Here is a 56102-nt window from a genome sequence, read left to right as displayed (position 1 = left end):
ACTTTAAAGCATTCCAATCTCTCATAACTCTCCTAATAGCCGTTGAACGATCTGAGCAACTCGATCTCGAATCATCGGATCTTGAATTTCCATCGAACGATTGTTTTGGCGGGGGCGGATATTGATGAGAGATTCATAACCTACTTCTTGTGTCAGCGGATACCAATCTGCTCCCCAAATATCTACTTGCTTGCTCCCATTTTCCAGCAATACAGCTTCGCAGTCAGCGTGAAGCTCTCCACCACCAGCTAAAATTCCCCGTTCGATATCCACTGCCAGTTTAATATACAGCAGATTGCAGGTAAATAGAGTACACTGAAAAATAGTATATTAATAGCAGTAATGAAACCATTACCGATCGAACTTCGAGAAAAAGTGGTCAAAGCTTACAAACAGGGTAACACATCAATTAGAAAACTAGCTATCAGATTTGATGTCAGTAAGTCTTTTGTTGAACGACTATTAAAGCGCTACCAACTTACAGGAGATATCCAACCACGTCCTCAAGGTGGAAGCCAGAAAAGTGAGTTGAATGGATATTCAAGTCAGCTCCATGAGCTGGTAAAAAAATATCCAGATAGCACTTTGTCAGAATATTGTGAATACTGGGGAAATATTTACGGACAATGGATAAGTCCTAGTACCATGTGCCGAGAATTAAAAAGGGTGGGACTAACAAAAAAAAAAGACGCTACTCAGTAGTCAAGCGGCAACAGACCGAGTGCAAAAATTAAGAGGAGAATACTGGGAAAAAGTGAAAAATATAGCTCCCGAGAACCTGGTTTTTCTGGATGAAATGGGGGTTTTACTAGGTTTAAGTAGGAAGTATGCTCGCTCACCTCACGGCACGAGAGTATGTGATTTTAAACCATTCTATCGGGGTGCAAAAATCACAGCAATTGGAGCGATTAGTATTAAAAAAGTGGTGGCATTAATGACAATGAATGACTCAATGGATGGCAAGGCATTTGAAGTGTTTATTGAAAAATTTTTAGTGCCGGAACTTTGGGTGGGAGCGGTAGTAGTAATGGATAATTTACCCGCACACAAAATGGCTTCTATTGCACCGATGATTCAAGCAGTTGGCGCAAGTATTATTAACTTATCGCCGTATTCTCCTGATTTTAATCCTATTGAATTATGGTGGTCGCAACTTAAGTCTTTCCTGCGGAAATTTTCTCCAACAACCCCAAAAATGATCGATACATTAATTGCCGTCGCACTTGATTTAATAAATCCTCAACATCTAAAAAACTGGTTTACTAAATGCTGCTACTGTCATCTATAAACTTGCAATCTGCTGTAACTGCTCAGGATTTCCAACATTTCTTCAAGTTGCTCTTTGGTAGCACGCTCTTGTATCAGATTAATCATCTTTGTCTGCGCTTTCGATAAACTACTTTTTAAGTTACGTTAACTGTGCTTGCCTCAAAAGCAATTGCTTGCCGAACAATACAACATTTTCCACTGGATTTAGGAACATCAAATTGATGCTTGATAAGTATCATTGTAGAATAAATTTAGTTATATTTAGCCACAACTCGGTAAATTACTGTCATATGCTAAATATTCTATCAAATAAAATGATGCACTTTCTATCTCCCAATCCACCCATTCTAATGGGTTTTCAAAAACACCTTCTAGTCCAAATAAGCTGACAGTTTTACCAACATTTGGAAAATCATCATCTATAACTGTTCTAGAGGTTTTTTCGAGAGGCTTGAAATCATGGGAGCCGGGAGGCTCTTCTACATATCCGGTTAATTGGCGTACCGATGTTTTGACTCCATCGAAAATTAGGTAAGATTTTGGCAGAAAAGTTATTTCATTTTGGGGATTAAGTGGATGATTTGGTAGCAAGCCGAGTTGACGGGTGGGAATGACAATTTTTGAATCGCGGATTAAAGGTCGATCTAAATTACAATTTGTGAAATAGAGTAGGTCAAAATGACTGCTAATTACAGTCATTGAATTTTGTCCAAAGTAATCGTTTTTATGCTCGCTAGCGGGATTTGTAAAGTGCGACCGCTTATAGGGTTTCCCTGAAAGATTTTATCTTGAATATAACATAAAAAAGGTTTTTTTACGTGCAGTTGGAGAGTTTTTGCTGCTGTCCTTTGCTGCCGCATCTGTTCCGATTTCAGGATTGTTAAGATTGCGATAATTGTCAGTTCGATTGACGGCGCGGATCTCTGGTTTACCCCAATTACTCCTGTTACTCATTACTCATCACTCATTATTTGGTCAAGATTGCGCTGCTTCAACTCGATCGAGTTTATTTTTTAAACCGCGATCGCGATCGCAGCTTTGAAAATTTTTGGCGATCGTGCAATGAAACCGCTAACTCCACAAGACATCCTCAAGCGTTACTCAAAACACCGGACAGGTATTGACAGCCCCGGCTCCTTTTACTCTCCTTTGGAAACGAAAGTAATGATGAGAGCTAATCCGCCCCTTAAGCGTGAAATATTAACAGCTATTCCAACTATTTTAACCGATAAAAATCAAAAACCTCCGTTGCAAGCTACACTTAAAACTCCTTACCAACTAATCGATACTGCTTTCAATCTTGAAACAGCCCTTCAACCATTCCAACAAGCAAAAATCATCGGTATAGACTGCGAAACGACAGGGCTTGACCCCTACAAAGCCAAAATTAGATTGTTACAACTTGCCATTCCTGACCATCCAGTAATCATTGTAGATTTATGGGCCATTGAACCGAGTTCCCTCGAACCATTACGCTTGCTCTTAGCGAGTCCTGCACTGAAGGTAGGTCACAACCTCAAATTTGAATGGCAAATGCTCGCTTTTGCCGGACTGGAACCATCCAAACCCTTTTTCGATACCTATTTGGCTTACCGAGTGCTGACGGCTGGACTAAAACGGCATCTGTCCCTAGAATCTGTCACTGAGAATTTGCTGAAAGTAAAGCTCGACAAAACGCAGCAACTTAGCGATTGGTCGGGAAATTTAACACTCACTCAACTGCAATATGCTGCTACCGATGCTGCAATTTTACTCCCGCTGGCTGCTGCTCTGCAACAAAAACTGAAAGCTTCTAAGCTTTGGAAAACTGCTTTACTAGAGTTTGCTTGTCTGCCTGCGGTGGCTTCTATGGAACTCAACGGAATGCTTTTAGATAGAGAACAGTGGAGAGTTTTGGGAGTCAAGCTCTGTCATCAACGCGACTCTCTTTTAAAACAAATTAATTCGCAACTCCATCGACCTAACCCTAATCAACAAATCTCTCTCCTGCCGGAATTTACGGATACAATTAATCCTCGCTCTCCCAAGCAAGTCTTAGCGGCTTTGCAAGAAAAAGGTATTCCTGTTACTTCCACTAGCTCTCAACATTTAATTCCTTTGCAAGGCGAGTATCCCGTTATTCAAGCACTGTTAGAATACCGCAGTTTATCGGCTCGTATCGATACTTTTACTCTGGGTTTACCTGAACGCATTCACCCGATTACAGGGCGCATTCATCCCAATTGGTTTCAGATTGGTGCTAGATCAGGACGGTTTAGTTGTCGAGAGCCAAATTTAACGAATATCCCCAGAGATAAAGAAACCCGACAGTGTTTTAAAGCTGCACTCGGTTACGTCCTGCTCAAAGCCGATTACAGCCAGATTGAACTGCGGATTATGGCGAAGGTTTCCGGCGATCTCACGATGGTGAAAGCCTACTCTCAAGGGGAAGATTTGCACTCTCTCACAGCTTCCTTGGTGCTAGCAAAACCTTTATCTAAAATTACTGTCGAAGACAGACAGCTCGGCAAAATTATTAACTTCGGTTTAATTTATGGCATGGGAGTTACGAAATTTAAGAATATGGCTCAAGCAGAGCATGGAGTCACTTTAACGCTGCAACAAGCTTCACACTTTCGCAAGAAGTTCTTTGAATCCTATACAGGTATCAAACAATTTCACGCCAAAGTTCGGAAGGCCTGGAGCCGAGGTATTCGAGAGAGTCGGACAGTCTTAGGCAGAAGGAGATTATGGTCAAAACATACTAAACCGCTGCTTAACGAAATGCTAAATAACCCAATTCAAGGGATGAGTGCCGACATTACTAAACTCGCTCTTGCTCTGCTTTTTAGGTCTCTGAGCCACACGGGTGCTAAACTGATTTGTGTGGTTCACGATGAAATTTTAATAGAGTGTCCTCTTGAACAAGTGAGACCAGTTAAAGCCTTGCTTAAAAAATGTATGGTGAGAGCAGGCAATAAGTTTCTTTCTCCGATTCCTTGCGAGGTAGAAATTAAGGTGATGGAAAGTTGGGGAGGGTAAGAGATTAACGGGGAAAGATTGGGGAGTGGGGAGGGGAGAAAACGAACCGATGCTATTGCGATTTATCATGCACTCAAGTTTTATCGTAAGCAGATGGCCGATACTCGAATAACTCTTGCTCTCCCGCCGCAAATTTAGACCCATCCCTCCCAGAAGCAGGCCGAGCAAAGGACGCTTTGTTGCGAATCCCCTGGATATCTTCAGAAGAACGCTCAGACGATAGCACAAACTGAGTTCTCTGATAACGCAGATCGGCCAATTCAATTTTACCAGGTCGCCCTTCACAATAAGCTCGCTGGGCACAGCGTTTAACTGCGATCGCAATTTCAGCACTCGTTGCTCCGGCATAATCAGATAGTAGCGAATACCACTGTCTGTCGCTCCAAAGATTCTCTTTTCCTTCCCCAAACTGCTCTGGGAAATACTTAGCTAAGTGCAAATTGAAAATCTCATAGCGAGCGCCGCTGTGTGGCAAATCCACAAACCAGATTCCGCCGTCGTCAAATCTGCGGATAAGTTCAGCCGGCAGCATTTCTAAGCGGTTAACAGTAGCTAACATTAACACGGGGCTCTCATGTTCCTGCATCCACGTGAGCAATTTCTGCGACAGCCGTCTAGCTACACCGCCATCAGCATTTGATTCCCAGCCAGAAAAACCCTTGTCAAAATCGTCAAAGAACAGCACGCAGCCGCCCAAATTATCGGCTGTATCCAGCATTTTGTTGAGAGCGCGATCGGGATTAGAGGAACCTAGAATATTGCCCCAACTTGCTGCTAAAAGCGCATAACCTAGCTTCTTAGCAGCTAGCTTTGCACTCAAACTTTTGCCCGTCCCCGGCGGCCCCCACAGCAGCATTCCTTTGGGAGGTCTGAGGTGATATTTCTTGGCATCAGCTTCTGATAGCTTTACGACTTCGCTCAAATAAGCGTCTAATAAATCTAAACCGCCAGCATGAGGCACGTCTGGAGAAGCAATGAACTCCAACCCCTGGTCTCGAAGTTGCGATATTTTATGCTCCAATACCAACTGTGCGATTTGGACAACTGAAGCGGTCATAGAGAGCGATCGATCTAACACTAATTCAATTTCAGCAGTTGGCAGCCCTAGACTCGAAACAGCCAGCCGTTTTTTAGCAGCTACCGCATCTGAACCAAAATCAAGGGAACAATTGCGATCGCAAAAATTATCTACAATAACTTCGACTTCAAAACGATCGGGTAACGGACATTTGAGTAGAGGAATTAATGGACTTAGCTTTGATGGCAATTGGATGTACTCGCCCAGCAGTACCCAATATTGGTTGGCCCAACGCCCTTTCAGCTCAAAGAATGCGTTAGCCAATTGAGAATAACGGCGGACAAGAGGCTGTTCGGTACTGTCTGACTCCAAAATGTCCTCTAACAAAAAGATACCGGGGCAGTCATTTTCCAGCAGAAATTGCAGGACATCACTCTCGACAGATAGCTCAGTTTTGCATAGGACGGATTCACTGTTATACGTTTCCGGAATATCTGAAACGCTTGTCAAGTCTGAATGACCACCTAATTTCGGGAGAGGTTTATCCAAACACCGCACCTGTTGAAGAGTTGCATAGCCTGGATTCCAATAATAAACAGGTAAACAACACTCACTGGCGTAATGATGAAATGATGACAATATTTTTTGGCGATCTGCACTGTAATATTCGAGGGCAAATATTGGAGTTTTAGGTACTCTTAAATTAGACCAAGTAGTGAAATTTTTCATGATTTCATACAACTAAAGAGAGGATGTTTAACCTAAAAAGTTAATTAACATAATTAAGATTTAGCTTCCTGCTAATGAGTGAACTTCTCCCCCCCAAGTGGAGGGGGTAATTGTGCCTAACGGCACTAATAAATTGATGTTAAGAAAGTTAAATTGTCAATCATGGTCACAGCTAAAAAACAAACCGCAGCCACTCCTATTCGCTCTCAGGCACCAGTGCCTGCTAAATCTAAACCGTCTGAAAAGCAGAACAGTCAAACAGTCGGCAGTAACAATGGAGCAAAATCAAAACCTCAATCTAATCTCAGCCCGGAGCAACTTGCTGGCGAGCTAGTCAAACAGATTCGGAATACAATTCATAAGAAGTACGGTGTGACAATTCAGCGTCGCGATAGCCGTATTTCGACAAAGGTTGGCCACGCAATTCGCGAAAAACTGGGATTGGATATTCAAGCTCAGTTGAATAAGCGCAACGGTAATGGCAATGGTAAAAAATTCGACTGGCAAGAGTGGAACAATACTGTGTTTCCCAAGCTAGTTGGCCGGCCCGAGGAACTCAAGTATGGTGTCGAAGTTGTTGCCTTAGCGATGAGCCAACTTTACGATACAATTGCTGACAACCCGCAAGCTGCCATTGCCGATTTAATGGAGTTCAATGCTCAAAGCTTAAAGCGTCGCAACGAGTTAGCTAAATCCTCTGAAGAAGATACTGAAGAACTCGATGAGGACGACGAACTCGATGATGAAGATGATGAAATTGATGACATACTCGATGAAATTGATGAGGATGACGATGACTCCGAAGGCGATGAGGATGAGGATGAGGATGATGACGATGAGGAGGATGATTTTAGTTTAGACGAAGACGAAGAATTTGAGGAAGACGACGAATAATTGCTAAAGTTTGATTAGAAAGCTCTGCTGAAAAAGGAGAGCATTTTTTTGCCTCTATCGAGGCCTTTTCCACGAATCGCGATTCATTTAATAAGGGGAGGGGGAGGGGGAAGGGGAAGGAACGGAAAGGGTTGAAAAACGTGGGATAAGGGTAGAAAAACTTTAGTAAAATCGCGTTATTACTAAAAAAATTCTCCTTCCCCTTCCCCCTTCCCCTTCCCCTTCATTTCAGGGTAATGATTGTCGCCACCGTCCGAATCAGGACGCTCTGGGAAGCAGACCCAACAAATTCACAATCAAGGAAATTTTGACCTTGGTTGTGAATTTAATTTTACCCACTCACCCACCCACTAATTTTTTTGAATTAATTGTAATTAGCCGACTGCCGTCGCTTTAGTTGTGAAAAAAAACACGCTTGAGGGTTAATCATGGCTAATCGCAAATCCGCTCCAACTCCGATGCAAAAGCAATTTGCAGAAACTCTTGAAGAACAGCGCTTCGAGATGTTTTTGCACGTTGCCCGCGAGTTAACGGGACGTGCCAAACAACGACAGTTGCAGAAAGGTAAAGCTCTTGACTGGGAAGCGTTCAATACTTGGTTTAACAAGCAATATGAAGGCTACTCGGCTGACGAGATGCTTGAAGAAATCTTGAGCAACGTTTACTGGCTTTCATCTGAGCAAGCAGTGATTGACTTGCACTTCCGTTATATCGAATCGGCAGTCAAAGCTTCTCATAAGAAAAAGGCAACTGACGATAATGAAGAGATTGATGATTTTATCAAGTAATCAATGACGACCCCCGATAAAGGGGATAAAATCCTGCTTGGAGCAGGATTTGTTTTGCCCGCCCACCCACCGCACCAGTTCCGTTTGCGATACTTGCGCTCGCATTCTCAGAAGGCTTTAGTAAGGTTTTGATATTAAACGCGAGCGCGTTTGAGAGATGTTCCACTTGCAAATAAATTATAATCATGTACGAACATATTCAGCATTTTCTCACCCTCACAATTGAAACTGTAGTAATTTTTGGTTACGGTGGCTTAATTGTTCACTATATCGCTACGCTGTTAGCATCGAAGCGAATGAATCCTTCTGAAAAACTCTCAGCAGAACTTGCCCCAGATTTTGTGCCTCTTCTCAATGAAATTGCTTTCTTTCCTGCTGTTGCCGAAGGTGCAGCAACTCCAGAACCCACAGAAGAACAGCGCCTCACCTCTTCTCGACAAGTTAAAGCCGAATTTGCTTCTAATATTCAACTCGATACCGACACATTAAATCTACCCTTAATTCAAGTCGATAGCCTCACTCTTCGACAATGCCGCACCGTTATTCGAGCGCTCAATTCCACTCTCCCACGAAGTGAGCATATTCGCCTGAAACTCAACAAAAAAGATGTGCCAGCAGATTCGTTAAAATTTCAAATCAAGAAGCAGTTTGAGCATCGACCGCAGCAAGTTGTCTCCCTAATTGAGCAAATTTTTAGAGCGAGTTAGCACGCTCGGGGAATCAACAAGTTAATTATTGCTTTCTATCAATAAAACTTTTGATAACGAGTTGATAGAAAGTTTTTTGAGTGGAACCCTCCTTTTCCTGACCAAGCTATTAGTTACTTTCTTCAGGGCCAAGGGGAATCAAATCAGACCCTTGCCAATCTGTTTGCTCAACTCATTGAAACTCGATCCCCGTTCACTTGCGATCGCACGAATTCTCTCCATCCTACCGACGTTACCTGGATATACAGCGTATTCCAGGTTTATGAAGGACACCCACCTATCGATCTATCCCCGCCGTAGGGACACGGGGCCCGGTCGTTGTCCCTACTTCATAAACCTGGAATACGCTGTAAGCTAGATAGCAGCATATCTGCCTGCCGCGAAGATTTGTTGCGCTGTTAATTGCAAGTCGGGAAAGATTGAGGAAATAAGCAGATCTTCATTTTGAAACAACTGTTTTTGATACTCGTCTTCTCGCAGCGTACAAACAGTAACTGTCGGTTGTTTGGGTTTGCCAATATATTCTCTGCCACCAATGCCCAAATAGTCAACAATCCAATACTCAGGCACTCCTAGTATGGCGTAATCTTCAACTTTGCGGGCGTAATCGTTCTGCCAGTTGGTACTAACAACTTCAGCAATCAGTTTAATAGAAGAACCTGATGTAATTACAGGTTCTTGTTGCCACAAAGGTTCATTAATTAGTCGAGTTTGGTCTAATACAAGCACATCGGGGCGAAAGGCTGTTGCTGTTCCTAATAGTTTGATGAGACAGCGAGGAGGGATAAGGTAGGGTAAATCCAGGTGGTCAATTTCTACATTTAGTTTTCGTCCCAAAAACCCGGAGACTTGTTCGTGGGGCCCTGTTGGTTCCATTTCGGTTAATTCACCATCAATCAGTTCGTAGCAATCGCTGTCGCCGTAGTTAGTAATAAATTCATCAACACTTATAAGTTTTGGAGGTGATTGAACCATTGTGTTTGTTCCTCATCCGACGGCAATGTACGTCTTTATTCAAAGCCTCCCCATACCTGAAAGATTGGCTGTGGGTTGTTTGCGACTTTGTTCCTCGGCGTCAGTCAAAGTAATCTTGCGCCTGCCAATCTGTTCGATCAACTCGCTCAAACTCAATCCGCGCTCTCTAGCAATAGCGCGAAAACCTTCCCACCCCGCAGATGTTACCTGAATGTTCCTTTGCTTTTTTGGCTCCTCATATCGAGGTTCGCCTCCGCCTAACTTTAAATTAGCTAGAGAGTTGGGGTGGAGCTGCGTTCCTTTGCTTGGGGGCATTTTGCAACATTATCCTTTCGACTTTTTTCTTTATTATCCCACATTACGAGCAGATTTCCGTGGTACTATAGGTAATATGGAATCAACCTATACGAGTCAACTTCTTCAATCTGGTGTCTGGCTTTGGGGCTGGCAAGTCAGGGGTTGACTTATCTCAGGAGGCACTAGGAAATGCACCCAACTCAGGAGACACCGGGCAGCGAGCAACGTCAACCTTTAGTAGTTTTGCTCGGCTCAACCCGAAAGCATCACCACACTGTTGCAGACTCCCTGCGGATTGACCCAGATTTCCAAACGCTCATCCCTCCTTTGAGTGCGAGCGAGTTTGCTACCTTAGAAGCCAGCATTCAAGAGAAAGGGTGTCGGGATCCTTTGGTGGTTTGGGCGGAGGAAAAAATTCTCATCGACGGTCACAACCGCTATGCTATTTGTACGGCGCACGGCATCCCCTACCAAACTGTAGAGATGTCTTTCGATAGCCCTAACACCGTCAAAGTTTGGATGCTCCTCAATCAACTCGGCCGCCGCAATCTCACGTCTGAGTCAGTCAGCTATTTGCGCGGCACTTGGTACGAGCTCACCAAACAGTCCCGCGGCGGAGACAGAAAATCAAGTGGTCATTTTGACCACTTGAAAACAGAGACAAAGTTGGGGGCACAGTTCAAGGCATCCCCAAAAACAATTCGCAGAGACGCTCAGTTTGCTAAAGCAGTAGACACCCTGAGTTCTATTGGAGGAGAGGATATGAAGTGGAAAATACTGAATCGCTCTGCGGGGATGACCAAGAAGCAGGTCATCGCTTTGGCGATTGATGCTCGCAGCCGTCCGGCTAAGGTTGCCAAAACTTTACAGGGGCGCGACCAAAAAGTAAAGCCTGAAGGTGAACCTACCATCGCTCATCACCTGACGCTCAAAATTGGTTCCTTAGTAGAAGTGTATGCGCCCGATCGCGAAGATGTTAACGGCAGGTTAGGCCGCATTCAGTCAGTGGGCGAGAAAACCGCCACTGTGTGGATGCGACACATCCCCACCGTTACTATGCAGTCATACACCTTCAAGCACTCGGCTCTCACTGCTGTACCGCTAGACAATCAACCCGGACTTCAAGAAATTTGCGATCGCACTGACCGACTTCACAAATTAGGAAATCTCGATCCGTTTGAAGTCGAAATTCTGAACTTGTTAGAAAGAACAACGGCTCTTACTCCCACCGAATTGCAGTATTTAGAACTGATTGAGAACAGACACAAGCTTGATTGAGTGCCTCACAACTATTCTTCCTTTTGAGAACAGCAATAGCTTCGGAAAAATTCGTTGATTTAGTTGACAATTCAAACACAGATTCAATCAATTTTTGTTGAGCTGCTAATTGTCGCAGTGAATAACAAGCGATCGCTCGCACTCGCTCGGGAGACTTGCTAGCATTTTTAGCAGCAAACGGCCCCCAGAAAGCACTCAGCACAATCTTAATCTGTTCCGATATTGGGTATGTTTGACTCAAACAGTAATTCCAAACCATCTTATCGAATGGGTCGTCTAGTGCAACTAAAACGCCCGATATTTGCGACTGCACTTGCTTCTGATTTTTGTCAGGTAACGGCTGATTGTTCAAATTGGCTATCATAGATTTCTTTTGTTAAGCTAGCTTATTTACATCCCATTCTCGATTTTAGTATTTGTCATCAAGGAACAAACTTTCGTTCTTGAGGGGAGCGAATCCACAAAGTACAAAATCCTTTTTGTGCAGGTTTACCCTCTACTGTCAGTGTCACCCCCAATCGATTGATCTCAGTTTCACACAATTTTTTGCCACCTTTCTCGCTCAACAAAGCTTGATTCCAGTTCATAAATTGGCGAGCATATTTCCCTTCATTGCTTGTTGCCCACTGAATTGTATCGGCGTTCTTGCGGGCAAACTGACCCTCTTTGCTCAGCCCCCATTCGAGCGCTACGGCTTGTTCTAAAGTGAGCTGGCGCGGCCCTTTTGGGTCGAGTTCAGGCGCTGGAATAAACCGGGGTAGCGCTAACCCGATAAAAGCGCCGATCGCCATCGCCCCTAACACTACCCCGCTCCCAAAAATTACCGACCAAATATCGTGAGCAACTTTCTCTAAAGCTGCTTGTCGCACTAGAGTGTAAACTGAGTTGGAAATGTGGCGATGTTGCACCTTAACAGCCGCTTTTCCCTGCCGTTCTAAAAACTCCCTGCTTTCTTTTTCCCAATTCTCAGTAAGCTGGCGAACTTGTTCCAATTCTTGAGAGATGACAGCTTGAGAATCTTTCAAATCACCTTGCCATTTAGATTGCCAATTCTTGAAAAACTGGTCAATCTCTTGCGGTTTTTTTTCTAACAGCAGTTCGAGTTGACCTGTAGCCAGCAATACGATAAAAAGTGGGTCATTTTTATTGAGACCGTATCGGTAAGCTGTCTGAATGACGTGAGAGCGAAATTTGGAGTCTTTGCTCTTAAGTACCTGGCTGATTAGTGACTCAGTATTTCTCTCGTACATGGGAGGGGCAGATAAAGGATCTCTGTTCAGAGCTTCTCTTTCCCTCGAATCATCGTCTATGAGTTCCCAAAACTCCTCTTCATTTAGCTTACTCCCATCTGATTTCAACTTTTCTTCTACTGCATCTTCTGGGAATGTATCTGGAGAATCGGGCAAACTTTGCGAATTTTCAGCGGATTGTATGGAATTATTTTTGGTATTATTAAGTCTGCCCTGTTCCCTTGGCGTTTCCAATATCTCGCCAAACTCTTCAGAGTCAACGGAGGAAAGTTCTTCTAAAAGTCGATCGGACATTTAACCTCCTACCTAATCAAAATCCTAATCTTTATGCGGTTTTGCATCGCGCCTTCTAGAGTCTAATAGGCTTGGGATAAGAACAATCTGACTTCCTTTCACAAGTCTCTATATCCCAAAAATTAGTGAAATAAAATTCGTCTGAAAGCACTAACCTAAGCGTATTGTTTTATAGTCTGAATTCACATTTTTTCCCTCCCATAACGAGTGCATTACACATCGACTGTAAAATTTACATTCCTGGACGTAAAATCGGTTTAGACACTACCTGTAGTAAGATGCGTTTCGGCACACCCAGCCCGTTCAGGAGTGGTGAAGAAGTTTTTGAAACCCTGGAAATCTCGTAGGGGGCGATCGCTCAATCTTCTTCTTTTCAGAATTTAAACGCAATAAACAACGTTTATTGCTAATATCCAACGCCTGGGATAACACAACTGCGTTGATTGCACTCAGCCAGCGGGCTGGTTTCGGCACACCCTATTAGTAGAGTCTGTGCGTAAGCCTTAATTTAGATTATTAAAAGCTTACGATACCTTTTTTACAAATTACAGCCTCTTGAGACTTTACAACCTGTTGCTTATTTTGTTACTCATTTCGTTGCTCATTTTCTGTCTGCATTTCCTCATTTTTTTTTCGTTCATAGGGAGCGATTATTTCTTTTTTATTGCGATTGGGTGCATTGTTAAACAAACCTACATCTTCTATCAGACGGAAACAGTCTTCCAGAAAAGTATGCAATCGCTGCTGACTAATCAAGAAAAATTCAGAGTGTTTCATTGCTTGAGAAAATGACAATCGCTTCGTATCAATAAACTTGCGCTCTCTCGCACTCAGAGCCGGCAAATCTACGACAGGAATTCGGTAATTATTAATGAGCTTGTTCATTTCCTTATGGTTTTGTACGTGCGACCAATCTTTGCAAACTCCAAAATTGCGGACAAAAATGTGATTGAGCTGACCTTCAAAGTAGTTGAAAGAGTCAATAAACATTTCAATGCTGTCCGTCGTGCCACCGCAAATAAACCACTTGCATACATCAACTCCTGACTGCTCTTTAAAATCTGGAGAAGTTAAATTAGCTTCGTCAATCCATTTGTTGATAATGCCGTAAACCCGAGCTGGTAAATTGACAATCACAGGAGTTTCTACTGCTGTTTCAAAAATAATATCGATATCGAAAAACTTCTCTTCATCTTCAACTAAAGCTACGATTTTTGCATTGTGTTCAGGATAGCGCTGCTGCACGTCAGGATTTTGAAAATCGCCATCAATTAACGTGTACAGCAGTTCATACTTCTGATTGAATTCAACCAGAATCCGAGTTAGCATCGACTTGCCAACGCCACCTTTCTCGCCGTCAACCAAGTGAATCATGTTAGTCATTTCATTCCTCCTTGCTGGATGTCGATGTCTATTCAAGACTTAATAATTTTTAACTAAAGCTAGGCCCGACCATTGCCGGATCGAAACCAGCTAAGTTAAATGCGCTGTTTTCAAACTCAACTTCTCCCGCAAATTGCTCTGGTTCTTTTTCTTCGGGCAAACTTGCTGGATTTGAACTCTCAGGGGCAGTTAATTCCGTAGCACTAGATGCACCTGGATTCGATAAGTGAGGGAAAGTAGCTAAAGGAATTAAACCCGAAGAAATACCAGGGGCAATTGCTCCTAAATCGGTACAGTTAAATCCCGCATCTCGGCAAACTTCATCTATCTGCCTGAGCAAAAAATTAATGCTTTCTCGCCTCAAATACTCTAACTCTGTACTAGAATGACTACCGCTATTGCGTAAAGCTGCTAACAGCCACCGCGCTTTGATTAGAGGTAAAATCGTTTCCTGGAAACTAAAAAAAGGATGATTTTGCAGGTAAGATAGCAAGATAGCATCTTCGGAATCTGGCAAAACTTGACAGCGCCAGCAAAATTCCTTGTAACGTTTTCTAGGCATAATTCCTCACCTTCTTTCCAGCACCTCGGTAGGGCCCTCCCAATAAGAGAGCTGCATCTAAGTTTGCTTCTGATTCCTCTAATGAAGGTTCTGTATTCGACGACGACTCATCACTCAATTTATTAGAATCATCTAAGCAGCTATCTTTGATACTTGAATCAGTCTTTTGTTGAGCGCAAACTTCACTGTTTTGTTCAGTAATATTTTCAGTGTTTTGTTCAGTAGGTTCCTCAAATTTTTGTTCAGCGGGTTCTTCAAATTTTTGTTCAGTAATATCTTCAGTCTTTTGTGCAGTAGATTCCTCAAATTTTTGTTCAGTAGATTCCTCGGATTTAGCGTGAGTAAATTGCTCAACTTTTAATTTAGTAGGTTGCTCGGATTTTGGGTGAGTAGGTTGTTCAGATTTTGGGTGAGTAGGTTGTTCAGATTTTGGCTTGGTAGATTGTTCAGCACATTCTTTTACACTCTGTAGATCGGTTGGAGGGAGTGGAGCATCTCCTGAAGTGGAAGTTGTATCTTCTGCCCTCTGAGAAGTTGCCGCAACAGACCTTTGCCTCAGTACCTCAAACTGAGATTTGAAGTAAGAAAATAGTCCGTAAACATCAGCTATGCGGCAACCTAAACCATCAGGATCGAGCGTTTTTGGCACTGTTATACCTGCGTGCCAAGATAGCGAATAATGAGAAAACTGATTTCGCAGTTCTGGCTTCATATATTCAGAAGTACCCCCGCAAAATACAATTTCATCTAAATCGGGCGGCAGCACTTCATTAATCCAATGAGATAGCATTCGAGCGTAGTCGAAGCGAGACAGCTTGACTGCTTCAATCAATTGGTCAACTTCTCGATCTTTAGCTGTTTCCTCTCGATTCCGAGCAATTCGGTAAAAGTAAGGGCGGTTGTAGCTTACGCCCGCTTGAGCGATTGATAAAGCCAAACGGGAAGCATCGTAGTTAGAGGTTCGCTCTTGAACTAGATCCACCAACCTTACCATTCCTAAGTCTGAAGTTTTGCCCTTACCGACAGCACCGCGTGCCGAAACTATTACCGAAGCATTGCGAAATCCTAGCATAACAAAGGCAGTTACCCGCTGCTTGAAGGCTGAACCTAAATTACTGTTGTGGATCAAAGCAATGCCGCCACCTTCTTGCAAAGCTTGGGTTTTGTCCAGGGTGATAGAGAGCTTGCCGGTGGGTGTTTCAAATGAAGCAGAGTATTGACTTAATAGCTCAAAAAATTGCTTGGAGTCATTAAATTCGCCTGGGGGCAAGAAAACGGAGATCGCAGCGCTAAATTGATTGCCTAAATCTAACTTCCGCGACACTACCCACAAAGCTGCTAGAGCTTTGTACAAAGCGCTACTGTACTTCAGTCCCGCTAAACCGATGTGAGCATTGAATTGCGATGCTGCCAAGTAGCCAACGGCTCGGCATTCATTACCAATTGCCACCCAAGCAATATTTTCGGGAGATGCTGATGCGAGGTTGGGTTGTGTGAAACAATTGGCTATGTCTTGGCTCACTGGCCCTACCTGCGATTCCATTACAAAGGAGTTTGCTTTACTGCCTGCTTGCGAGCTTTGGCAGAAAACTCTAGTAGATAAGCCGCCAAAATCTATAGCCAGAATTGCATCTGGTATTGAGGATTTTTTCTTCATAAACGCTGGCTTTTATTACGTTATAAAATGATAGTATTGGCTTCAGTTTAAGTCTGACCTCACCAAATCCGGTGGTTTTGGATAATTAAAATAACCCCCTCCAAATGGCGGGGACAGACTGCCTTTCAAGGAAAACATCTCGGTTTGTGTCGGTTGCCTTGCGCTTCCTACAAATAGCAACTATGTCAAGGTTGCGCTAATATGAAAGGCCAAAGATTGATTTTGATAACTATCCTGTATTCGTTTAAGTCAAGCTGAGCGGGGAGTTCTGGAGCTTCAAAGAAATAAATTGGGTACGGTAATCTTCGGGCAGCTTGATTTGATGTTTCCGCTCGAAACTTTGCAACTCGGCTTCCGCAAGCGTTTGCCTCAGTTTGTATTGGTGAGAATCTGCGCGTGTTCCGTGCAGATTTTTATCTTCTTGCTGCAAGGGTTGAAGCAGTTCTGCTAATTCTTTAATATTCTTTGATATTTTCAATTGCCGATTCCAGAGAGCAATCCATCATATCCCAGTCAATGCCATCATCGGGGAACAGCGATAATTGCCCGGGTGATACGTTGGATTGCCCGCGGTTGTGATAGGAAAGATGGCAGGCAGTACAAAGCGCGACTAAGTTTTCGAGGCGGTTGTCCTCCGGTATTCTGTTGCGGTGGTGCACGGTTAAAGTTAAAGCACACCGTTCAGATTTGGTTAAGCCGCTTTGTTTGCCGGGTCGGAGGCATTGTTGATTGCATTTAGTACAGCGCCAAAGAGCGCTTTCTTTCACGGAGAGCGCAATCTCTTGCCAGTTGTTGGGATACCTCTTTGGTTTAGGCATAGCGGTAAAAGCTCATCTTTTCAAAATATGTCGATCGCTCTGTTAAGTAAATTCAATTCAAAATTATCAGCAACCAATCAACTTCAACGCTGTCTTGAGTCTCCCACAGTAATTCTGGCAATAAGCGAAAATCTTCAACTGTGGGCTTATACTCGCAAGCTACTTCCCATGCTTGGGTTAAAGTAGCCCATTGTTCGGGAGTCTCAGGTTTTTGGCGCACCAGGGTGAGGAAATTGCTTGTCGTGCGGGCGGATGCTGCATTCACTTCAAACCTGACCAGTTGTAGTTCAAATAATGGATCGCTGCTGTTGGCTAGGATGTCGGCGTAGTCTGTGTCTAGCAAATCGATTGGTTCGAGCGGCGTGTGAGCCATTTAATCAATTAGTGACAACTGTTGATTATCAATCATTTTCAACTCTTCTTTGATGGTTCCACAGCAATTCTACAATTTGTTGAAAATCTTCAAGTTCGGGTTCGCACCCGTAACCTGCTTCCCAAGCCTTGGTTAGAGCAGCCCACTGTTCGGGAGTATGGAGTTTTTGCCGCACCAGGGCGAGGAAATTGCTTGTCCTGCGGGCGGATGCCGGGTCAATCCCCAGCCTGAGCAGTTGCAGTTCTAACGCGGGATAGCTGCTGCTGGCAAGGATGTTCGCGTACTCGGTGTCCAGTAAATTTAGTTTTTCGAGGGGTGGGTCGGTCATTTGTCAGGCTTTAATATCGGGGATGGTTTCTCTATTCCATCACAACATCCACTCGATCGCGATCGCTAAGCTACTCTGCATCTTGCCAGCCTTCTAAACCTGCTATAAAGATATTGATCAAGGGATGATCTACCAGCTCTTTTAAGGCTTCAGTACCGCCTGCTTTTAGAGATCCAATTACCCGTGCTTTGAAGGTTGGATTGCTCTCAATTTGCTTGAGGGCTTCTTTTACAACTGCCTCCCTTTCTAGAGGCGTAGTCGTGGGATAATTCTGCTCCAGTTGCTGTAGAAGTTGCTGAATCTCTGCTGCGGCTTCTGCCAGGTTTTGCTTTGGCTCGGGCGTGTAATTGGTTATGTTGCCACCTATCTGATGAGCGTGAACCGTCTCAGCATCTACAATACCTCCAGCAATCTGAGGATTGTGTAAGTTCCAATTAGAGTGTTTTTTTGATCCTTGTGACATAGTATCTCCATTGTTATGATATGTTTCGGCGTAAAGGCTAGGACTTTTTAGCGCTGTTATTATCATAGATTCTAAACTTTGAATCCGGGAATCTTTTTCTTTTAAAATTATTTTAATTTCCTCTGGTAAAGCTTTGATATTATTGTAGGTCACCAAGTAGTCGGCACTAAGTTTGGAATGGTCTGCGTCTGGAGCTGTTTTGGCCTCCAGTAAAAGCTTATCGGTACCCCGTTCATTCATTTTTACACTTTCTAACTCAGCACCAGGATGTTTTTCTGCTAACTGCTCAAACGAAATGGCAATAGCACGAGGGTCAACGTCATTTTTAGGAATTTCAATTTGCAGTTTTTCGGCTCTTGGCTCTGTTATACTTTCAGGACAGGACACCACAATGGCATCAACAACACCTGGAAGTTGTTTAAGTTCTTTTGTGAGCTTATTATGTATATCTAGTCGGCTAAACCCATCCCAAAGAAAAACCACTATACTGCTATAAGCTGAACCTTCACCAAGATACAAGTATGAGTCAGCAGAAATCTGCTGAATAACGCTTTGATGATTGTTGCTGGAGTCCATAACTTTTACGCAAATGATTAGTCTCAAGCACGGTATTTCTAAAACTGTTCGCAAATGTCCTTGTCCGCCGACATAGGAAGTGTTATCTATTTCCCTACAATCAGGAAAGATGGAAGCTAGCAAAAAATAGAGTAAGTTTTGAACCTGCTCCTCATTATTGACATACCCTTTTCGAGCTTGGTTTTCTCCAGGATGTAGTTTCTCTTTCCCTATCGACTTTTGCAGCGCCCCAGGTACACGATTTAAAATTATGCAAACATCTTCTATCGACGGTTGGCTGAGATTAACTGCTAGAGAAGTACGTTGGATTGAATCAAAAGCTACGAGCCGAAGTGCTGCACAAGCCGGATGAATAGCAGCACCAGCTTCAAGCTTCATCAGCGATAGAGTTTCCATCTGCTCTTGATTATTGGAACCTGGGTCAGGGGGGAGCAATCCTTTAACACGCAGGGCAAGGCGTACATCTGAAACTGTGTTTGCATTTGGAAGGGATAAGGTAGGGATTGAACTTACTACTTGTTGAGTAGCAATGAGCAGGCATTTTTGCCAGTCACTTAACCGATTTTGGAAGCTTTGACTGATAAACCTCTCCATCCAGCAAACAACTTTGTTTTGGATTGAATCTTCACCAATCAACTGAGCCCCAAGAGCGATTCCCAAAAGAGCAACGATGTCAGTACAAAAGTCCATCGGCCCACCGTCGATGAATGGCTCACGTCCGGCGACCCACGTTAATCCTTTCTTGAGTACCTCCCATTGGAAGGGCTGAAGTATGCCAGTTGAGGCGGCAAATCCGAGAATAGCAACATCCCGATAGCTCCGCTGTGCTCCTGTGCGTTCTCCAGCAGCATGGGCTGCTTTTTGAAGCTGTAGACCAATGTCCAGATATGGAAGAAGCCACGCTGCAAATGCTTCATCAACGTTCCCTCGTCCAACTAAGTTTTTCAGCTCTCGCAAAAGAGCTTTTCTTGCGTCGGTAAACAGAAGTTCGTCTGGAGCAGTCATAGAAACCATCTCGTTTCACCGATTCGTCCTAACATTGCATTGGGATTCCAACGTGAGACCGTACCTAGTTGTCCTAGCATCTTGGCGATTAACTCTGAGTACATGATAGTAACTGGCATTGGTGATGGGAAAAAGCTTCGCCATGAATGGCACGAAAACGTAAACACTTGTCGGGTGAGGTATGTTGTGTCTTGGAATGAAGACTGACGATGAAGGCGAAGTAGAACTGGAGAAGGAATTCCATCCTCTACCCTTTTCAGCTCTTTCGCTCCAGTTAGTGAAAGCAAAACTTCAGATCTGGAAAGTCGCAAAAATCCGCCCCGTACAGGAGCAAAGACACCCTTAATAGAGTTAGTAGAGTAATCTTGTATCCCCTTCTGTAATGCGTCAAATAGGATGTAAGGATGTTCTTTAATGATGTGAATAAAAGCATACTCTACATCATAATCACCTAATTCCCCCATAAGTTTTTTTACTGCTTCCGCTTCAGAATTTTTGAGGGGCTTAAACGCATGGAATATTAGCCGTATATGCTCCCCTGCCTGCCAGTTCATCGAACGCTTGATTTTACCGATTGTGTCGCGCAACGACTGGAGCAGAGCATCCTGATAATCTGTAAAGGGAACTGCTTGTGAAAGGTTTGAGAGTCTATAGTTGCCATCTCCCGAAAAGACTGTAGTAATACCGACAACCTGCTCTCGATGCCCCAAACGCCCTTCACTGACATAAGCACTACCGAGACCAAAAACTAATTCATGAGCAATGGTAGGATTAGCTTTAATCAACCACGGAATTCCGCCCAGCTTGGCGTAAGTAGCAAGTCCCATAGTGTTGAGAACATAGCAAAGATTTCGATCTGGAACATCAACAGTCTCGATCTGAAACTCCTGAACAGGAATCTGTTCCGCAAGAAAAGCAGCTTTGGTGGTCAAATAAGGATTGTTATCTCCGTATAGTTGATGAAATGCCTCATCGATCTGAACCAACGCCAAATCCCACTTAAAGTTTTTCCTTGTTTGGTGGGCGAGAGCTTGCCTAACCGCTCGATTATACGCTTCTGCTGTGTTGTCCTCAGTAAGGAAAAACTCAGGTTCAGCCCCATCAAGGGCGTACTTGTGGATAAACCCTTTGGCAAAAGGTTGTCTCTTCAGTTTTGGTACGGTAACACCGTTAAAAAACTTGTAAAGGAATTGCTCGACACGCCCCTTGCGCGTCTGTTGACAGATAACGCATATGCGGGGAGTTGAAGGGGTAAAGGTCTGTGCCGTGTAGGGGCCATAATCATTTAGCCCGCCATCGTTCCATGCAGAAGTTTTCTCGCCCGTTGGATCTAAAACGTAAATGGCTGAACGTGCGATGTGGACGGCCGGAAAATTTTGCGGATTTGCTTCTGTGAGGAAAGGCTCAAGGGTAAACGTTGCACCTGGGACAAATTCAATCGGGTGGTTAGCGAAGTATTGAATAATAGTTTGCAACTTTTCTAGTCGAGCTGGGCCGCTTCTAAATGTCGCAATCTCATTGTCAAGTGCTTGCTTTATATGAGGTGTTTTCTTGCCAAATAAATGCACAAGACAAAGGTTAAAAGCTTCGTGTCGCGGCTCAAGAAATACTTCGCTCGCGGCAACAGTGCAAGTCCCCGAACGGGAGTCTGTAAGGGTTAACTGTCCATTCTCAATCGACTGTACGCGCCCCAAGAGCTTTAAGCGCGGAGCCATACGGCTATCCCTTGATAGAATCAACTGACTCACATAGAGTCCAGTAAGGGAAAAGCCTTCTCTTACCAAGGCGTCACAAGGTTGTTCGATCCATTTGGTGGTTCTGGCGTTCAGAGCCAGCCCTAAAGACAGTGACTGATTATCGAAGTTCACCGTCCGAATGGCTGCCGTGTATAGTGGTTTTACCGATAGCCAGGTTGGGAGTTGGGTGTCAGGAGGGAGAACTTTTGCTAGAAAATTATCTTGCGCCTGGTCAGAAATAAACTCTATGGGATCGTACCCAAGAATTCTTCGCCCTAGTCTGTGCAAATAGTTAAGTAGTGCGGCACGAATCAAAGCTGCACACAGATAAAGGTTCTTGGAGAGTGGAATAGTTATGGATTCTTCACCCAGAACTTCACCAGATGAAACAATTGAAACACAAAGAATCTGATTCTTGTTATCTCTATGGAAAACGTGAGTATTGCCATGTTTTTCACGGAGAGCGTCTAGCTGCTCTTTGCTCTGATACTGATAAATACCGACACAAATCTCCACATCTTCAAATTTGATTGGAGAAAAGTTAAGGGTAAGCTGCCTGTTCGCATTGGCAGTTCTGGGGACGTTGCTAAAGTTAGAGTTTGTCATAATCAATACCTAGAGGCTGTCCCGATATCCGTAGACGGCTAATTTAGAGGTGACCTTAAAAAACTGTTGCGCCCAATGGCGTATAAATGTCAGAGCTTCGTTCAGAGCCGTAACTAATTTTTTAGCTATTAAATCATCAAAAGATGTCTTCTTAGAATTTTACGAAAAATTCCAGCCTAATGACTGCACCAACCCCGAAGATAGAGATAAGTACATAACACAAAATGTTCGTATCGGTTTGTCATCCCCTCAGCAACCATCATGCACTGTCTTGATTGTCCCACAGCAACTCTGACAGCAATTCAAAATGCGAGCACGTTAGGTTCGTAGCCGCAAGCTTCTTCCCATGCTGCCGTTAGAGCTTCCAATTCTTCTAGAGTTTCAGGTTTATGCTGCACCAGCGCGATGAATTTAGTTTTAGTGCGCGCTTCTGTTAGGTCAACCCCTAATTTAACCAGTTGCAGTTCAAAAGCTGACTTGTTACTGTTGGCAAGAATGTCAGCGTAATCGGTGTCCAGCAAATCGAGCGATCCGAGTAGCGAGTCAGTCATTTGTCAGGGTTCAATATTGGGAGACGGTTCCTCTATTCCATTACAACATCGATGAGAGCGATCGCCAGCCTTGCGACTGCAACCGAGCGAGTGTTTTCCCGTGGCTGATAATTATCGGGTAGTGCCCTGAAGGAAAGGATCAATAGAATAAAACCAAATTCAAATAAAAGTAGGCATCTGGAGTTGTAAATTATCATTATAATGATGTACAAAACGCCAAATCGCAGCAATATGATTTTCTAATTTTTTAGAGAAGGCTAAGCTCTTTCTTACCAACCGAGATACTCGTTGTCGAATAGTACAATTGAAGCGCTCGATATAGCTAGTACAACCACTATCTTTGTCTACACTGCGATGACGAATGCTTGGCAATACAGAATCATAAGCACTCCAATGGTCGGTATAAATTACTGCACATTGACGGTAAACTGGTGGCATTGAATTCCATAAAGCAAGAGCCGATACCGTGCTACGATCTCCAATATGTACACCAACAATTTCCCTAGTCTGGGCATCCAATGCAAGCCAGACCCACTGCTGATTTCCTTTGCTATCAACGAATGACCATAACTCATCCATCTGAACACTCAAGCGCTTTTTTTGCTTGGCAGTCACCTCCACTTGCTTCTTAACAGCAGCAGCTTGGCTATTAACGTATCGCTGCACTGTATCTTCTGACACTTGCAGTACCCGAGCAATCCCTGCCTGAGAAATACGTTCAAGTAGCATCCGTGACATTAACTCCTGTTGTTCTTTGGTAATAGGTTTCCATGCCGGATTTAAAACAAATTGACGACCACATTCTCGACATTTATAGTTTTGTTTATGATGCCGAGTTTTACCGTTCCGACTAACTTCTTCGCTCACCACAATTAGGGCAACAATGAATTTCTAATGTCATATCACGCTATGGCAAACACTTCTCTCTAATCATAGCTTACTCTGATCCTTTCCTTCAGGGCACTACCAATTATCGTTGTCAACCATCACCTCACACCGAATCATCCATCCACCCGCACTCCGGGCAATCCCAATGAACAGGCGGCGTTTCATACTGGGGATAAGTCATTTCACATTCGGGACACCGGCCGGTAAACAGTGAATGCGTGTCCAGCAGCTCTAACTTTTGCAAGGCGTGTCCACCGCTGCCGGGTGTTGCAGGATAAGTTCGCCGTTGTAGTAGCTTGCCCCTTCGGGTTCCCACAGTTCCTCCGGTTCGGCGTCGGGGTTTTCTAGAACGTCGGGGCAAGTGTCCGCGTTGGGGCCCGCCCGATGCACGGCACAGATGAGGTGTGGGTTGCGGGCGTAGAGGACATAGCGATCGCACTCGGGAAGTTTGGGCATGGCGGGCGTGTTGGGGTTTTGGTCTGGGTTTAGTTTCTGGCAAATGGGGGTGTTGGTGGCGATCGCGATTGGCGCTTCAATCAAGATACCGCTGTTCCGCACCAAGGATGCGTTGCAAAAACTGGACTAATTCGGCAAAGCAATCGGGGTTATTTTCAAGCAACAATTCCGCAAGCATGATTGAATGTTTGGTTTTCCTAAACTTGAGGCGAACAAATGATAACTTGGCAGTATAGCCTTTCTCAGGTAGATGACATACAGTATAATTGATGCTGTTATTGCCCTTCATTTATATGAAAAAGACTATAGGTTCTGTGAATATCTTAAAAGTTTGGAAACAAATTGCGCTCTTTGCGAGCTTAACGCTGTTATCTCTGTTGGGTGTCAAAACCACCTCTGCAACGCCCTCTCAAACAACTTTACAGGCTCAAAATTGCCCCTACGGAGGCAAGCCTCGACCCTTTGCTCAAGTCGTTACCAAAACAGATCCCCTGACTATCCGTTCTTCCCCCGACGGTTCGGTTATCGGGCTAGTTCCTAAAGGTTGGCAAGTCGTTACGGGCGATCGAGATGCAACGGGACAGTGGGTAAAGATTGGCGGTGAATATAGTCCTAGCCCTCAAAATCTGAGTGGAGGGCAGTTTGCAAATGCGCCTGATTTCCGAGTGGGCTGGGTAAATAGAGCTTATCTCAAACCTTTGGGCAATTTTTGCGAAAAACCCCTGAAAATACAGCGGGGCGAATTAAAAGGACTGTCGCAAGAACGGCAAGTTTTGATTCATGAAGATTGGCTGCAAATAGCCGATAGAATCGCCAGCAAAGACTCTCAAAAATAACGCTAAATTTTGATATTTGACCTAAAAACCAGTTTTTATACGAAAAATAGGTCGTTTAAAAAACTGGTTACTTTGGGATTTATACCGAAATAATAATCCTGGTTTGCTTGGCGACAGCTTATGACAAAATTGAGCGCTCAAACGGCAATCAAATTAAAAAGAGTTTTACAAGTTGCGGCAACAGTCCCAGGAAATTACCACCGCTTTTTGCAAGCCGGACTAATTGATTTCCAGTCGGATTTCCCACAACTTGTCCCCCATTGGCAAACAGCTTTTGCTAACTTGCAGCCCGTTGACAAACAAACAGTCCGGCAAAATCCCGGGTTATTTCTGGCGAATGTTGAGGATGTAGTTTACCGAGGAATAACTAGCGGAACTTCCGGTCAATCTTTTACATACTTTGCCGGAAATGAGTGGAATGAAGCGCGTTTGTTGGCAAGAAAACGTGCTTTATCTTGGTGGGGAATTGACGAACAAGTCCCTATTATTAATCTTGCTAGCCGTTTGCAGCCGCTGCGAGTCAACGATATTTCATTGATTGGAAATATCGCGCCGGATTTCCTGCAAAATTTGGCAAAACTGTTGCATAACAAATCGGCTGTCATTCGAGGTTATCCCAGTCGTTTGTGCGAAGTGGCTGCTGCTCTTTTCGGAGATTCAATACCTGCGGTTTTAGGGGTGATTTGTACCGGGGAGGTTTTATTTGAATTCCAAGAACAATTACTGCGAGCGGTGTTTCAAGCTCCAATTATTAACGAGTACGGTTGTCAAGAAACAGGAATTTCGGGTTTGAGTTGCCCTGAATGCGGGCGGCTGCATTTAGATATCGATCGATGTTTGTATGAAATTATTGACGGTGAATTAGTCACTACAGATTTATACAATCGTACCATGCCTTTGGTTCGCTATCAGTGCGGCGATCGCCTGAAATTAAATCCTGATGTTTGTCCTTGCGGGCGTTCGGGATTAACAGCAAAAATTCTCGGTCGCAGTCAAGAACAAATCGACACGCAGCAAGGCTTAAAATATCCTGGGGAAATCTATTTGCCCAAGTTTGACGGGATTCTTAACTATCAAATAGTCAGGCAAGATCGAGAACAAGTAGATATTTGGTTGCAAGTCGAACAGCACCAAGTTCTCGAACTGCAACCTTTACAACTTTGGTTAGAAAATTTGTGGGGAGAAGTTCGAGGGAGAGTAATTGTAGATTCATCGGATTTGAGTAAACTGGAAAATCCACAAAACTGTAGCGCTTTAGAATGGATCGAATGGGTGACTAAAAAATCTTGGCACGAGTGGTTGGAGTCGGATTTATTACCTCTAGGAGAAGCCCGAGAAATTGCCTTATTGTTAAAAAGTTTAATTGAGCCGAAAATGATGGTAAGTTCGGGGATATCCCCGGTGGCTGCAGCATCTATCGAACAGCTTTTGCTGCGTTCAACTTATCGGGAACTGCCAGTAGAATTGATGGCGGTACGGGTATTGCTGTTTGCGTGTAGCTTTTTAACCGATAGCCAAAAAAGGCAGCAGATATACCGCCACGCCCAGAAGCGTTTAGCCGAGATGAATTGCCGGGAATATCCGGCGATGGTAGATTTACTAATTCCCAGTTTAGGATTTGAGAATAACACCGCTGCATCTATCTGGGAAAATACTAATTTACCCGAGACTGGTAGGCTTGATGTATTTAACATTCAGCACTTGTTAGCAGCATTCAATTTAGCAGCAAGTAAAGCCAAAAAAGCAAATCCACATCTAGCGATAGCCTGGAAACCAATTTTAGCTGTTTTAATCGGAGATTTGAATTTTTGGGCTGACAGATTCCAAATCCCAATTTTAGGATATTGGTGCGAGTTAGCGAGTGGAAAAGCCATCGCACTCAGCAGCAAATACCGCAGCCCAACAGGCGACCGTTTTTTAGACGCTTGGTTAACTTGGCGGCAAGCAATTACGGGCTCAGGCGATCGCGAATCAGCTACAATCGCCTTATCTCAGTTACAAGCAACAGCAACTTTACTGACAGAGGTAGCGCGAGTAGAACTGGAACAAGGATATGCTAAACTGCTGTGGGAAACAGACATTAATCCTATAGAATGGTTAGATAAAATTGCCAATAACGCTGGACTAATTAACCGCAACTTATCAGAGCGAGAACTCGACCCAATACCTTGGATACCGCTGTTGTTAAAATTAGCCAAACTTTTGTTAGCGCGGGGAGAAGGGGAATTAGCCTATCAGTGTTTAATTGCGTCGGCACCGCCGGATATGCGGGCTTCGGGATTTGAAAGATTAGCGCGAGAGATGAATTACAAACAATCTATAATTTGCGATCGCACCTAATGGTAAGTTTAACTCTAATTATACTGGGAAACAGCAATCCTGACTGGGAAATAGAGGCGAGAGCCACTTTCCAAAAACAAGCCTGTGACTTAAAACAGGTAATGAGATTCAATCCCTCAAATCCCCACAACACGGTTTATTTTACATCCTGTTTGCAACTTTTAAATACAATTAATACAGAAGTCACAGCTATTTTACCAGCAAATACACAATTAAATTTTTTGCCACCTCAACTCGCAAATACTGCACTGACCTTCTTACCGCCCAGGATGGAGTTTCCTCTAGAAACTGCCCGACAATATCCTGTCGCCACCTTAGCTTGGATGGCATCAACTTTTTTGGTAAAAGCGGCACTACCGCAGTTAGAAATAAATCGTTGGAATTTGTTAGCAGTTGCTGGGGAATTAGAACGGCAGAACATCGCTTTTACTTGGGGAAATGCCATGGCTAATACTGCTACTTTAGAGGTGGAACATTATAAAACAAAAGCTTCTCATCTCTTGAAAAATTCACTTATAAATAACACTAATGTTACTAAAAATATTGACAAACACAATATAAATTTTTCTCAAAAAAATGATACAATCACTAGCAAATCTCGCGTGCTGGCTGTAATTCCCCATTATCGCTGCGAACAGTTTCTCCATCGCTGCTTGCAGTCTCTGGTAACTCAAACTAGACCTCTGGACGGTATTGTAGTTATTGATGATGGTTCGGATGTGCCGCCTGTAGATATCGTGCGAGACTTTCCGGGAGTGACTTTATTAGCTTCAGCTTTGAATGTCGGCCCTTACCGCTTAATTCAACAGGTAATTTCTCAAACAAATTATGATGCTTATTTATTTCAAGATGCCGATGATTGGTCGAGCAGCTATCGGCTGGAGTTGCTGCTAGCAGCAGCCGAAAGTTATGGAGCAGAATTAGTCGGAACTCAGGAGTTGCGCGTGTTTGAAGATGACAGGGTTTTACCCGTACTTTATCCTCTCAATGTCAGCGCCGCCCTAGCAGCAAAACCGGGGCATCCGCTGTTGCATCCTACCAGCTTAGTTTCGCGGAATTTAGTGTTGAGATTGGGCGGTTTTGCTACGGGATTGCGGTTTTCGGGAGATACTGAGTTTTTGTTGCGAGCGCAGTTTGCTGCGACAATAGTTAATGTTCCTGATTTCGGTTATTTTCGTCGGCACCGAGCTGGTTCCCTAACTACCGATCGAGCAACTGGATTAGATTCTCCAGTGCGTTTAGAATTGATTCAGCAGCTCAAAAAAAGAGCGATCGCCAACAGTGCTGCGGTGCGGTCAGGCAAATTACCGGATTTGCGTCCTTTGAAAACAGCAGGGTCGATCGAACTCCATTATATTACCGGTTCTGCCCTTGAGAGCTGAGACCTATCGATTTGAGATTTGAGATTTGAGATTTGTAATGACTGATTCTGGATGAGCGGTGTCAATATCGTGTTACAGGTAATTATCCCCGTTAAAAATCGTCCCGAAATCGCTGACTGCGTGCGATCGCTTTTAGCAGTTGGTTATCCCGTGACTAAAATCATTGTTTGCGACGGCGGTACCGCTGAATCTAAATGTTTAATGGCTTTACAAGATTTAGCCAAATTATCACAGGTAGAGTGGTTCAAGTATCCTCAATCTGATTTTAATAAATCTCAGTTAATTAATCAGGGTATTCTCCAGGCTAGTAGCGAATATTTGCTGATTTCTGATGCTGACATCATCTGGAATAGACAAGGAATTTTACAACTATTCTTTTCCATTTTAGAACCAATCGATCTGGAATCCTTTTTTTTAAGAACTCGGATAGAAAATGTAAAATATCTCCCAGAAACATCCTCTTTATCGGCTGTAAGTAATTCAAAAAAGGGGATTATTTGCTATGTAAAAACTGTAGCAGAGTCTTGCCTGCAAACAACGGCCCTAAAGCGGGAACGCTATACTTACAGCATCCAGATGGGCGAACAGATTGCTGCTGTTAATATTGTAATGGCTAAATCTGGCAATCGCGCTCGACCTGGATGCGGTTTGCTCTGTACCCGCAAACAAACGTTATTATCATTAGGAGGATACAAGGAAAGTTTTACAGGTTGGGGATGGGAAGACCAAGATTTGCTGATTCGCGCTACCCTTTTTGGCATCAAGATATGCGAGGCGGGAAACGTAATTCATCTTTCTCATAGCGATGCTGCGCGCAATCAGCACCACCAGCAATTGCCGCCAACACAAACGCGAGATCGTAACATCATCTCTTGCTTGCAATCTCTCCAAAAAGGCGATATATTTGGAGACTTACGGCAACCAGCAATGCTACCTCATCCATTGTTGGAAATTACCGCCAATTATACCCCAAATTCTATTTGTGAGTGAACTTCAGTTATCCTTAATTATTACCTACCGCCAGCGGGAAGAGCATTTGAGAACTCAACTCGCGTGGTGGAGAACTCAAGCCTCGGAAAGTTTATTATCTCTTTGCGAAATCATTTTAATTGAACTCGATTGCACTCCTTCGGTTTGGATTTTACCAGAAATTACCAACCTGCCAGTCAGTTACAATTATCTGCCCGTTGGGGGAAGTTTTCATAAAACCAAAGCTTTAAATTTAGGTTTATCTCTGGCGCAAGGGCAATGGGTAGCAGCTTTTGATGTCGATCTAATTCCCTACGGAGATACTCTCGCTCGCCATCTAAAAATGGCTCAACTTTCAGCCCAAATGTTAGTAACTGGGTATCGAATGATGTGCGATACTCCGAACCTGGATTTTGCTCAAAATTTGGCTATTATCGAACAGTCGCAAGTTGCACCAGAAGATATGCCCACCGCGCTATTTAAGCACTTGATCCGGCGGGAAAGATTTGGAGTTTTACCCCTATTTCAACGCCAGCGCTTAATCGAAATCGGGGGATGGGATGAGACATTCATTGGCTGGGGAGCTGAGGATCAAGATATTGTGGAACGATACTTAGGAAAGGATAGATTTTTTTGTCGCTCGCCTGAATTAATCTACATCCATTTAGCGCATCCACCCGATAATAATTGGTCGGAATCTTGCTGGATCGAACAAAATCGCCAGCACTATTATACTAAACGTCAGTCGATTTGAAATTTGAGATTTGAGATTGACTGCACAGATGAATCTGCTAGCTTGAGCTTTAGGCTAAACCAGATCTAAGTTTCAGTAATATCAAATTGAAGTTGCGGCGAAGCGCGGCATTTGACTTTTGCCGGCTCAAAGCAAGCTCGGTCAGTAGTACGGTAGCGAGGCGGGCCGACTACACTTAAATTCACACGCTTATCGGTGGAGTAAAAAGGCGATGATTGTTCGCATCGGCACTGAGCGGTTGGAGTTACGACCATTGGGAAGGCGTGCTTTATCCCTACCATGACTCTGGATACTCGTCGTGGGTTGGAAGCCCTCCGCTAGCACAACTCCACGGCGCTCTCGATGCCCAGAAAATGCGATCCGTCGGAGCCATAGGCGGTGCTGTATCCAGCGAGCCGGCTGGAACAACCACAATTAGGCCGTTGCGCGTTAGACGCGGGACGGGACACCCGCAATGACTGCAAAACCATTTGCTGAAGCTCGTTGCTGTGGGAAGGTCGTAACGCGTGATGCCTTCCTCCCCTGAAAGCCATCGGAACTGGCTCGGCTCAACGGTTAGATTTGTGGCGTGGCCTGTGCCCGTGCCTTTGCGACACCGCGAACAGTGGCAATGAGCCATTTTCTGGAACGGTGGGTTCACTTCAAAGGTCACAGTTCCGCAAAGGCAACTACCGTGAATGCTGGGCTTATCCATCTGCTCTCTCCGAGTGTCTAAATATTAATATACGGAACGATTCTAGCTATCCCCCAGAACTAGATGGACAGCTAGAATCGTTTTGTATATCATTCTAAATTTAGTGGATCAATAGAATTGTTCCGTATATTAAGTATTTTCTGGAGGAAAGGCTGAATTTTTCCGCATATCCTCGGTTGTTGGGAACTCTGCATCTCACCGTATCGGCTTCAGGCAATCCGCTGCACCAGAATGTTATATTTCTTTTGATGCTATCGCCTGAACTACTGCGCCAATGCCAGTGTGATAAATACCTTCTACTACATCACGCTCGATCTCAATTAGATGCTTAAACTTTAAGCCAGCTAACTCAAGGCTTAAAGATTCTTTAGATTGCATCGAATCTACTGAATTTCCGCCGCCAGTACCGTGCTTCAACTGCTCGGGTGTATAAGCTTCAAGCAGAAACACACCGTTTTGCTTTAACCCGGATTCAACTTTTTTATGAAGTTGTTTTCTGATTGAAGAGGGCAACGGACAAAATATAGATACAATTCCGTCCCATTTATTATCGCCTAAATCATAATCTGCTAAATTAGCATGAATAAACTCAACAGCCACCCCATTATCCTCGGCTAACTTTTTGGCTTTATTCAAACCAACTAGAGAGGCATCTACAGCGGTTACAGAGTAACCCTGTTTCGCAAGGAAAACGGCATTCCGCCCTTCTCCTTCGGCCAAGCTCAGAACTTTACCTTTTGGAATACTGCTGACGTTTGCTTCCAAAAACTCGTTCGGGTTTGTGCCGTATACGTACTCTTGGGCACTGTATCTTTCATCCCACATCTGTTTTCTCCAATTGTTGCTGTTGGCACATTTGATGCCAAAAAAATATAACTGTGCATTCAACCGCAGATATGTGGATAATACCCTTACCGGGGGGTGGATTATCCATCAGATATGTTGGACAACATCCTAGTTTTAAGGAATTAAACAGAAACGAAAGCAGGTTAAGTCCGGGTTCTTGGGTGTTATCCATCGCTTCTGATAGTTAATCCTGGAAATCAGGGGTGTTATTTGTCACTTGAACTGAATACCACCCCTATATCTGTCTTATCCAACATTAACCTAATGTCGCAATCTACCGCTCCGATGCAGCTTTACCGCTTGCTGGAGGCGGAGCCTTCGCGAATCATGCCAAGGCGGAGTATTGAAACGAGTGCGATCGCCCCTCTAGAACCAAGTAAACCTTGAGACTTAACATCTGCACTTAAAGCTTCTTGAAGTATCTGGCAACCGGGAATAGCTCGAAGCCCACCTTTTCATAGGTGTGACGGGCTCTTTCACGACCGGGATCGCCCCCAGTCTCAACTATAGCCACAGACATTCCAGCATCTTTCATCCAAGCCAGAGCGAATTCTATCAGAGCACTACCAATGCCGCGACCTTGAAATTCTGGATCGACAGCGATCGTGTAGATTTCACCCATACTGTCCCAAACGTGTAGTTTCACGGCTACAAAGCCCAGAGTAGAACCTGCATCGATCGCAACCCATACATTCGTGTCTTCCGCAGCACAGACATCCTCCACAGCTTTTTGTGGGCTCACACGCCAATGATTGGGATAGAATGCCTGGTACACCTCAGAATTCATCGCCTTCTGAATCGAATCAAAGACCGGAGCCCATGCCCTTCGCGAAAGACGAATGACTGCCATCTTGGTGGTGAGGGTCGTAGGGTTCAATTTGCATTCCCAGATCAACTCCTGTTAACTCTGCAAGCTTTATCGACTATACTACAATACTCTACAATGTCTGATAGCTTGGCTTTGAATGCTTAAAGATTTAAGCTACTTTCGCTGATTAACTAACAATGACCCCTGTTGAGGAGGGCTTGATGGAAAAAACAGGATTAGGCATTCAAGAATTACTGTATTGTGAGCGATCGCAAATTCTAGCCATTGCCCAAAAGCACGGAGCCTACAACGTGCGCGTATTCGGTTCGGTAGCGCGGGGCGAAGCGACCCCAGAAAGTGATATTGATTTGTTAGTGGATTACGATTTAGACAAAATCACGCCTTGGTTTCCAGGTGGACTATTGCTTGATTTGGAACAACTGCTCAATCGCAAGGTTGATATCGCCACAGTGGATATGCTCAAAGAACGCATTCGGGAGCGCGTTTTGCAGGAAGCTGTACCGCTATGAGACGAGAACCGGAACGACTGCAAGATATATTAGATGCAATAGCCGCAATTGAGCGGTATGCTAGCCTTGGCAGGCAGGCATTTGATAACCAAGAATTGATCCAAATTTGGATTGTTCATCACCTCCAGATTATTGGAGAAGCGACAAATGCGTTATCGTCCGAGTTAACTAGCCGATATTCGTCCGTGCCTTGGGCGCAAATTGTAGCGTTTAGAAATCTCGTAGTGCATGAATATTTCCGAGTCTCGCTAAACTTAGTTTGGGCGATCGTACAGAATAATTTACCTCCGTTGAAAATAACAGTCGAACAGATTTTACAGGAGTTACCAGAGGCGTGAGTTCAGCACTATTGTATTGTAGAGAACGATCGCTCTCTCCGTGTTTGGCCGTTCAAGCTCCTATTAATTTCCTCACTCCTTCAAGATAGAAAAGCCTGAGACGTTCGCTAAAAGCAGTAAAGTCAGGTTCGCTGTTTAAAGGAGTCCTTAATAGTTCAACTTGCTTTCTGTATTTTTAGCTGATTGATAGAGTGCGGTAACGATGCGGCCCGACTACACTTAAATTCACACGCTTATTGGTGGAGTAAAAAGGCGATGATTGTTCGCATCGGCACTTCAGGTTGGAGTTACGACCATTGGCAAGGTGTACTTTATCCTCACAAGCTACCGCCTCGCTCCCGACTCGATTGCTACATCCAGCACTATCAAACCGTCGAAGTTAACAGCACCTACTACCGCTGGCCGCCAAACGCTACCTTCGCTAACTGGCAGCAGCGCCTCCTCCCAGGATTTCTGATGACTGTAAAAGCGCCCCGCGGTCTAACGCACTCCAAGCGCCTTTACTCGCCAGAAAAGTGGTTGGAACGCATGAGTGATGGACTTCAATGCTTGGGCGATCGCCTGGGTATTCTGCTCGTCCAGCTTCCTCCCCAGTTCGGCTGCGATTTGGCTCGCCTAGCCTACTTTCTAGAACAGGTTCCCCCTTGGATCGAAGTAGCTGTCGAATTCCGACACCCAAGCTGGCACACGGAAGAGGTATTTTCGATGCTGGAAAGGTTTGGAGCGGCTTACTGCGTGATGAGCGGGGCGCACCTGCCGTGCATCCTCCGCGCAACGGGGTCATTCGTTTATGTACGGCTCCACGGCCCCGACCCCAACTACCTCTACGGCGGCTCCTACTCGGATGATGATTTACATTGGTGGGCCGATCGCATCCAGGAGTGGGAAAGTCAGGGGCTCCGTGTGTTCGCCTACTTCAACAACGACGGAGACGGAAATGCAGTGAGAAACGCTTCTAGGCTGAAAGCTTTTTTGGAAAACGGTACTTGCTGACAGGCTCTGATTGAAAGCGTTCCCATTCTTTTAGGCGCATTAAAAGGTGTTGGCAACCAGAGCGCGGGCATTTCTTGCGATCGGGGACGACTTGGGAACTGCTACTTTTTACGGAGCGCTCGCTCAGAAACTCGCGTTGGCTGTTCTAGATCGCAGGACTTCGACATTCAGCTTCAGTTTCTGTCCCAGCCACAAAGAATGCTCCGTGTGGTCTGTTAGATCGTCGCCTGTTTCGGGATGGACGAGAATATCTAACCCCTCGCGGTGGAGCATCAACCAGGGAACTACTTTACCAAAATGTTCCGGTAAAAACGCAACTTGATACATCGCTTGGGGGTGTGGCCCAATGGGTTTGTCGTGCCAACGCCCTAGCTGCACCTCAAACTGAGTCAATCCTTCGCGTACGCGCGCAGCTGCATCGCGGCTATCACTGTCAAAGTAAATATGTGCGTGAAAACCAACAATTTCGATGGTGTCTGCTTTCATCATTTTCAGTAGGTTATTGAGCCGACATTTGCACAAAACGGCTGTTAACTTCAGACTAACTTGGTGAACGCCACTTAAGATATGGGGTTGTGTGCGTTACCGCAAGACCGCGATGGCTCCGCCCCGGCTTACGCCTACGCACTCTGATGGATTTTGGGCGTGACAGGAGTGTTGGTTGTGGTTCCAGTTCTCCCAGAATTTGGTGTTGGCTGCGATCGGCAACAAGTTCTGGGATTAGGTAGTGAAAACCGACTCTCAGCAATACGGAAAATTCTAATCAACCTCTTAAAAGCGAAGGCTACGCTTTATAAATCCTTTTGCGAAAAGTAACTATGAGCAACAGCCCTCAAAATCAAGACTCGCTCGGAGAAAAACTCAAAGCGGCTTTTGATAGCGATAATTCTGACAAAAATTATAATGCTGTCAAAGCAGTCGTTAGCTCTGTACCGGCAGTCGGGTCGTTAGCCGTAAGCTTTTTCGATAGCTATATCGTTCCTCCAGCAACGCAAAGGACTTATAAATTTTTAGAAATTTTAGTCCTAGAATTAGAGGAGCTAAAATCTAAAATCGAATCAGTTGATTTTGAAAGTCCCGTTTTTCTGACAACTTTTCTCCATGCGTCTCAGATAGCTCGCCGCACTCATCAGGAGCAAAAACTTGAAGCCTTGAGGAATGTAGTTCTCAATTCATCTATTCCCAGAGCTTTAGAGGATGATATTTTAGCGATGTTTCTCTACTGGATTGATGGTTTTACCGCACTTCATATCTCTACTCTCAAGCATCTTCACTACCTGGATAGGTATGCCCTAGAGGAATTACACACATATTTTCCTATGTTGGAACAAAATAGGTCTATATACAATCAGGTTTTGAAAGACTTAGCAGATAGGGGATTGATAAGTTTAAGAGAAGTTTACATTACAGAAGAAGAAGATGATGATATATATTTGCAAAGGTTGGGATTTGCTATGCCTCAGATTTCTATGGGTGTGTATAATCAACAAAAAAAAAAGGGAGAAAAAGAGATAAAAATGAAAACTTTTAAGCGCCGAGAAGATATTGATACTCTCCTTAAGAAAAATCGTTCTTCTAGTCAAGCAAGCAAAAGTACAGAATTAGGAAAGCAGTTTATTGAGTTTATTGAAAATCCCTCTATCTCACCTGAATCTATGTAATTTTTATTACTTCCAAATCCCTCTCTTTAAACCAGAGTTTTTTAGGGAGGATGAGCGCACTCACCTCGAACACGGATCGACGATCGCATCCGACTCAACAGCCGACAAAACTTTTGCTTCCATCCCGTACAAATCATTCAGAATCGGCTTGACATCAGCAAACACAAAATACTCGGTCAGTTTCCCAATGCGGTAATTAAAAGGTTGATATCGGTGTTTGAAATACAGCTCGACATTCCCCCGATGTTCCCACAATCCCAGCAAATTGACAACCACATCCGAGTAATGTGCTCTGACATCCCGCTGCACTTCGGCGATGCGTTCCTCGATCGAGCGAGTAGTAATTCCAATTTTGTAGAACTTGTTCCCGTCCGCTTTCACCTCTAAAAAGTAGAGCGAATTGACCAGAATCCGACAAAGCTGCGCTCGATAAATCAGCAAATCAGCCTGCCGTTCTTCTAAGCACGATAACCCCGCAGATAAAGCAATCTCTACAGAGCCTTCCAACGAAGCCAGCTCCGACAGCAGCAGCGGTTCTTGGACTCGGTTGAACAGCACCAGGGGAAGCGCGCCAACTGGGATTTTGCCGAGGTTAGTAAACTGATAAGAGCGATCGCCCGACGACTCCAGCAATCCTTTCAACTGCCACCGAAAGTTTACCAAGTCTTTGGGAATCGATCGCTTTTGAGCCCCGTACTCTTTCCACAGCACCTTCAACTGTTCCAATTCCTCACCCTTGAGTTCGATGTTGAAATTGTCGTAGAGGGGCAGCGAGGGAAATGCTTTGGTTTTAATCCGCTGTGACACGGGCTTGCAAGTTTCCTCCGTGTGCGCGAAGTGATGTTCTTTCACTTTCCCCTTTTTCGCTGTCAATCCGCCACCGCAGTAGAGGCAAGCGAGGTTAGTTTTTCCGCGCACAGCTTCATCTATGCTCGTCAGTTCGCCACTGAGAGCAACACCAAATTTTAGCCACATTGTCTGTCAATTCTCCTTTGAGCCGGTTTTGTAGATGCACCCGCTCCACACGATCGAGAATTGTAACAACAAATCCAGGGGTGAGGGCTTCTGCCTTGGGAAAGAAAGCGATCGGCACTCGATGCTCTTGATGCGCGACTGTCAATCCAAAATCTAAAATCTAAAATCTAAAATCTAAAATTGCCCGTCACCAGTCGGGAATTTCTTGGGCCGCGTCGTCGGATAGGTCTTGTGACAGTTGCTCTCTTGGTAACGGCACAGCGGGCAATTCATCCTCTACAGGGGAAAATGTACGTTTCCCCGTGTAGGACAGCATGGAAAGTGAAGCGATCGCTCCTTTGACTTGATCCGGCTTCACCTCTAAGTAATGCTGCAACTGTTCGAGGTTACTGTGACCGCTGATTTCTTGAATAATTCGCAGCGGAATTCCGGCGTTGCTCATCTGAGTCAGGGCGGTGCGGCGGAAGCTGTGGGTGGAGGCTCCCTCGATGCCGGTTCGCTCGAACGCTTCTCTCAAAATCTGATCCGCTGAGTTGGTGTGCAGGTGCTTCCAATGATGGGCAGGGTGGCGGCCTGGAAATAAATAAGTCTGACCGGCGTGGGGTTTCCAAGATGTTAGGAGACTCCGCAAATCTTCAATGACAGGAATCGTTCTGGTTTGGAGTTTTCCTTTGGTGTTGGCTTTGCGGAAGTTGATTGTAGGTCGGACTGTACCTCTGGCAGTGTAAATATCGATGACTTCCAGGGAACAAGCTTCGGCAATCCGACAAGCGGTGTAGAGACAAACTCCGAACAAGGTGCGATCGCGTGAGGAAAGCAAACCTTTGTTGAACAGCAGTTCGATTTCCTGTTGCGTGAGTATCTTGGCTTGCCCGTGCCGTTCTATCTTCATGCTTGGTGTATACCCGACCCGATACCACAAAGTCTGCCGCAAATACTGCATTACTGCATTGGTTTGGGGTATTTCTTAATGCTGTGGGCGAGCGGGGTCAAGGGAACTGTTGAGCAAAAGGCAGCAGGCAGTTAAGGGATTGAGACTTGGGCGATCTGTATTACAAACAGCCTTCTATGAACTCAACTTCAGGAAGTTTCCCCGAACGTAAGCGATATACACGATTGTTTCCAGTTTCAAAAATTACACGGTAGTTTTTGTCAGAAACATCTTTAGGCACAAAAGTTAGATGTTTTCTATTTTCATTCGGACGGAGAGGGAAAGGATGCTTAGTTATTTGAATCTGCCCTGGATACAGAGAAATAATTCGGTCTTCAGTATCCCCGATTTTTGCGCCTCTGATGGTAGTTATGCGCTTATCGCTAATATCAATTCTGGCAATGCGCCCCTTTGTTACCATAAATGCAATGTCTTTTAGTTCTCCTTGTGGTTTAAAGTAAGAGCAACTGTACGCATCAGGCCCGCTCCCTACAAAAACTAACTTAACTCCAGCACTTTGCGAGGCTTCATTAACTGTCATTCCTACTCGAATCGGCCCAATGCCATTAATTGCTAATTTCGAGTTCTCTGTTAGCGACGCTTGAGCGTTGACTGATATTGCCCACAGAGAAACGATGACGAGCGTACTGATTAATAAGGTAAAAATAATCTTGAAACTCTTTAAATTAGGCATGAAACTATAACTTTTTGTAAACAATATCTAGTTTGATTATTTGGGCAAAGATACTGTACAGCCAGCCTCATTGAATCGCTGAACCATCTCAGACTTTTCCGGTGAATTAGCTATGGGTAATTTGGTTGGCGGTATCAGAATAAGCCTGTACCCAAAAGGCTGTATACCAGTTTTATTACTTTGCACGGATACGCGGCCCAAATAATTTTTATATCGAATAAAAAGCCTGTAACTTTCACCGGTAAAACTTTCGCCTTTGATACGAAGTTGACCGTTCGAGACATAACCTAAACTAAAATAAGCATTATTTCCCGTACCGCCGCGCCTGGGATGATTGAAAAGAACGCAAACACGACCTCTGGTATTTGATGGGTAGATGCTCCAATCATACTCTTGCCCGGCCCACGTACCGATAAAGGGCGCTACTGCTGGATCGACTTGCGACCAAGCATTGATGAAGGATTCCAAAGCCGGAACAAGCGGCGCCTGACGAAATTGCCTCGAACGCTGTAAAATCGGTATGTCCCGACGAAATTCTCCGATCGCTCTCTGTAATTCCGCATCAGTTGGGTAGCGTTCAGACTGGCTTTGTGCCAAAGCTGGCAAGCCACCCACACCCATGACTGTAAAAAACAGGATTAATAAAAATGATGGCCGTTTCATATTATGTCTCGTTTCATCTAAGCTAACAGATTGATTTATGCGGTAATTGGATGCAGTTCACGAAGGAAATTACTTGACAAAAGCAAATGAGGATCTAACTCTCTGGAACACTCGTTCATCAATGGGTTTAATGGTTGATTCGTAACTAAAAGCAGAAACAGTAATCTTGTGCTTTCTATTAGGAGTTAGGAAACTACCTGTCAAGGAAGTATCAATGTCTTCCCCCCCAGTCAAACTCGATTTGATTGTGTAAACTACCGCTTTTTGGTTGGCAATGGTTGTTGGTTTGATATTTTCTAATCGAAGGACAACTGCACTAAGTTCGGGAAGCAGGCGAGTGTCAGACTTGGCTGGCTCTATTGTCACCGTGACCAATGAAGGATGCCCATCACAAGCTATTTGCCTATTTTTCTTACAGCAAGCATTTAATTCCTGTTCGTTAGGGTTATACAAAAGTATATAAGTCCTATCGCTACTTCCCTTTGTTTCACTGGTATAGTTAGCCGGAATATCAAACGCAAATCCAAATTCAGGGTTTTTAATCTTTTTGCTTTCTCTGGCTGGATTGACAAGCGCTCCTCTTTTACAAAATTGACGATTTTGCGCTGGAGTTGGGGAAACTTCAATCCCCCAAAAGGTCAAACAAACCATGAAACTAATCAGCAATTGCCTTTTCATATTTACCTCAATTTTTTTGTACGATGGGCCTTGCTGAACGCAAAATGCGACTTATTTGCTCGTTAGTCATGAAAAGAGCTGTTAGGCAGTTAGCCCTAAAACAACCAGTTCCTTTCTCTGAGAATCTAACTTGAGTGTCGTTGGCAAATCTTAAACCAGAGTTACCTAAATTCCAAAAAAACATAATTGCTTTGTTAGATTTTAAATACTTATCTCCTAAATCGGAGTCAATTTCTCCAAGTCCACCAACGTTTGCAGGTGGGTAGCTAGATAAACCTTGGTTGAGAATGTAAGCTGTAATAACACTGGCTCCTAGATTGAAGTAAACATAGCCATTTTCAAACTCACTAGGTAGGTCGCAATCAATTTGGATGTAATGTCCACCACCTTTTTCTACAAATTCTCTATAAGTTTTAAGCTGAGACTTGGGTTGTTGAGCAACATTTTGCTATCGCCCGCTTATCACCTGAGAATTAGCGACCATCGAACGAGCTACTTCAATTAATTTACCAGCAGGCACAGCAGAGTAAATTTGAAAATAAATATTGTCTTGAATCCACGATACTTTACTCCAGTCTAGACCTTGTAAATGGTATCCGCGCAGGTTTCTCGATAGCTGAACGGCAGTTGTCCTCGAACCTGGCTTTATTTGGTTCCGTTGATAATATGTCGAGGTAAGGGTGCTTGATGTCACTGAAAAAAGCCGACACACTAGCTCGTATCCTCTGCTTCCTTTTTTATTAAAGCGTGGTGGACAATTCTCGTCTTCGAGGCTAAGATGAGCCCATTCGCTGTTGGCATCAAATGTTAATTTGGGAGACATCTCTCTAGTAACAGCTATAGGTAAACGATCGGGCAGTCGAAAGACTAAGTTGCTGGGGAGTTTGTTTCTAATCTCGCCGATAATTGGTTTGAATACAGGATCGGGTTCGGCAATTGCAGGTATTGGTGCAAATACTCCCATCCCGATAATTATCAAAGTTACCATTAAACTCAATAGCGATTTGTATTTCATAAGTTTTGCTGCCTCGTTTTCATAAATACTCTCCTCGTTTTCATAAATACTCTTTTTGTTTGAATTATTCGAGCGCTATAATTTTACTATTTTTTGGGCAAAGAGGCTGTACAGCCAGCTTCTTTAAACTGTTGAAGCAACTGGTTTCTCTTAGCTAGGGGAACGTGCCGCATCAATTGAGAAGGATTTGTCAGGGGTTTTGGCCATGCGTATTCATAGATACCGGGTTCATTGTTGTAGACGAATACGCCTCCCAGATAATTTCCTTGATGGATGAGTATGTAGCTGTCAGTTTTGATTCTACCGTTAGATACAGTTCCTTGACCGAATCTAAATCCTATGTTATTTTCATTGGGAATAAAACCGTCAATAATGCAAACGCGACCTTTAACACTTGATGGATAAATACTTTTTGTTTCTTCTAAGGCCGACCATTGACCGAGAAAAGGTGCTGTTGCCGGATCGATTTGCGACCAAGCTTTTACAAAGGATGTTAACTGCTGAATCTGAGTGCGTTCGCGCCGATCTGTGCTATACAATCCGCGACCGCCGCCCGGAGGAGAAGCAGCAAAACTGCGGAATTTCTCGATTAATTGTTGCAGTTCTGCATCCGTTGGAAATCGGACAGATTGGGCAACAATGGGTAACGATGTAGCAGCTAAAATAGCTAAACTGAGTGTAATAGTGATTGGCGAACGCACTTTCATAAATCTCCTTATTTTCATTTAGCACTTTTAATCGGAGGCTCGTTAGCCATCGAAGTAGCAATTTCAAGCAGTTCCTGTTTGATGTTAGCCGCAGCGCGTAACTGAGCTGAGAAAGTTAAACCGTTCTGTTTCCAGAAAATAGTTTGACTGCCGTCACCACTTCCACCGCATCTGATATTAGTGTAAACACCTTTAATTCCCGGTTTGATATTTACTGAAACGGCATTAGCACACGGCCATTTCGCCTGTTTTTCTAATTCGGCCATGCGTGTGTCTGAGTTTGACGCAGAAAATTCACCCGCAAAACAGGAATTTGCTCTACATCTCGGAAAATAGTATAGTTGAATACTCAACTCACCACCTCTCGAAGAAAGATAGGGGTAAAGTGTATTGTTAGAACTCGCGGGTAGAGAACGATAGGGAATAGAGGTCGGCAATCGCATCACCATATCTCTAGGGAGTTGAGCTTGGATATCCCGGAGCAGCGGTCTGAAAATAGGTGCTGGTTCAGCATTTGCAGGTGGCGGCTTTATGAATGCTCCAATCCCTAAGATTGCCAAACTTGCCATTAAACTAAATATCGAGATCCCTTTCACACTTTTTCCTCTCTGTTTGCTAAAAAATGCCTTGTTTGCAGGATGACCGACAGTATGTTGACTTTCAAAAATGAGCGACTTGTTCCTATATAACTTCTACTTTCTACCGTCAAATGCCTTGATACATCCTTCAAGACTTCGCCTAACCTCATCGGGGGCTTCTTCAAACCTCAGACGATAAGAATTCTCTCCTAAAATATTACTACCACCAACAAAAGATAGCTTGCCATCTCTACTAGCATTAGGAAATATAGTGTTAGTAATGGTATTTCGCTGGGTTGTTCCTTGAAAACACTCAATTTTGCCAAAATTGTATTTAATTCCTGTAATTGTATTTCCTATTTTCCGAAACACAACCCGCATATCTGGTTGTTTTGGATCGATTACCCGTCCATAAAGGTACTTTCCATCAGGTAAACTTTGAATCGTTTGTTTACCATTTCCCTCTGTCGGTGCTCGTTGACTTATCGAGGGCGATTGCCCTTGTGCCAAAACTGATACTGAAGCACTACCCAACACTGCCAACCACACTATCAAGTTCAAAATCGAGATCCGTTCCACACTTTTTCCTCTCTGTTTGCTCAAATGGCTCGATCCAAACCAAAGCGCGCTTTACTGCACCGCAACTGCTGCAATACCCAGAACCCTCCACCTATTTCTCTGCCTCAACCCGCTACTTTTATGCAAAATATCGATTATTGTTATAAAACTTTACAAAGAGTAGCGAAGTGTGGTCTGATGCAGTCGATCGCAAGCTGGTTGAGAGTGACCGATTCTGTGAGTTGAGGAGGGCTCAGCTCCTGAAAAAATATCAAGTTCGCTGAATTATGAGCGTTAAATTGGCAGAATATTTCGCGTGGCGTCAGTAACAAGGATGCAAGGAACTTACTCCCTGCCGGATTTTCGACCACTCCGACACTAGCCGCGTTTCTGAGGGTTGTATTCTGCGGTAGCCCAGCTCTGGATGGCGGGTGTAGAATACGGCATCTGCTACTTTGTTCAACACGGGACTGGATAAAGAGATAGTTCTTCCCTGTCTCCCCCCGCCCTCACCGTCATATTTTGAAAGCAACCACTCGTAATTCCTAGAGTTTCCATCGCAAACATCCTGGTAAACCAAGTTATCGTCGCTCACCACTTTTTTGATAGCTGCCCATTCGTTAACGTACTGCGTTTCATCGGAGCGGATTTTGCGGCGGTTTAGTTGCGGGTGCAGGTTGTAGAAAATAAAGTCGGTCAAACGGTCGATCGCTTTTTCAGGCGCTCGACTAGCTGCAACCTGCACCGAACCGACCTGCACTCTGGCTGCGGGATAGCCGATAGGTTGTGCGCTTGCTGAACTGGAAAAAAGAGAGGGGGAAATTAATCCGAATATCAAATAGTTCATTCCATACCTGGATTGCATGAATTAGGATTTTAAATAGAAAACACCCGCTCGCATTATTGTTAGTCCAAAAAGAGCGATCGCCACACTAGACATTTCACCGGGATGGCAAAACCCAAAATGCAACGCGGCATGGCAATGGATGCTCGCTCGCGCTCTCAACTTTTAGAGTGCAAGCAAGACAAAAGCTCTCGTGTTTGAATGACAATTTATTTGATGAGCTATTATTCCACTGTTACTGCATTGCTGCAATACTTTTAACGAAGTTTTAACGAACCCCAACATTAAAGTATCGGCCGCAGTTCTCTACTCCGCAGCCCGCTACACCGATCGGGTAAGTCGGTGATCCTTCGATCGCCACATCCAATCGCAACTGCCTCTTGACGCCAAACAACTCTCGGCGATGGTGTCCGATCGAAGGAGCGCGATGGTTCAGCCGCCGACATCCGGCAGCTAGTTCGATTTATTGCGAATCATTCAAAAACAAAGAAAATACAACAGTCTCGAAAAATTGCGCCTTTCAGATCCGTTGTATTTTATTATCTCGATGGTATCCCGATCGCAGTTGAAAGTCAATACCTCGCCGACAAAGATGCAAATCCCCTAATTCTCCGAACAGGGTTTAAGCGAATTTGCTGAGTCCGGCTATCGCAATCTTTGCCAAATCGTCAGTCAGCCTGACAAATCCGTTCTTGAGTCCCCAGTCGCGGATCTTAGTCGGCAGCAAGAATCCGTGAGCCGAGGCATTTCTCAGGGCTTTTGCCAATTTGTATGCCTCGCACCAGGAACCTACAGATTCGGATTGAACCAGCCACCGATCGATCGCTTTCCGATCTCCTGAAGTTACTCCCAGGAATGAGGCTAATGCCCCCTCTTCCTTATTCAGCCATTTTGCAAGCTGTGGTTTATCTGTAGGTGGCTCTATCGGTTCGTAGGCGGGCAGAACGCATTTTTCCATAAATTTTTCATACATCCCGCTCTCAATTTGTCTGTTCCACTTCGGCATCATTAACGCTTTAGATGCAATCTCAAAACCGCTGTAGGCGATTACCAACCTCCACTGATGTCCCCGCAGCTTATCGTTGGCGCTGCGGGTTTCGCTTTGACCGATGGCAGGGTTGTGCCATTCGAGCGCTGCTTGAATTAGAGCCTTTCCTCTGGATAAAGCTTTAATAACTAGGTCGATATGTTCTGGACTGTTGCTGTGTTGGGGATTGAAATAGGAAAGTTTTTTTTGGATGCAATCGCGTTTAGCTGCATCTGTCAGCCAAGATTTATCTGGTTCCAAGACATTCCAAACATCCTGCCATACCCCGTTCAAATCTTCAGATACGTTCATATCACATAAATCTGATGCGTTCTTTAGGTTTATCTGAAACCACTTGAACGCTACCGCTTTTTGTAATTACTACATCGTAGTCGTGCGTTAAAAAAGTTTGAATTGAGATAAAGCACAGATCGGGAAGGTCTTCGTCGTATGAAACCTGTACGGTTTCGATGGGAATTTCCCTACCGCTACTCGCTTGCGGGCAGAGGTTTTCTTGATAAATCGCATCCAATGCCAGACCTATTAATTCAAAAACGGGCTTGTTTTTCGCCATATTTCCCCCTAAAAATCGGATCTCGCAACTATATTTTTTCAGGAACGTTTGTGCTGCGGTTGAGTCGGTCGTTCGCTCGCGCAGCAGGCTTGCGTCGGGGCAAGATTCCCCCAGCAAACTCGCCCGCCAGTCGTCTGAAATAATCTCAACTAGAAGCTGATATAGGCAAAACTCACCCCGCCAGCTCGCGGCAGCTCAATATTGTCTTTGTTTGCAGTCATCATTATCTCACTCTTTACTGCATTGCAGCGCCGGTAGGCGGGGATTTCTTAACTCGGCCATCGAGCAAAGTCAAGGAGAAAGAAGGGACGATCGCATCCGAGGTGAGGGATAATCGGTTCAGGGACTCTAAAAATAAATAATGTTGGAAAGTTCATCGAAAAACACCGCTCGAATGATTGTTCGCGATCGCCAAGGCCGAGAATACCGCCTGCAAGTAGACCCGGACGAAGACCAATATTTCACTGCAAAACTCCTGTACCGCAACAGCGAAGTTGGTAGGATTCAATGCGTTTTGTATCCGCCCGATAAATTGGTGATAGGCGATATCTTGATTCGCGACGATGTAATTCACGCTCCAGAACACTTATGGGCAGATATTTTGAGACGGCTAGTTGAACCCAAACCTATCGATTACCGCCGCAGGGGACTGGGAACTCACCTGTTGCAGTTTGCGGTAAAGAAAGCTCGTCAGCGGGGAATTAAGCGAATCTGCGGTTCTCTAACTCAAAAAGACATCAACAATAATCCCAACCTCGTCAAATGGTACAAGAAGCATGGATTTGAAATAGTTCCGCCTTCACAGGAGAACCTCAAAGAGGCAGTTTTAGGAATTTCTCTGGATTTAGGAGAGAAATCAAATTAATTACGCCTTAGCTACTTTGATTTGGGTCTTCCTGTGTAAAATTAGGAACGATTTGTCTCTACTTCAAACTCGGTGAAAACCTTTGCTTGCTCTAATACCAACTCGATCGCAAGAGCTTGTATATCGGGCGGATATCCATATTGTCTCAATAAACGTTTAACCATCACCTTCATTCTGGCTCGGACGCTTTCTTTGAGATTCCAGTCGATGGAAGCGTTTTTGCGTACCCGTTCTACCAAGACGATCGCCAATTATCGCATTTGGTCTTGTCCCATTACATCCCGCGCACTCTGGGTTTGGACCTGGTTGTTACCCCCAGATTTGCCGCTTGGATGAGATTTTAAGGGAGACGGCAATTAAGTCTCTATCCACAGGGTTTAAGAAGGTTGAAAAGACTATTTTGTAGGAAGTGGCTAGGGAGTACGCATGACTCATACTGAAATTCAGCCTTGGTTATTTGCGATCGCGCCTTTACCTGGAGAAAGTTTAAGTCATTTTTTAGGGCGGTTTAGGAGATGCAACCACTTAACGCCTAGTAGTTTAGGCCAGATAGCGAAAATTGGGGCTGTAGTGTTACGTTGGGAACGCTTTCATTTCAATCCTTATCCTACTCAGCAGGAGTTTGAGGCTTTGGCGGAGGTGGTAGGGGTTGAGGTTGAAAGGTTGTGGGAAATGCGGCCGCCAACAGGAAAGAGGATGAAGTGCGAACCGATTCGATTATGTGGTGCTTGTTATGCTCAGTCGCCTTGTCATCGGATTGAGTGGCAGTTTAAGTCTGTTTGGAAGTGCGATCGCCCTCAGCTTAAGCTTTTAGCTAAGTGTCCCCAGTGTGAAGCACAATTCAAGATACCTGCACTGTGGGAGAATGGGAGATGCGATCGCTGTCGGTTGCCGTTTGGGGGATGGCAGAGTATCAGAAGGCTATTTGAGCGAAGTGTTTTTCTTGATAAAGTTCGTGTTCAGCAGCTACCAGTAACTTTCGCGATGCACTAGAAGCTTTCGTTAGTCCGCTGCAACACAGTTGTTAAACTGCTTTGCCGAAAAAAGTCCTCTACAGAGACTAAGTAATGTCACAGGATAACACGCTCAATTCACCCAACTTTGCTTTCCTAAAGGTTCACGAACCACTGTTAGTAAGCTTAGGGACGCTGGCAGAGCAATACTTTGCCACTGACCCAGTAACCTGTTTGATGAAACTGCGTCAGTTTGGGGAAGTCTTGGCGCAATTGGTCGCCGCGAATGCTGGTCTTTACAAGAGTGACACCGATGAATCCCAAATTGAGTTACTTAACCGCTTACGGGATAAGGGCTTTCTTCCTGGTCGGATTAACCAATTCTTCCACGAGTTACGCCGCGCGGGAAATGATGCCAACCACGCCCTATCGGGCGACCATCGCGCAGCATTAAGTAACTTAAAGTTGGCCAGGGAACTGGGTATCTGGTTTCACAAGAGTTTTGGTAGAGATACGAACTTTAAAGCTGGGGCGTTTATTCCACCACCTGACCCGGTGAGGGAAACCGAGGCACTCAAGCAGGAGTTAGAACGGCTGCGGCAGGAAGCCAACGAAAGCCGAACGGCTGTGGAAATGGCGTTAGCGAAAGTAGCGGAAGAGGCGCAACTGAGACAGTTAGCCGAACAGTTGCTGCAAGACGCTGAAGCAGAAGCAAAAGAAGCCTTGAACCATCTGACTCAACTGCAAGCGAGTGCTGTTAGTCAGCCCCCTGAAGTTCTACAACAAACCATTAGCCAAGCACAGCAGGCGGAGAAGGAAGTTGTTCTGGATGAGGCAGAAACACGTCGTTTAATTGATGCTCAGTTGAGGGCAGGGGGTTGGGAGGTAGACTCAGAGGAACTTACCTATGCTAGTGGCACCCGTCCTCAAAAGGGGAGAAACTTAGCGATTGCAGAATATCCCACAGCAGACGGACGCGCTGATTATGCGTTGTTTGTGGGATTGCAAGTTGTGGCGGTCGTGGAAGCCAAGCGCAGGAGTACAGACGTTTCCGGTGCAATTGACCAGGCGAAGCGCTACAGTCGGGGCTATCAAATCAAGGGGAACGAAACCTTACCAGATGGCAGTCCTTGGGGTGAGTTTAAAGTGCCGTTTGTCTTTGCAACTAATGGCAGAGAGTTTTTAGAGCAACTGCGGACGAAAAGCGGTATTTGGTTTTGTGACTTACGCCGTCCTGAAAACTTGCGCCGTCCTTTACAAAGTTGGTATTCTCCCCAAGGATTACTCGATTTACTCGAACAAAACATTGAGGAAGCGCATCGGAAGCTGGCTCAAGAAGAGTTTAACTACAACTTCACGCTGAGGGAGTATCAGAAAAAGGCAATTCAGAAGGTTGAGGCAGCGCTTGCCTCTGATAAGCGGCAACTCTTGGTGGCGATGGCGACGGGGACGGGAAAAACCAAAACCTGCATTGCTTTAGTCTATCGGTTGTTAAAAACTAAGCGCTTTCGTCGGGTGCTGTTTTTGGTAGACCGCACAGCGTTAGGGGAACAGGCGGCGAATGCGTTTAAAGATACTCGGATGGAGAGTCTTCAGACATTTTCCGATATTTTTGAGATTAAGGAATTGGGAGAGCGGGACATTGACAGCGATACTAAAGTTCATATCGCTACTGTCCAAAGCTTTGTCAAACGCTTGCTTTACCCTTCCGATGAAACGACGATCCTAACCGTTGACCAGTATGACTGCATTGTGGTGGATGAGTGCCATCGGGGGTATTTGCTTGACCAAGAGTTGAGCGAAACAGAATTAACGTTTCGGGACTTCAACGATTACATTTCTAAGTATCGGCGGGTGCTGGATTACTTCGATGCGGTGAAAATTGGTTTGACGGCAACTCCAGCGCTGCACACGACGCAAATCTTTGGAGAACCTGTTTACACTTACAGCTATCGGGAAGCGGTGATTGATGGCTGGTTGATTGACCACGAACCGCCCTATCGGATTAGGACTGCCCTTTCTGAAGATAGTATTGTCTGGAACCCAGGCGACCAGATGGAGTTTTTTGACCCCAAAACAGGGCAGCTAGATTTAGTTCACGCCCCGGATACTGTCCGGATTGATGTTGAGCAGTTTAATAAGCGGGTGGTAACGCAAGAGTTCAACCGAGTGGTTTGTGAGTATCTGGCGGAAAATATTGACCCTGCGTTACCAGGCAAAACGCTGATTTTCTGCGTTAATACCGATCATGCCGATATTGTGGTTGATCAATTGAAAATTGCTTTGGAAAACGAGTATGGTAGCGTCGAAGATGACTCGGTGCTGAAAATTACCGGGAATGCCGATAAGCCGTTGCAGTTGATTCGTCGCTTTAAAAATGAGGTCAATCCCAAAATTGCGGTGACAGTAGATTTGTTGACGACGGGGATTGATGTGCCGGAAATTTGCAATTTGGTGTTTATGCGGCGGGTGAATTCCCGGATACTTTACGAACAGATGTTGGGGCGGGCAACTCGACTGTGTGACGAGATTGGTAAAGAGGTGTTTCGGGTGTTTGATGCGGTAGATATATATACCGCCATCTCAAAGGTGTCCGAGATGAAGCCTGTAGTCAATAAGCCCGATTTTTCGTTTAGCCAGTTGGTCGATGAGTTGGGAACGGTGCAAGACTCGGCAGCGATCGCAAGTATTATTGATGAACTGTTGGCGAAGTTGCAGCGCAAAAAGCGATCGCTCTCGGATGACAGCAAGGAGGCAATTGAAACACTGGCGGGAATGCCTGTTGAGGGCATGGTAAGCCATTTACGCGAATCTAGCCCCAGTGAGGCGGCGCAGTGGTTGCGGGATAGAAAAGAAATTGCCCAAATGTTAGACCGACGGGATGGCGGGATGCAAGCAGTTCTCATTTCCCGCCATCAGGATGTGTTGAGGAGTGTGGAACGAGGCTATGGGGATGCCGAACGCCCGCAGGATTATTTGGACAGCTTTAGTGCCTTTTTGCGGGAGAATTTGAATAAGATTCCGGCACTGCTGGTGGTGACGCAGCGTCCGCGCGACTTAACGAGGGCGCAACTCAAGGAACTGCGTTTGTTATTGGATGCGGCGGGGTTCTCGGAAACTAACCTACAAGTGGCATGGCGGGAGACGACAAATGAAGATATTGCGGCTTCGATTATCGGGTTTATTCGGCAGGCGGCGTTGGGGGATGCGTTGGTGCCTTATGGCGATCGCGTGGATCAGGCGATGCGGAAAATTCTCTCTAGTCGCACTTGGACTGTACCCCAGCGCAAGTGGTTGGAGAGGATTGGTCAACAGTTGAAGGTCGAGGTTATTGTAGACCGGGAGGCACTAGACCGGGGACAGTTTAAGGCGCAAGGCGGTTTCGAGCGAATTAATAAAGCGTTTGATGGTCACTTAGAAGAAATTCTAGTAGAGATTAATGAAGGCCTTTGGTCGAATGTTGGTTAAAATGTGCAATGACTAAAGCAACCCAACTCATTAAAAAACTTGCAAGATTGAAGTATCTGTCGCTATCAGAGCTATTTGGGCTACAAGTTATGATTTACAGCGTAAATACTGTTGAAGATAATATTCGCCCTGCACTTTACCCTTGGTTAATATGCCGAATGAATCTGATGAGTTTGATGAATTACTGAAAAACTTTCACGGTGAAGAGAAAGAAGTTTCCATTTTGTTCGTAAATCTTTACGGAGTTGAGCGCTTAACTCAGCACATGGAAGTAGAAGCTCGCGTCGAGCTGTTCCACCACTATTTTCAAGTGATGGTGGAGACTGTTTTTGAACATCAAGGCACAGTAGATAAATACATTGGCTCAACGATTATGGTAGTTTTTAAGTCACCAATGCCCCTAGAAGACCATGCGCTGATGGCAATTAAAGCGGCATTGGCAATGCGAGAGCGACTACCAGAAATCAACAGTGCCTGGTTCCCAGAAGCGCAACATCCGCTAAGTATAGGAATCGGCATCAATACAGATCGTGTTTTCTGTGGTAATGTTGGTTCCCCTCAACGAATGGAGTTCACTGTGGTGGGGCATGGGGTGAATGTGGCTAATCACTTGAGTCAACAAACGCAGCAATATGGCGGCGACATTTTGATCGGTCAAAAGACGTATGAAAGTTGTGCCGAGTATGTTCAGGTCAGAGAAAGAGACTCGACCCAACTGAAACCTGAAGGAAACCCATTCAAGGTTTATGAGTTGATTGGATTAAATGCTTAATTTTTGTCGAGCCAAAATCTTGCTTTATGACCGCAACGACTGATATTGTCCAAAAACTCTGGAACCTATGCCACGTCCTGCGGGATGACGGCATTACTTACCTGCAATACGTCACTGAACTGACTTACCTGCTGTTCCTCAAGATGGCGCAGGAGACGGGGGTAGAAGACCAATTGCCCCAAGGGTTACGCTGGGCAGATTTGACGGCGAAAGAGGGGATAGAACAATTGACATTCTACCGCTCTCTGCTGCTGGAATTGGGATCTAAAGCTTCATCGCTACGGGTGCAGGCAATTTTTGCCAACGCTCAAACGGCGCTGAAACAACCGCGCATTTTAAGTAAGCTGGTCGAAAGTATTGATAAGTTGGACTGGTATTCTGCCAAGGAGGAAGGGTTAGGCGACCTCTATGAGGGGCTGTTAGAGAAGAATGCCAGTGAGAAGAAGTCCGGGGCAGGGCAGTATTTTACGCCGCGTCCGCTGATTGACTGCATGGTGTCGTTGATTAAACCGCAAGCGGGGGAACTGATACAAGACCCAGCAGCGGGAACGGGAGGGTTTTTGATTGTGGCTGACCGCTATATTAAACAGCGCACGGATGATTTGTTTACCCTTTCGGAAGCTGACCAGGTGTTTCAACGGCAGCAGGCGTTTTATGGCATGGAGTTGGTGCAGGATGCCCACCGCTTGTTGTTGATGAATATGATGCTGCACGGGATTGAGGGGGAGGTGACTTTGGGGGATACCCTTTCACCGGATGGGCAGCGGTTGGCGAAGGCTAAAGTGATTTTGACGAATCCGCCTTTTGGTACGAAGAAAGGGGGTGGCAGTCCGACGCGGGATGATTTTACTTTTCCCAGCTCGAACAAGCAGTTGGTGTTTTTGCAGCACGTTTATCGCAGTCTGCTACCCGAAGGACGGGCGGCGGTAGTGTTACCAGATAATATATTGTTTGAAGATGGGCAGGGGCGCAATGTCCGTGCTGACTTAATGGATAAGTGCAACTTGCATACGATTTTGCGGCTACCTACGGGGATTTTCTACGCCCAAGGGGTCAAGACGAATGTACTGTTTTTCCAAAGGGGAACGACGGAGAAAGGCAATACTAAGGAAGTGTGGGTGTATGACCTGCGGACGAATATGCCCAGTTTCGGGAAGCGGATACCTCTGATGCGATCGCATTTTAATGAGTTTGAGTTGGCGTATGGGGATGACCCGAATGGGAAGACTGGGCGTGTTGACGAAGGAGAAACGGGGCGATGGCGCTGTTTTACCCGTGAGGAGATTGCCAAGCGGGGGAATAATCTCGATATTTCTTGGTTAAGGGATGAGAGTTTGCAGTCGGAGGATGGGTTGCCCGAACCGGAGGTGATCGCGGCTGAGATTATGCTAAGGTTGCAGACGGCGATGGAGGAGATGGAAGCGCTGACGATACTGTTGGACGATGAGGAAGAGACTGAAACCGCGCTTCTAGACCCAGAATTATTGAATAGTGAAGGTTTAGCTTAAATAATTAAATGAGAGAGAAAGAGGGCTTATTTGATTTACCTGAGAGTTGGTCTTGGACTATTGCAAGTGAAGTCTGTGCTTCTGTTAGGGACGGAACACATGACACGCCTAAGTATGTTGAGAAGGGAATTCCTTTGATAACTTCTAAGAACCTAAGAGAAGGTGAATTAGATTTCTCAACAGCAAAGTTTATTAGTCTTGAAGACCACCAACAAATTAGCATTCGCTCAGGTGTTGAAGATGGTGATGTCCTATTTGCAATGATTGGAACAGTTGGAAATCCTGTTCTAGTCAAAGCTGATAAGGAATTTAGTATAAAAAATGTAGGTCTTTTTAAAAAGAATGATTCTGTTATTGATTCAAGATACTTAAAATTTTGGCTGTCTAGTTTCACTTTAGATAAGCTGATTGAAAAGCAAAGTTTATTAAAAGGAACTACTCAAAAATTTGTTCCTCTCGGTAACCTTAGAAATTTACCAACTCCTCTTCCACCCCTCAACGAACAACGCCGCATAGTTGCCAAGATTGAGGCGTTGAAGGCTCGGAGCCAGCGGGTGAAGGAGGAACTTGAGGCGATCGCCCCCCTCTTAGACCAGTTCCGTCAATCAGTCCTCGCTGCCGCTTTCTGTGGCGACCTCACCGCTGATTGGCGAGAGAAAAACCCTGATGTTGAACCTGCAAGCCGCTTGTTACAGAAAATTTTGAAAGCACATGAATTGGCAGGAGGACATAAACGAGGAAATGCAGCTCCACCTACAGATGGTGTTCATAACTTAACTTCCGAGACATTTCCTCAAACGTGGGAAATAGCTGAATTAAAGGATATTTGTGAACCTGGTCGCCCTATAACTTATGGAATTTTAAAACCGGGTTTTGATGTACAGGATGGTGTACCTTATATTCGAGTTGCAGATTTTCCCAATGACCAGCTTAATCCAGAAAGCATTAGAAAAACTTCCAGTGAAATAGATGCACAGTATGCAAGGTCTAGATTGAAGACAGGGGATTTACTACTTTCTATCCGAGGAACTGTTGGTCGTTTATGTAAAATTCCTACTCTATTAAATGGAGCTAATATTACCCAAGACTCGGCCAGATTAAGTATTCAATCAAACGTATCCTCTGACTATGTTTTTTTGTTTATTAAAGCTCAATCAACTCAACAGAGAATGCAAAAGGCGATTAAAGGAGTTGCAGTTCGAGGAATCAATATTGGAGATGTTAGAGCCATACAAATACCGTTACCACCGTATTTAGAGCAACAAGAGCTTGTTCGCCGAGTAGAAGCTCTCCTCAAAACTGCTGACTGCATTAAGCAACAATACAAAGAAGCAAAATCCCATTTAGACCAACTCGATCACTCGATCCTTGCCAAAGCATTTCGAGGCGAACTGGTTCCCCAAGACCCCAACGACGAACCCGCCTCCGTCCTATTAGAACGCATCCGCGCCGAACGGGAGAAGCTGGATACAAAGAAAAAGGCAAAAGGTAAAAGTGAAAAGAAAAGCCGCAAGGCACAACCTGAACCCGCAGAACCGAAACAATTGAGCTTACCGGGATTCGAGTAACCCTGTAGCTCGCGTCAAAGCCACCATCACTCAGAACAATTACTGCGTCAGAACCTAATGCTATTCAAAACGTTGAGAAAAGGGGTATTGGCTCGGGTCATCGTAGGTGCAGCCGTGATAGTATTTGCGATCGCCCTACAACTCTGCTCAATCTCAGCATATCGACTTCCCGCCTGAAAGCAAGAAAACCCAAAACGCGATCACTTAGAGCAGTCAAGATGTCACTTTGGCGAACTTTACCGGACATGGCTTCAGGAATCTGATGAATCCTTAACCAAACTCCTCTGTTGCCCGAAGCTGGTCAAATTCTGTTGTAAACGTTGATGAATGCGATCGCTCCAAAACGGCACAACAGGCAAACCTTGATTAATCGTTTTCAACGCCCAACCACTGTCAAAGCTTACCAAATATCGCCACTTTTAATCCAATAACAGCATAAACCGTTTCATCTGCCCTTCTAACACAGACGGCTGAAACAGCCACGACTCAATAGCTTTAAGAGTTTCCAGTATTTCCTGACATAGCTCAAAACTCAAACCCATAGACAGCATAATATTCCATCACAGTCAGCGCCAACAAGTCCATTGGCGAATAATAGACATTTCGACCCTCAGCACTCTTGATCCCACTTTCCGCACCCTCCACTGTCACAATCGGTTTTGGCGGAATTTTGTGAACCCAACTAATCATTTTTTATACACACAAGTTGGAAATTGGACTTGCGATCGCCAGTTCAATTTCGCCAAACTCCGAAAATTCGTAGTGTGACAGTTCAGGGTGCGGAATGTGGGTTAGACTGGCAAAGCTAGGTCAGATTCCTCTTCCGTCTCTTCATCCTCGACGATTGCAAATTCGCTGATGTAATCTCGCACTACACGCTCGAAGAACAGGGGAGCAGGTAAACTTGACCAGTCGCTGTAGTGACCGAACCTATAGCGCAGAGATTCTACAAGGGAAGCAAGGCGATCGCAATCATCTTTTTCCTGTCGCAAGGTAACAACAATTTCAAGAGGATTGGGAGTTGGCCATTGTCCTGTAAATGGGAGATAAGTTCCGAGATGGTGCAATTCTAACCGAGCTTTGTTATAAACTTTGGCTTTAGAAGCATCAGATTTTTTAACAGGAGTGTTGATTTCTATCGCTCGATAGCAACTTTGACCGCGTTTTTTTCCTGGCTTGTTATTTCTTACAGATAGATAAGCAACACAACCAGTTTGATTAATTTCGCTGTTTTGATTAGTTGGAGTCAGCCGAAATAACTTCATTGCACTGGAGGCAGAGGGAATTTCAAAGGTTGAAGTTAATTCTTCTTTTCTTCGCGTATCTTCCAGAACAGTTTCTGCAAAACATCTTACTTTTTTATCGAGAATTCCAGGGGCGAGGTCTTGGCGAATCCGAACTATCCGTGCGCCTTTCCACACGTCTTGCATCCGCTCATACTGCTGACCGAGGTTAATTTGATTTGCATTCATTTTAGAATCGGCAAGCCAAGGCCAAAGTTGCACACAGTTGGAAGAATCAATCATCACTAATGGTTGATTTCCCTCGTCTACAGAATTGGAAATAACCTGCTTGACAAATTTCATGAAACGAATTTCACGCCCCTTTTTGTCAGTAGCCAGTTTCACGGGGGAAATTTGGGAAATGAAGG

64 protein-coding genes (2 of these 64 running past the window's edge) are annotated in these 56102 nt (G+C 44.7%); 23 read left to right on the top strand and 41 right to left on the bottom strand.

Annotated elements, in window-relative coordinates; all coding sequences use genetic code 11:
- Positions 1-25: the start of a hypothetical protein gene (locus tag QUA20_RS02300; protein ID WP_106331790.1), read on the bottom strand. The gene continues 329 nt to the left of window position 1, outside the view; the window shows 25 of its 354 coding nt (coding positions 1-25); its start codon is at positions 23-25; the stop codon falls past the left edge of the window.
- Positions 22-279, bottom strand: a complete 258-nt coding sequence (locus QUA20_RS02295) for a DUF5674 family protein (RefSeq protein ID WP_333185242.1) — start codon at positions 277-279, stop codon at positions 22-24. The genes QUA20_RS02300 and QUA20_RS02295 overlap by 4 nt, the downstream gene beginning before the upstream one ends.
- Before the next feature lie 63 nt (positions 280-342).
- Between QUA20_RS02295 and QUA20_RS02290 the strand changes: the two genes are divergently transcribed.
- Positions 343-702 (top strand): transposase, encoded by a 360-nt coding sequence (locus QUA20_RS02290; protein ID WP_333185044.1) that lies wholly within the window; start codon positions 343-345, stop codon positions 700-702.
- Between the two features lie 19 nt (positions 703-721).
- Positions 722-1288, top strand: a complete 567-nt coding sequence (locus QUA20_RS02285) for a transposase (protein WP_333185042.1) — start codon at positions 722-724, stop codon at positions 1286-1288.
- A gap of 242 nt (positions 1289-1530) precedes the next feature.
- Here the strand turns inward: QUA20_RS02285 and QUA20_RS02280 are convergent, their stop codons facing one another.
- Both QUA20_RS02280 and QUA20_RS02275 read right to left on the bottom strand, forming a co-directional pair.
- Positions 1531-1968 (bottom strand): hypothetical protein, encoded by a 438-nt coding sequence (locus tag QUA20_RS02280; RefSeq protein ID WP_333185040.1) that lies wholly within the window; start codon positions 1966-1968, stop codon positions 1531-1533.
- An 84-nt stretch (positions 1969-2052) separates the two neighbouring features.
- Positions 2053-2223 carry a hypothetical protein gene (locus QUA20_RS02275; RefSeq protein ID WP_333185038.1) on the bottom strand — a complete coding sequence of 57 codons (171 nt, stop codon included), beginning with the start codon at positions 2221-2223 and terminating at the stop codon, positions 2053-2055.
- Between the two features lie 108 nt (positions 2224-2331).
- Between QUA20_RS02275 and QUA20_RS02270 the strand changes: the two genes are divergently transcribed.
- On the top strand, positions 2332-4290 hold the full coding sequence (locus QUA20_RS02270; protein ID WP_333185036.1) for a bifunctional 3'-5' exonuclease/DNA polymerase: 1959 nt from the start codon (positions 2332-2334) through the stop codon (positions 4288-4290).
- Positions 4291-4363: 73 nt separating this feature from the next.
- On the opposite strand, the gene QUA20_RS02265 is transcribed toward QUA20_RS02270, so the two are convergent.
- Positions 4364-6037 carry an ATP-binding protein gene (locus QUA20_RS02265; protein ID WP_333185034.1) on the bottom strand — a complete coding sequence of 558 codons (1674 nt, stop codon included), beginning with the start codon at positions 6035-6037 and terminating at the stop codon, positions 4364-4366.
- A gap of 162 nt (positions 6038-6199) precedes the next feature.
- Here QUA20_RS02265 and QUA20_RS02260 point away from each other — a divergent pair, with 162 nt between their 5' ends.
- From QUA20_RS02260 to QUA20_RS02250, 3 genes are all read left to right on the top strand, one after another.
- Positions 6200-6931: a hypothetical protein gene (locus tag QUA20_RS02260; RefSeq protein ID WP_333185032.1), complete on the top strand. Its 732-nt coding sequence runs from the start codon at positions 6200-6202 to the stop codon at positions 6929-6931.
- Between the two features lie 428 nt (positions 6932-7359).
- Positions 7360-7719, top strand: a complete 360-nt coding sequence (locus tag QUA20_RS02255; protein WP_194060967.1) for a hypothetical protein — start codon at positions 7360-7362, stop codon at positions 7717-7719.
- A gap of 185 nt (positions 7720-7904) precedes the next feature.
- On the top strand, positions 7905-8426 hold the full coding sequence (locus tag QUA20_RS02250; RefSeq protein ID WP_333185030.1) for a hypothetical protein: 522 nt from the start codon (positions 7905-7907) through the stop codon (positions 8424-8426).
- Positions 8427-8780: 354 nt separating this feature from the next.
- Here QUA20_RS02250 and QUA20_RS02245 read toward each other — a convergent pair whose 3' ends face one another.
- Together QUA20_RS02245 and QUA20_RS02240 are read right to left on the bottom strand one after the other, a co-directional pair.
- Complete coding sequence (locus tag QUA20_RS02245) at positions 8781-9401, bottom strand: Uma2 family endonuclease (RefSeq protein ID WP_333185029.1); 621 nt, start codon at positions 9399-9401, stop codon at positions 8781-8783.
- A gap of 39 nt (positions 9402-9440) precedes the next feature.
- Positions 9441-9716, bottom strand: coding sequence for a hypothetical protein (locus QUA20_RS02240; protein ID WP_333058078.1), 276 nt, complete (start codon positions 9714-9716; stop codon positions 9441-9443).
- 171 nt (positions 9717-9887) lie between these two features.
- Between QUA20_RS02240 and QUA20_RS02235 the strand changes: the two genes are divergently transcribed.
- Entirely contained in the window at positions 9888-10976 is a 1089-nt protein-coding gene (locus tag QUA20_RS02235; protein ID WP_333185027.1) for a hypothetical protein, read from the top strand.
- Here the strand turns inward: QUA20_RS02235 and QUA20_RS02230 are convergent.
- The 14 genes from QUA20_RS02230 to QUA20_RS02165 form a co-directional block, all read right to left on the bottom strand.
- The gene (locus QUA20_RS02230; protein WP_333185026.1) at positions 10918-11340 is read right to left on the bottom strand and encodes a hypothetical protein; all 423 of its coding nucleotides are present in this window, start codon (positions 11338-11340) and stop codon (positions 10918-10920) included. The genes QUA20_RS02235 and QUA20_RS02230 overlap by 59 nt on opposite strands.
- A 58-nt stretch (positions 11341-11398) precedes the next feature.
- Entirely contained in the window at positions 11399-12520 is a 1122-nt protein-coding gene (locus QUA20_RS02225; protein WP_333185024.1) for a DUF6753 family protein, read from the bottom strand.
- A 585-nt stretch (positions 12521-13105) separates the two neighbouring features.
- Positions 13106-13903: a mobilization protein MobD-like protein gene (locus QUA20_RS02220; RefSeq protein ID WP_333185022.1), complete on the bottom strand. Its 798-nt coding sequence runs from the start codon at positions 13901-13903 to the stop codon at positions 13106-13108.
- Between the two features lie 49 nt (positions 13904-13952).
- The gene (locus tag QUA20_RS02215) at positions 13953-14465 is read right to left on the bottom strand and encodes a hypothetical protein (RefSeq protein WP_333185020.1); all 513 of its coding nucleotides are present in this window, start codon (positions 14463-14465) and stop codon (positions 13953-13955) included.
- Complete coding sequence (locus tag QUA20_RS02210; RefSeq protein ID WP_333185018.1) at positions 14458-16122, bottom strand: hypothetical protein; 1665 nt, start codon at positions 16120-16122, stop codon at positions 14458-14460. The genes QUA20_RS02215 and QUA20_RS02210 overlap by 8 nt, the downstream gene beginning before the upstream one ends.
- Positions 16123-16366: 244 nt before the next feature.
- On the bottom strand, positions 16367-16600 hold the full coding sequence (locus tag QUA20_RS02205; protein ID WP_333185016.1) for a hypothetical protein: 234 nt from the start codon (positions 16598-16600) through the stop codon (positions 16367-16369).
- Positions 16578-16940, bottom strand: coding sequence for an HNH endonuclease (locus QUA20_RS02200; RefSeq protein WP_333185015.1), 363 nt, complete (start codon positions 16938-16940; stop codon positions 16578-16580). The genes QUA20_RS02205 and QUA20_RS02200 overlap by 23 nt, the downstream gene beginning before the upstream one ends.
- Before the next feature lie 52 nt (positions 16941-16992).
- Positions 16993-17313 carry a hypothetical protein gene (locus tag QUA20_RS02195; RefSeq protein ID WP_333185013.1) on the bottom strand — a complete coding sequence of 107 codons (321 nt, stop codon included), beginning with the start codon at positions 17311-17313 and terminating at the stop codon, positions 16993-16995.
- A 28-nt stretch (positions 17314-17341) separates the two neighbouring features.
- The gene (locus tag QUA20_RS02190; protein ID WP_333185011.1) at positions 17342-17641 is read right to left on the bottom strand and encodes a hypothetical protein; all 300 of its coding nucleotides are present in this window, start codon (positions 17639-17641) and stop codon (positions 17342-17344) included.
- A 70-nt stretch (positions 17642-17711) separates the two neighbouring features.
- Positions 17712-19685 (bottom strand): PD-(D/E)XK nuclease domain-containing protein, encoded by a 1974-nt coding sequence (locus QUA20_RS02185; RefSeq protein ID WP_333185009.1) that lies wholly within the window; start codon positions 19683-19685, stop codon positions 17712-17714.
- Positions 19682-22027, bottom strand: a complete 2346-nt coding sequence (locus tag QUA20_RS02180) for a Piwi domain-containing protein (RefSeq protein ID WP_333185008.1) — start codon at positions 22025-22027, stop codon at positions 19682-19684. The genes QUA20_RS02185 and QUA20_RS02180 overlap by 4 nt, the downstream gene beginning before the upstream one ends.
- Before the next feature lie 302 nt (positions 22028-22329).
- Entirely contained in the window at positions 22330-22578 is a 249-nt protein-coding gene (locus QUA20_RS02175; RefSeq protein WP_333185006.1) for a hypothetical protein, read from the bottom strand.
- Positions 22579-22737: 159 nt separating this feature from the next.
- A protein-coding gene (locus QUA20_RS02170; RefSeq protein ID WP_445304633.1) for an IS1 family transposase occupies positions 22738-23479 on the bottom strand; the annotation gives its coding sequence in 2 pieces (ribosomal slippage) (positions 22738-23445 and positions 23447-23479; 741 coding nt in all).
- A gap of 218 nt (positions 23480-23697) precedes the next feature.
- Positions 23698-24006 (bottom strand): hypothetical protein, encoded by a 309-nt coding sequence (locus QUA20_RS02165; protein ID WP_333185004.1) that lies wholly within the window; start codon positions 24004-24006, stop codon positions 23698-23700.
- Between the two features lie 209 nt (positions 24007-24215).
- Here QUA20_RS02165 and QUA20_RS02160 point away from each other — a divergent pair, with 209 nt between their 5' ends.
- The 5 genes from QUA20_RS02160 to QUA20_RS02140 all read left to right on the top strand — a co-directional run bounded on the left by QUA20_RS02160 (position 24216) and on the right by QUA20_RS02140 (position 30203).
- Entirely contained in the window at positions 24216-24758 is a 543-nt protein-coding gene (locus QUA20_RS02160; protein WP_333185002.1) for a hypothetical protein, read from the top strand.
- A 120-nt stretch (positions 24759-24878) separates the two neighbouring features.
- Complete coding sequence (locus QUA20_RS02155; RefSeq protein WP_333185001.1) at positions 24879-27098, top strand: hypothetical protein; 2220 nt, start codon at positions 24879-24881, stop codon at positions 27096-27098.
- Entirely contained in the window at positions 27098-28480 is a 1383-nt protein-coding gene (locus QUA20_RS02150) for a glycosyltransferase family 2 protein (RefSeq protein WP_333184999.1), read from the top strand. Before QUA20_RS02155 ends, QUA20_RS02150 begins: the two co-directional genes overlap by 1 nt.
- A gap of 51 nt (positions 28481-28531) precedes the next feature.
- Positions 28532-29470, top strand: a complete 939-nt coding sequence (locus QUA20_RS02145) for a glycosyltransferase family 2 protein (protein WP_333184997.1) — start codon at positions 28532-28534, stop codon at positions 29468-29470.
- Complete coding sequence (locus QUA20_RS02140; protein ID WP_333184994.1) at positions 29463-30203, top strand: galactosyltransferase-related protein; 741 nt, start codon at positions 29463-29465, stop codon at positions 30201-30203. The genes QUA20_RS02145 and QUA20_RS02140 overlap by 8 nt, the downstream gene beginning before the upstream one ends.
- A 274-nt stretch (positions 30204-30477) precedes the next feature.
- On the opposite strand, the gene QUA20_RS02135 is transcribed toward QUA20_RS02140, so the two are convergent.
- Both QUA20_RS02135 and QUA20_RS02130 read right to left on the bottom strand, forming a co-directional pair.
- A complete protein-coding gene (locus tag QUA20_RS02135; protein ID WP_333184992.1) occupies positions 30478-30897 on the bottom strand; it encodes a GFA family protein in 420 nt (139 codons plus the stop codon).
- A 234-nt stretch (positions 30898-31131) separates the two neighbouring features.
- Positions 31132-31722 (bottom strand): class I SAM-dependent methyltransferase, encoded by a 591-nt coding sequence (locus QUA20_RS02130; RefSeq protein ID WP_333184989.1) that lies wholly within the window; start codon positions 31720-31722, stop codon positions 31132-31134.
- A gap of 285 nt (positions 31723-32007) precedes the next feature.
- Between QUA20_RS02130 and QUA20_RS02125 the strand changes: the two genes are divergently transcribed.
- Positions 32008-32130, top strand: coding sequence for a hypothetical protein (locus tag QUA20_RS02125; protein WP_333184987.1), 123 nt, complete (start codon positions 32008-32010; stop codon positions 32128-32130).
- Positions 32131-32146: 16 nt separating this feature from the next.
- On the opposite strand, the gene QUA20_RS02120 is transcribed toward QUA20_RS02125, so the two are convergent.
- Positions 32147-32530, bottom strand: a complete 384-nt coding sequence (locus tag QUA20_RS02120; RefSeq protein ID WP_333184984.1) for a GNAT family N-acetyltransferase — start codon at positions 32528-32530, stop codon at positions 32147-32149.
- Positions 32531-32772: 242 nt separating this feature from the next.
- Between QUA20_RS02120 and QUA20_RS02115 the strand changes: the two genes are divergently transcribed.
- From QUA20_RS02115 to QUA20_RS02105, 3 genes are all read left to right on the top strand, one after another.
- The gene (locus QUA20_RS02115; RefSeq protein ID WP_333184981.1) at positions 32773-33081 is read left to right on the top strand and encodes a nucleotidyltransferase domain-containing protein; all 309 of its coding nucleotides are present in this window, start codon (positions 32773-32775) and stop codon (positions 33079-33081) included.
- The gene (locus QUA20_RS02110) at positions 33078-33419 is read left to right on the top strand and encodes a HepT-like ribonuclease domain-containing protein (RefSeq protein ID WP_333184979.1); all 342 of its coding nucleotides are present in this window, start codon (positions 33078-33080) and stop codon (positions 33417-33419) included. Before QUA20_RS02115 ends, QUA20_RS02110 begins: the two co-directional genes overlap by 4 nt.
- A gap of 255 nt (positions 33420-33674) precedes the next feature.
- A complete protein-coding gene (locus QUA20_RS02105; RefSeq protein WP_333184977.1) occupies positions 33675-34412 on the top strand; it encodes a DUF72 domain-containing protein in 738 nt (245 codons plus the stop codon).
- A gap of 123 nt (positions 34413-34535) precedes the next feature.
- Here QUA20_RS02105 and QUA20_RS02100 read toward each other — a convergent pair whose 3' ends face one another.
- Positions 34536-34898, bottom strand: a complete 363-nt coding sequence (locus tag QUA20_RS02100; protein WP_333119387.1) for a DOPA 4,5-dioxygenase family protein — start codon at positions 34896-34898, stop codon at positions 34536-34538.
- 332 nt (positions 34899-35230) lie between these two features.
- Between QUA20_RS02100 and QUA20_RS02095 the strand changes: the two genes are divergently transcribed.
- Entirely contained in the window at positions 35231-36073 is an 843-nt protein-coding gene (locus QUA20_RS02095) for a hypothetical protein (protein WP_333184974.1), read from the top strand.
- A 60-nt stretch (positions 36074-36133) separates the two neighbouring features.
- On the opposite strand, the gene QUA20_RS02090 is transcribed toward QUA20_RS02095, so the two are convergent.
- The 13 genes from QUA20_RS02090 to QUA20_RS02030 form a co-directional block, all read right to left on the bottom strand.
- Positions 36134-37048: a GIY-YIG nuclease family protein gene (locus QUA20_RS02090; protein WP_333184973.1), complete on the bottom strand. Its 915-nt coding sequence runs from the start codon at positions 37046-37048 to the stop codon at positions 36134-36136.
- Positions 36996-37193 (bottom strand): hypothetical protein, encoded by a 198-nt coding sequence (locus tag QUA20_RS02085; RefSeq protein ID WP_333184971.1) that lies wholly within the window; start codon positions 37191-37193, stop codon positions 36996-36998. The genes QUA20_RS02090 and QUA20_RS02085 overlap by 53 nt, the downstream gene beginning before the upstream one ends.
- 42 nt (positions 37194-37235) lie before the next feature.
- On the bottom strand, positions 37236-37991 hold the full coding sequence (locus QUA20_RS02080; RefSeq protein WP_333184969.1) for a tyrosine-type recombinase/integrase: 756 nt from the start codon (positions 37989-37991) through the stop codon (positions 37236-37238).
- A 109-nt stretch (positions 37992-38100) separates the two neighbouring features.
- Positions 38101-38673 (bottom strand): hypothetical protein, encoded by a 573-nt coding sequence (locus QUA20_RS02075; protein ID WP_333184967.1) that lies wholly within the window; start codon positions 38671-38673, stop codon positions 38101-38103.
- A 36-nt stretch (positions 38674-38709) separates the two neighbouring features.
- Positions 38710-39336, bottom strand: a complete 627-nt coding sequence (locus QUA20_RS02070) for a hypothetical protein (protein WP_333184964.1) — start codon at positions 39334-39336, stop codon at positions 38710-38712.
- A 69-nt stretch (positions 39337-39405) separates the two neighbouring features.
- Positions 39406-40014, bottom strand: coding sequence for a hypothetical protein (locus tag QUA20_RS02065; RefSeq protein WP_333184961.1), 609 nt, complete (start codon positions 40012-40014; stop codon positions 39406-39408).
- A 448-nt stretch (positions 40015-40462) separates the two neighbouring features.
- The gene (locus tag QUA20_RS02060; protein ID WP_333184958.1) at positions 40463-41029 is read right to left on the bottom strand and encodes a hypothetical protein; all 567 of its coding nucleotides are present in this window, start codon (positions 41027-41029) and stop codon (positions 40463-40465) included.
- A gap of 86 nt (positions 41030-41115) precedes the next feature.
- A complete protein-coding gene (locus tag QUA20_RS02055) occupies positions 41116-41730 on the bottom strand; it encodes a hypothetical protein (RefSeq protein ID WP_333184955.1) in 615 nt (204 codons plus the stop codon).
- 20 nt (positions 41731-41750) lie between these two features.
- A complete protein-coding gene (locus tag QUA20_RS02050) occupies positions 41751-42332 on the bottom strand; it encodes a hypothetical protein (protein WP_333184952.1) in 582 nt (193 codons plus the stop codon).
- Positions 42333-42428: 96 nt separating this feature from the next.
- On the bottom strand, positions 42429-42893 hold the full coding sequence (locus QUA20_RS02045) for a hypothetical protein (protein WP_333184949.1): 465 nt from the start codon (positions 42891-42893) through the stop codon (positions 42429-42431).
- Between the two features lie 301 nt (positions 42894-43194).
- Positions 43195-43719: a hypothetical protein gene (locus QUA20_RS02040; RefSeq protein WP_333184946.1), complete on the bottom strand. Its 525-nt coding sequence runs from the start codon at positions 43717-43719 to the stop codon at positions 43195-43197.
- Between the two features lie 619 nt (positions 43720-44338).
- Positions 44339-45055, bottom strand: a complete 717-nt coding sequence (locus QUA20_RS02035) for a hypothetical protein (RefSeq protein ID WP_333184943.1) — start codon at positions 45053-45055, stop codon at positions 44339-44341.
- A gap of 1 nt (position 45056) precedes the next feature.
- Positions 45057-45317 carry a hypothetical protein gene (locus QUA20_RS02030; RefSeq protein ID WP_333184940.1) on the bottom strand — a complete coding sequence of 87 codons (261 nt, stop codon included), beginning with the start codon at positions 45315-45317 and terminating at the stop codon, positions 45057-45059.
- 361 nt (positions 45318-45678) lie between these two features.
- Here QUA20_RS02030 and QUA20_RS02025 point away from each other — a divergent pair, with 361 nt between their 5' ends.
- Complete coding sequence (locus tag QUA20_RS02025; RefSeq protein WP_333184938.1) at positions 45679-46182, top strand: GNAT family N-acetyltransferase; 504 nt, start codon at positions 45679-45681, stop codon at positions 46180-46182.
- A gap of 41 nt (positions 46183-46223) precedes the next feature.
- On the opposite strand, the gene QUA20_RS02020 is transcribed toward QUA20_RS02025, so the two are convergent.
- The gene (locus QUA20_RS02020; RefSeq protein WP_333184935.1) at positions 46224-46433 is read right to left on the bottom strand and encodes a type I restriction enzyme endonuclease domain-containing protein; all 210 of its coding nucleotides are present in this window, start codon (positions 46431-46433) and stop codon (positions 46224-46226) included.
- A 175-nt stretch (positions 46434-46608) separates the two neighbouring features.
- On the opposite strand from QUA20_RS02020, the gene QUA20_RS02015 reads away from it, so the two are divergent.
- The 5 genes from QUA20_RS02015 (at position 46609) to QUA20_RS01995 (ending at position 54451) form a co-directional block, all read left to right on the top strand.
- Positions 46609-47175 (top strand): TniQ family protein, encoded by a 567-nt coding sequence (locus QUA20_RS02015; RefSeq protein ID WP_333184932.1) that lies wholly within the window; start codon positions 46609-46611, stop codon positions 47173-47175.
- Positions 47176-47249: 74 nt separating this feature from the next.
- Entirely contained in the window at positions 47250-50603 is a 3354-nt protein-coding gene (gene hsdR, locus QUA20_RS02010) for a type I restriction-modification system endonuclease (RefSeq protein ID WP_333184929.1), read from the top strand.
- 151 nt (positions 50604-50754) lie between these two features.
- On the top strand, positions 50755-51375 hold the full coding sequence (locus QUA20_RS02005; RefSeq protein WP_333184927.1) for an adenylate/guanylate cyclase domain-containing protein: 621 nt from the start codon (positions 50755-50757) through the stop codon (positions 51373-51375).
- Positions 51376-51401: 26 nt separating this feature from the next.
- A complete protein-coding gene (locus QUA20_RS02000) occupies positions 51402-52883 on the top strand; it encodes an N-6 DNA methylase (RefSeq protein ID WP_333184925.1) in 1482 nt (493 codons plus the stop codon).
- Between the two features lie 8 nt (positions 52884-52891).
- Entirely contained in the window at positions 52892-54451 is a 1560-nt protein-coding gene (locus tag QUA20_RS01995; protein WP_333184923.1) for a restriction endonuclease subunit S, read from the top strand.
- 525 nt (positions 54452-54976) lie between these two features.
- Here QUA20_RS01995 and QUA20_RS01990 read toward each other — a convergent pair.
- Together QUA20_RS01990 and QUA20_RS01985 are read right to left on the bottom strand one after the other, a co-directional pair.
- Positions 54977-55141, bottom strand: a complete 165-nt coding sequence (locus QUA20_RS01990) for a hypothetical protein (RefSeq protein ID WP_333184920.1) — start codon at positions 55139-55141, stop codon at positions 54977-54979.
- A 101-nt stretch (positions 55142-55242) separates the two neighbouring features.
- Positions 55243-56102 carry the end of an RNaseH domain-containing protein gene (locus QUA20_RS01985; RefSeq protein WP_333184917.1) on the bottom strand. 2320 nt of this gene lie beyond the right edge of the window, so 860 of the gene's 3180 nt are visible here — the last part of the coding sequence; its start codon lies beyond the right edge, outside the window; its stop codon occupies positions 55243-55245.

This window comes from Microcoleus sp. Pol7_A1 (assembly GCF_036701085.1).
Classification (GTDB): domain Bacteria; phylum Cyanobacteriota; class Cyanobacteriia; order Cyanobacteriales; family Microcoleaceae; genus Microcoleus; species Microcoleus asticus.
Note: the sequence above shows the minus strand (reverse complement) of the source record. Positions and strands in the feature narration are given on the sequence as shown.

Excerpts from the sequence above, each read along its gene's own strand:
- QUA20_RS02290 (WP_333185044.1), top strand. The coding sequence starts at position 343 with ATGAAACCATTACCGATCGAACTTCGAGAAAAAGTGGTCAAAGCTTAC.
- QUA20_RS02280 (WP_333185040.1), bottom strand. The coding sequence starts at position 1,968 with ATGACTGTAATTAGCAGTCATTTTGACCTACTCTATTTCACAAATTGT.
- QUA20_RS02275 (WP_333185038.1), bottom strand. The coding sequence starts at position 2,223 with ATGAGTAACAGGAGTAATTGGGGTAAACCAGAGATCCGCGCCGTCAAT.
- QUA20_RS02270 (WP_333185036.1), top strand. The coding sequence starts at position 2,332 with ATGAAACCGCTAACTCCACAAGACATCCTCAAGCGTTACTCAAAACAC.
- QUA20_RS02265 (WP_333185034.1), bottom strand. The coding sequence starts at position 6,037 with ATGAAAAATTTCACTACTTGGTCTAATTTAAGAGTACCTAAAACTCCA.
- QUA20_RS02260 (WP_333185032.1), top strand. The coding sequence starts at position 6,200 with ATGGTCACAGCTAAAAAACAAACCGCAGCCACTCCTATTCGCTCTCAG.
- QUA20_RS02255 (WP_194060967.1), top strand. The coding sequence starts at position 7,360 with ATGGCTAATCGCAAATCCGCTCCAACTCCGATGCAAAAGCAATTTGCA.
- QUA20_RS02250 (WP_333185030.1), top strand. The coding sequence starts at position 7,905 with ATGTACGAACATATTCAGCATTTTCTCACCCTCACAATTGAAACTGTA.
- QUA20_RS02245 (WP_333185029.1), bottom strand. The coding sequence starts at position 9,401 with ATGGTTCAATCACCTCCAAAACTTATAAGTGTTGATGAATTTATTACT.
- QUA20_RS02240 (WP_333058078.1), bottom strand. The coding sequence starts at position 9,716 with ATGCCCCCAAGCAAAGGAACGCAGCTCCACCCCAACTCTCTAGCTAAT.
- QUA20_RS02235 (WP_333185027.1), top strand. The coding sequence starts at position 9,888 with ATGCACCCAACTCAGGAGACACCGGGCAGCGAGCAACGTCAACCTTTA.
- QUA20_RS02230 (WP_333185026.1), bottom strand. The coding sequence starts at position 11,340 with ATGATAGCCAATTTGAACAATCAGCCGTTACCTGACAAAAATCAGAAG.
- QUA20_RS02225 (WP_333185024.1), bottom strand. The coding sequence starts at position 12,520 with ATGTCCGATCGACTTTTAGAAGAACTTTCCTCCGTTGACTCTGAAGAG.
- QUA20_RS02220 (WP_333185022.1), bottom strand. The coding sequence starts at position 13,903 with ATGACTAACATGATTCACTTGGTTGACGGCGAGAAAGGTGGCGTTGGC.
- QUA20_RS02215 (WP_333185020.1), bottom strand. The coding sequence starts at position 14,465 with ATGCCTAGAAAACGTTACAAGGAATTTTGCTGGCGCTGTCAAGTTTTG.
- QUA20_RS02210 (WP_333185018.1), bottom strand. The coding sequence starts at position 16,122 with ATGAAGAAAAAATCCTCAATACCAGATGCAATTCTGGCTATAGATTTT.
- QUA20_RS02200 (WP_333185015.1), bottom strand. The coding sequence starts at position 16,940 with ATGCCTAAACCAAAGAGGTATCCCAACAACTGGCAAGAGATTGCGCTC.
- QUA20_RS02195 (WP_333185013.1), bottom strand. The coding sequence starts at position 17,313 with ATGGCTCACACGCCGCTCGAACCAATCGATTTGCTAGACACAGACTAC.
- QUA20_RS02190 (WP_333185011.1), bottom strand. The coding sequence starts at position 17,641 with ATGACCGACCCACCCCTCGAAAAACTAAATTTACTGGACACCGAGTAC.
- QUA20_RS02185 (WP_333185009.1), bottom strand. The coding sequence starts at position 19,685 with ATGACTGCTCCAGACGAACTTCTGTTTACCGACGCAAGAAAAGCTCTT.
- QUA20_RS02180 (WP_333185008.1), bottom strand. The coding sequence starts at position 22,027 with ATGACAAACTCTAACTTTAGCAACGTCCCCAGAACTGCCAATGCGAAC.
- QUA20_RS02175 (WP_333185006.1), bottom strand. The coding sequence starts at position 22,578 with ATGACTGACTCGCTACTCGGATCGCTCGATTTGCTGGACACCGATTAC.
- QUA20_RS02160 (WP_333185002.1), top strand. The coding sequence starts at position 24,216 with ATGAAAAAGACTATAGGTTCTGTGAATATCTTAAAAGTTTGGAAACAA.
- QUA20_RS02155 (WP_333185001.1), top strand. The coding sequence starts at position 24,879 with ATGACAAAATTGAGCGCTCAAACGGCAATCAAATTAAAAAGAGTTTTA.
- QUA20_RS02150 (WP_333184999.1), top strand. The coding sequence starts at position 27,098 with ATGGTAAGTTTAACTCTAATTATACTGGGAAACAGCAATCCTGACTGG.
- QUA20_RS02145 (WP_333184997.1), top strand. The coding sequence starts at position 28,532 with ATGAGCGGTGTCAATATCGTGTTACAGGTAATTATCCCCGTTAAAAAT.
- QUA20_RS02135 (WP_333184992.1), bottom strand. The coding sequence starts at position 30,897 with ATGGATAAGCCCAGCATTCACGGTAGTTGCCTTTGCGGAACTGTGACC.
- QUA20_RS02130 (WP_333184989.1), bottom strand. The coding sequence starts at position 31,722 with ATGTGGGATGAAAGATACAGTGCCCAAGAGTACGTATACGGCACAAAC.
- QUA20_RS02125 (WP_333184987.1), top strand. The coding sequence starts at position 32,008 with ATGTCGCAATCTACCGCTCCGATGCAGCTTTACCGCTTGCTGGAGGCG.
- QUA20_RS02120 (WP_333184984.1), bottom strand. The coding sequence starts at position 32,530 with ATGAATTCTGAGGTGTACCAGGCATTCTATCCCAATCATTGGCGTGTG.
- QUA20_RS02115 (WP_333184981.1), top strand. The coding sequence starts at position 32,773 with ATGGAAAAAACAGGATTAGGCATTCAAGAATTACTGTATTGTGAGCGA.
- QUA20_RS02110 (WP_333184979.1), top strand. The coding sequence starts at position 33,078 with ATGAGACGAGAACCGGAACGACTGCAAGATATATTAGATGCAATAGCC.
- QUA20_RS02105 (WP_333184977.1), top strand. The coding sequence starts at position 33,675 with ATGATTGTTCGCATCGGCACTTCAGGTTGGAGTTACGACCATTGGCAA.
- QUA20_RS02100 (WP_333119387.1), bottom strand. The coding sequence starts at position 34,898 with ATGAAAGCAGACACCATCGAAATTGTTGGTTTTCACGCACATATTTAC.
- QUA20_RS02095 (WP_333184974.1), top strand. The coding sequence starts at position 35,231 with ATGAGCAACAGCCCTCAAAATCAAGACTCGCTCGGAGAAAAACTCAAA.
- QUA20_RS02090 (WP_333184973.1), bottom strand. The coding sequence starts at position 37,048 with ATGTGGCTAAAATTTGGTGTTGCTCTCAGTGGCGAACTGACGAGCATA.
- QUA20_RS02080 (WP_333184969.1), bottom strand. The coding sequence starts at position 37,991 with ATGCAGTATTTGCGGCAGACTTTGTGGTATCGGGTCGGGTATACACCA.
- QUA20_RS02075 (WP_333184967.1), bottom strand. The coding sequence starts at position 38,673 with ATGCCTAATTTAAAGAGTTTCAAGATTATTTTTACCTTATTAATCAGT.
- QUA20_RS02070 (WP_333184964.1), bottom strand. The coding sequence starts at position 39,336 with ATGAAACGGCCATCATTTTTATTAATCCTGTTTTTTACAGTCATGGGT.
- QUA20_RS02065 (WP_333184961.1), bottom strand. The coding sequence starts at position 40,014 with ATGAAAAGGCAATTGCTGATTAGTTTCATGGTTTGTTTGACCTTTTGG.
- QUA20_RS02060 (WP_333184958.1), bottom strand. The coding sequence starts at position 41,029 with ATGAAATACAAATCGCTATTGAGTTTAATGGTAACTTTGATAATTATC.
- QUA20_RS02040 (WP_333184946.1), bottom strand. The coding sequence starts at position 43,719 with ATGAACTATTTGATATTCGGATTAATTTCCCCCTCTCTTTTTTCCAGT.
- QUA20_RS02035 (WP_333184943.1), bottom strand. The coding sequence starts at position 45,055 with ATGAACGTATCTGAAGATTTGAACGGGGTATGGCAGGATGTTTGGAAT.
- QUA20_RS02030 (WP_333184940.1), bottom strand. The coding sequence starts at position 45,317 with ATGGCGAAAAACAAGCCCGTTTTTGAATTAATAGGTCTGGCATTGGAT.
- QUA20_RS02025 (WP_333184938.1), top strand. The coding sequence starts at position 45,679 with ATGTTGGAAAGTTCATCGAAAAACACCGCTCGAATGATTGTTCGCGAT.
- QUA20_RS02015 (WP_333184932.1), top strand. The coding sequence starts at position 46,609 with ATGACTCATACTGAAATTCAGCCTTGGTTATTTGCGATCGCGCCTTTA.
- hsdR (WP_333184929.1), top strand. The coding sequence starts at position 47,250 with ATGTCACAGGATAACACGCTCAATTCACCCAACTTTGCTTTCCTAAAG.
- QUA20_RS02005 (WP_333184927.1), top strand. The coding sequence starts at position 50,755 with ATGCCGAATGAATCTGATGAGTTTGATGAATTACTGAAAAACTTTCAC.
- QUA20_RS02000 (WP_333184925.1), top strand. The coding sequence starts at position 51,402 with ATGACCGCAACGACTGATATTGTCCAAAAACTCTGGAACCTATGCCAC.
- QUA20_RS01995 (WP_333184923.1), top strand. The coding sequence starts at position 52,892 with ATGAGAGAGAAAGAGGGCTTATTTGATTTACCTGAGAGTTGGTCTTGG.
- QUA20_RS01990 (WP_333184920.1), bottom strand. The coding sequence starts at position 55,141 with ATGATTAGTTGGGTTCACAAAATTCCGCCAAAACCGATTGTGACAGTG.